The following is a 56,044-nucleotide window of genomic DNA, read 5'->3' as shown; positions in this document are numbered from 1 at the left end:
CCTGGGTGCGCGGAGACTTCGCCACCGACGAGTCGGGGCACCTGACGGTGCAGGGCGTGACGGCCGACAAGAAGATGTGCGCGACGGCCGGGTGCCACGACTGGGAGGACGTGAAGGCGGCCACCGAGAACTGGGGCGGCGAGGCGGGCGTGAACCCGCACGCGTCCCACCAGGGCGAGGCCATCGACTGCAGCAACTGCCACGGCGCGCACGGCGCATCGTATATGTACTGCAACACCTGCCACGACTACGACGTGCCCGCCGGCTGGGAAAGCCCCCGGTAGGCTCTGCGAGAAGGAGGATGCGATGATAAGGAAGACGGCAACGGCCGTATGCGGCGCCGCCGTGCTCGCGGTGGGCATGACGGGCTGCGCCTCGACCTTCGAGGGGTCGGGGTCGAAGGACGCGGCGAGCGCCGAGCAGCTGGCGCTGCGCCTCGACGACCCATGGGCGCAGGAAGCGCCGGCGGACGCGCAGGCGAAGGCCGCCGGCACGCTCGCCGACGGCGTGTACACGGGCGAGGGCAAGGGAATGGAAGGCCCCATCACCGTCACCTTGCTCGTGCAGGACAACCGCATCTCGTGCTTGGAGACGACCCAGGAGGGCGAGAGCCAGAGCCGCGGCGGCTACGAGGCCATCCGCGACGGGAAGTTCGCGGCCATGATCGAGGCCGCGCAGGGCTCGGACATCGACGCGGTGAGCGGCGCCACCATCACCACGGCGGGCGTCAAGCAGGCGGTGGAGGATGCGCTCTCGCAGGCCGAGGCCGCCGGCGCGCAGCAAGAGCAGGAGGGATCCCGATGACAGAGAAGGCATGCAATCACGGGCGCGGCCATGCGTCGTTGTCCCGACGCGATTTCCTGACGAAGGCCGCCGTGGTCATGGGCGGCACGGCGGCCGCGGCGGCGATGCCGGGCGCCGCCTACGCGGTGGAGGAGGGCGTCATCGGCGATTGGGCGGCCGACGGGAGCAAGGGGGTCTCCGTGCCGGCGAGCGCCGCCACGAACGCCTCCTGGTCGGACGGCACGTACCGCGAGCACAACGGTGCGGCCTTCCCGGCCGACGACGCGAGCCCCATCCCGCCGCGCGCGGTGCCCGCGGCCTGGGACTACGAATGCGACATCTGCGTGGTGGGCGCGGGCGGCGGCGGGCTCAACGCGGCGGCGCGCGCGGCCGAGCAGGGCGCGCGGACCATCTGCGTGGAGGCTCTGGGCCTGCACGGCGGCAACGCCCAGGAGGCCGGCATGTGCGCCATCCTCGGTGGCTCGAAGCTGCAGGAGTCCAAGCGCTTCGCGTTCCCCAGCTATCCCTTCGACGCGCGCAAGCTGGCCGACTGGGCCATCGACGAGTACCACTACGCCTGCGACCCGCTGCTCATCCACCGCATCGCGGAAGAGGGCGGCCACTGCATCGACTGGATGGCCGACTGCGGCGTGCGCTGGCGCTTGGGCGAGGTGCCGGTTTACGTGGCACCGAAGAACTCGACGCTCGACCACCACGTGCTCAAGATGAAGGACGCCACCGACGCCATGTTCGCGTTCGGTCAGCGCCACGGCGTGCAGTACCTCTTCCAGAGTCCGGCCGAGGCGCTCGTGCAGGACGGCGACGGCCGCGTCGTGGGCGTGGTGGTCCGCGAGGGCTACGGCGAGGAGAAGTACATCCACGCCGAGCGCGCCGTCATCCTCACGGCCGGCGGCTTCTGCAACAACAAGGCGCTCTTGCAGCGCTACATACCCACGGCGGCCATGGGCTGCGCAAGCAGCTACCTCACGGCGGGCGAGACGGGCGAGTGCTTCCGCATGGGGCTCGGCGTGAACGCCGACGTGTCGGGCTTCAACAGCTCGGCGAGCTTCGACGGCGGCGTGGACTGGGAGGCCGAGGGCGGCCAGTGGGCGCGCTTCCTCTACGACGGCATGACGCAGCTGTCGCGCCAGCCGTGGTTCACCGTCGACCGCTGCGGCAACCGCCTGCGCTACATGGACAGCCGCGTGGGAGAGGACGGCGCGAACGCCATCTACGCGCTGGGCGATCTGGCCACCATCCAGATGACCCCGCCGGGGCACCGCTCCTACATCATCTTCGACGCCCACTACGAGGACCATCTGGCGGGCTTCGCGCAGGAGCACTGCCGCAAGCTCATCACGCCGGACCTCGAGCAGATCGACAAGGTGCCCGAGCACTACCGCGACTGGCACCACGGCGTCGAGGACGCCATCGAGGCCGACGTGCTGAAGAGGCGCGACACCCTCGAGGAGCTGGAGCGCGACCTGGGGTTCGAGCCCGGCGTGCTCGTGGAGGCCGTGGAGAAATGGAACGAGTGCTGCGAGCGCGGCGAGGACGACTTCATGTACCCCATGCCGCCCGAGTGGCTGCATGCCATCAAGGACCCGCCGTTCTACGGCTGCCGCATCGGCGGCAACCTCTACGGCACGAAGGCGGGCCTCATGATCAACGACGAGATGCAGGTGATCTCGACGAAGGGGCGGCCCATCCCGGGCCTGTACGCCGGATGGCACACCGCCGGCGGCGCGTGCGGCGAGAACAGCTACATCGGCGACCCCATCCTGGGATCGCTCCTGGGCGACGTGAGCCTGGCGTTCTGCGGCGGGTACCTGTGCGGCACCTTCGCGGTGGCCAACGAGATGAAGGGAGGGGAGTAGCATGAGGGGGCAGATGAAGGCAATGGCCCGTCCGTTCGGGACGCTGTTTCTGATTGCGCTCGCCGTGGCGCTCGTGGGGCGCGTGGGCCTGGCCGTGATGGACGCGACAGGCACGCTCTCCTACGACTACATCTCGGCAGCCGACGTGCCCATCCTGGACGTCGTGTGCTCCATCCTCACCGGCTCGGCCCTCGTGGCGTTCATGTACGCGGCGTCGCTCGCGATGGCAGTATCCACGGCGGGCGTGGCGCTGTACGGCTTTTTGGTCTGGCGCGGAGAGGGCGTTTCGGCGCGGCCCGCGACGGCGTTTCTGTGGGGCTGGGCGACGGCGCTCGTGGCCATCGCGTGCCTGCTGGTCACGGTGAGCGGGATACTCTCGGCCGTGCAGGTGGCGTCGATGAGCTCGAAGCTGCCGGGCACGGCGGTGCTCGTGGTGGCGCTCGTGGGCTTCGCGGCGTTCCTCGGCACGCTTCTGGGCGCGGCCTCCATGACGGTGAGCGCGTGCCTCGCCCGCAAGCGCCCCGGACGCGCGCTCGTCGTGGCGACCCTCGGATGCGGCCTCGTGGTCATGGTCCTCACCGTGGGCACCTTCGCCGCCATCAACACCGCCAGCATCAACCTGGCCGCCGTCGGCGGTTGGTTCGCAGCGGACCTAGCGGTGAACCTGATCATCCTCTTCGCCGCGAACGCCCTGGCGAAGAAGGCGACCGCGTCGAAGCCGGTCGGGTAGGAACTAAGCGGACCGCGTTCCTCCTGTCTTCAGGGGAGCGCGGCCCGCGCCTCATTCGATGGGCTGCAGGAGCTCGAGCGCGGCTTTGCGGTCGAGCTCCTTGCGCGCCTGGACGTCGGCGATGACGACGCGCCAGGTGCGGGCGAGGGCGCGGCGCCGGTCGTCGTCGAGGCGCGCCCACAGCTGCGTGCGCGCGAGGGCGTCGACGGTGCGGGCGATGACCTTCTGCTTGCGCGCGCCCTCGTCGGTGGCTGCCACGAACACGGCCTTGCGGTCGCTCGGGCTGGCGAGGCGCCGCGCCCACCCGCGCCCGACCAGGCCGTCCACGGCGCGGGCCACGGCCACGGGGCTCATCTGCAGCTGCGTGGCGACATCTCCCACGCGCAGGGGCTCGTCCACCTCGCCGAGGCGCTGCAGCACCCGGCACTCGGCGAGCGGCGCCCCCGCCGCGCGGCGCAGGGCGCCCTCCATCGCGCGCTTCACCAGCTCGAGCGACGCGAGGGCGCGCGAGGCGGCGAAGCGGGAGGCGACGTCGCCGGAAAGCGGCGGGTCGATGCTCGCGCCGGCGGCGATGGACGCCTCCAGGATGGCGCGGTGGTCGGCGTCCTCGGTGGGGAAGAGCGCGTAGAGGCGCTCGACGATGGAGGCGTTCGCGCGGGCGACGTGCTCCTCGCCGGCCCCGGTGGCGCGCGCGGTGCGCGTGCGGCCGTCGGCCCCCTCGCCGCGCAGGCGCTCGGCGAAACCGGCCTCCTCGAGCGCGTTCAGCGCCTGCGTGACCACGTTGGGCTTGAGGTCGAGGAGGCGCCCCAAGTCGGACTGCGCGACGCCGTCCGGGCCCGCGGCCAGCAGCTTCACGAGCATGCGGTACTGCGTGACGTTGAGCGGGCTCGCCGCCGCGAGGCCGCCCTTGAGCGCGCGGTGGGTGAGGTCGAACGCCACGAAGAACGTCGAGTCGAGCGCAAGGTCGCTCTCGTTGTATGCGCCTGCTGCTGCGGTCATGCCGTCCTTCGTCCGTCCTGGTGAAAGTGCTTCAGTGATGAAACAATAATAACCCTCTGCGCTCGCTGCGCTCCCACGCCGCCCGCGGTCGCGCAAACTCTCCACGCGTCGCCACTCGCCGCCCAACCATCGGCTTTCGTGCCGTCGGTCCCCGCTTCCTGCCGCCGCGCTTGCGTGCCGCACGCAGGCACGCCATACTTATGCCGTCGCGGCGGCTCTTGGGGTGCCGGAATGCTGATCGGGCGGCGTCTCGGCGGCCAACCGGCATTCGCAAGCGATTCGTCCGAACTCGAAGAAGGAGCGAGGGAATGGCTGGAAGATCGATCATGCCGAGCGCGCGCCGCATCGCGGTGGGAATCCTGGCGGCGACGCTCGTGCTCGCGTTCTGCCCGTTGCAGGCGTTCGCGGCGGCGGGGGACACCGTCGTGCACAAGAAGTCGGGCATGGACATGTCGTACACGATCGTGCGCGACGCGGGCGCCGCGCAAGGAGCGGTCGTGCTGGCCGGGCTGCCGGAGGGAGCTGCGGGCATCGTCGCGGTTCCCGCCTCCATCATGGTGATGGAGGCGTGGGAGGATCCCGCCACATACGCGGTGGAGGGCATCGCGGCGGGCGCCTTCAGCGGCGCGGCGGCCGCATCGGGCGCGGTGGAGCGCATCGACATCGAGGGCGTCCTGGACGTGGACCCCGCCGCGTTCGCGGGACTCGCGGACACGACGACGTTCACCGTGCGCGATGCGGCGATGGTCGAACGGCTTATGGCCGCGGGCATCGCGAAGGAGCGCATAGCCTGCGAGCCGCTGCTCACGAAGTACGTGGCGTTCGGCGACAGCATCGCCGCCGGCTACGCGCTGCCCGAATACGATAACAGCGACCAGTGCTACGACCAGGAGCCCACGCCCTCCGACGCGTTCGTGTCGCTGGTGGGCGCGCACTTCGCCGACGCGTTCGGCCCGTCGGTGACGGACAACCTGGCTGCTTCGGGCTGGACGAGCACGCAGCTGCTCGACGCGCTGCAGGCGGGCGCCTACGACGCGGCGCTTGCCGATGCGACCGCGGTGAGCGTGACCATCGGCTCGAACGACCTGCTGGGGCGGTTCATCGAGATCATCGCCGAGGCGCTCGAACCCATCAGCGATCTAAGCGATGCGGATATAGCGCAGATAGAGGCGGCGCTCGCCGTCGAAGCCGCAGCAGGCCCGGACGCGGCCGCGCTGGCGGCGGACGCGGGCGAAGCGGTCGTTTCGGACGCGGGCGACGCGGTGGTCGCCAAGCGCCCCGACCCTGTCAAAGAGCTGCTCGAGAAGGTGTCGGCTGCCATCGAGCGCATCAACGCGGCCCTCGTCGCCGACCCTGAGCTGCTCGCCGCCTGCGAGACGTTCGCGACGACGAACCAGCCGGCCATCCTGGACGCCGTCCATGCCCGCGCGCCGCGCGCCCAGGTGTATTGGACCACGTTGTACAACCCGTTCTACGGCCAGGTGCTCGACGTGCGCACGCTGTTCCCCAAGTTAGCCGCGCATGCGGATCCCGATCTGCCCCTGTCCATCGACCTCGGCAGCGCCGGCGCGCACTACATCGAGATCATGAACGAGGCGTTCGCCCGGAACACGGAGGGCTACGCCGCCGTGAACCTGTACGAGCCGTTCAACAACCCCGGCTTGACGAACGTCTCCATCGGGCGCGCCGCCGACGGCTCGATCTCGTTCAACGTCGACCCGCATCCGAACCATGACGGCCATGCGCTCATCGCCAAGCTGGTGAACGGGGTTGTTGATGCGACCTACGCGCCGGGCGCGCCCGATCCTGCGCCGGTCGTGCCCGTTCCCGCGCCGCTCGCGCCGACCGAGCCCGTGCCCGCTCCCCAGCGCCTCGCGTCCACGGGCGACGGGGTTACGGGCGCCCTCGCCGCCGTCGCATGTCTTGTGGCGGCCGGCGCCCTGGGGGTGTGCGCGCTGCGCCGCATGCGCGAGGGAGAACGCGCGCGCAGCTAAGGCCTCGCATTGAGCGTTGCGCCATCGAACGGTACCGAAGCCTTAGGCCTGCCGTATCCGCAAGGTCGAAACAGGTCAGACCTGCGCGATGACGCCCTCGCGGCAGGCGTCGACGGTCTCGTTCAGGCGCCGGCGGTACACGGACTTGGAGGCGTAGAGGCCGGCGCAGGCGTTGTGGCCGGTTACGTGGTCCTTCGTCACGAGCGTGGTCGTGGGGGCGTGCGAGTGGCGGTAGAACAGCGTGTCGTGGCCCACGCACAGGCCCATGACGATGTTCAGGTCGGTGCCCTCCTCCTCCAGAAGGCGGGCCTGCATGACGGGGTTGCACAGCACCGGGCCCTCCCCGCCGTCGGCGGCGGGCGCCAGGCCGAGGTCGGCGCGGCGGTTGCCCTCCACCTTGCAGGCCACGCCGAACACCTCGAAGCCCGCGCGTTCCAGCAGCTTGCGCAGCGTGCGGCTCTCGTCGAGCAGCATCGTGCAGGTGGCGATGCCGATCTTGCGCGCGCCCATGCGCGCGGCGAACTCCAAGGTCTCCTGCACGCGCGTGAGGTTCGCGCAGCGCTCGCTCGTGAGCGCCGCCGCCTGCATGACGCGGTGGTTCTCCGGCTCGCGGTAGCGTTCGCGCACCTCCTCGTGGATAGCCTCGCTCACGAGCCCCTCCACGCACTGCGGCGGGTTGCCGCCCGTCTGGAACTCGCACGCCTCGCCGGCGCAGCTCAAGCACGAGAACCCGTTACCGTCCATAAGCCTCCCCTTCCAACGCCTCTTCCCAGGAAGCGCGGCCGCCATGCGGCGCCCGCGCCAGCTAGGCCCCAGTATAGACGATCGGGCGCCCCGCGTCCGGATGCGGGGCGCCCGATGGGGAGGCACGGCGAGGCGCCCGCCTCGCGCTCGGTCCGCGGGCTAGCCCCGCAGGCCGGCCGTCGCCTGACCGCGGCGCGCCCTCCAGCGCCCGATGGCCTTCGCGGCCTCGGTCTGCACGAGCGAGAGGAAGGCCAGGCCCAACACCGTCGCCCACTGCCACGCGTCCATGGCCGCGCCGCCGAACGCCTCGCGCACGGGCGGCACGAGCAGCACGACGAGCATGAGCGCCGTGCTGGCGGCCACGGCCCAGGCGAGCTGCGGGTTGCGGCCGCCCTCGCGGTCCCAGACGGGATCGGTGTCGGAGCGCTGGTTCACGGCGCGCAGCACCTGCGAGAAGGCCAGCACGCCGAACGCCATGGTGCGCCCGACCGCATCGCCGCCCGCCTCGCGCCCGATCACGAACGCGAGCAGGGCGAAGGCGGCCACGAACAGCCCTTGGAACACCACCCGGCGCGCTTGGCGCCCTTCCAGCAGCGTGCCCGCGCGCAGCGGCGGGTGCTCCATGATGTGGCGGCTCGACGGCTCCACGCCGAGCGCGAGGGCCGGCAGCGTCGCCGTGGCCAGGTTCACCCAGAGGATCATGACGGCCGTGAGCGGCGCGTTCCAGTTCAGGGCCACGGCGGCCAGCAGCACCACGATCTCGGCCAGGTTGTCGGCCACGAGGAACTGCACGACCTTCTGGATGTTGCGGTGCACGCGCCGCCCTTCGCGCACCGCGTACACGATGGTGGTGAAGCGGTCGTCCAGAAGCACCATGTCGGCGGCGTCCTTCGCCACGTCGGTGCCCGTGATGCCCATGGCCACGCCGATGTCGGCGGCCTTGAGCGCGGGCGCGTCGTTCACGCCGTCGCCCGTCATGGCCGTGACCTCGCCGTCGTGCTTGAGCGCGCGCACGATGCGCAGCTTGTGGTAGGGCGACACGCGGGCGAACACGCTGGCGCGGCGCACGGCGTCGTCGAGCGCCGCGTCGTCCATCTCCTCCAGCTCCTCTCCCGTGACCACGAGGTCGCCGGGCCGGTAGATGTCCAGCTCCTCGCCGATGGCGCGCGCCGTGGCGGCGTGGTCGCCCGTTATCATGACGGTGCGCACGCCGGCCGTGCGGCACGTGTCCACGGCCGCGCGCACGTCGGGGCGCGGCGGGTCCATCATGCCCACCAGCCCCACCAGCACGAGCTCGCGCTCGATGTCCTCCTCGTCGCCGGGCACGGCGGGAAGCGCCCGCGTGGCGAAGGCCAGCACGCGCAGGGCCTCGTCGGAAAGCCGCGCCGCCGCCTCGAGGGCGTGCGCGCGGTCGTCGTCGGTGATCGGGCGCGGCCCGTCGTCGTCCATGACGAAGGCGCAGCGGGGCAGCAGGCCGTCGAGGGCGCCCTTCACGGCCGCCACCACCTGGCCGTCGCGCTCGTGCACGGTGGCCATGCGCTTGCGGTCGGAGTCGAAGGGGCGCTCGGCCAGGCGCGGGTAGGATGCGCGCAGGGCTGCCGGCTCCACGCCGATGTCGCGCGCCATGACGAGCAGCGCGCCCTCGGTGGGGTCGCCGATCACGGCGTCCGCGGCGGCGCCGTCCGCGGCAGGCGGCCTTCCGCCGTCGGCCGGGCCTCGTTCGCCCTCCGCCTCCCCGCTCCCCGCGGCCCCGGGCGCCGCCTCGCCCTCCGCGAAGCTCGCGTCGTTGCAGAGGGCCGCCACGAACGCCAGGTCGCCGAAGAGCGCGGGGTGCGCCGCGAGCGCTGCGGCGGGCTCCTGGGCCGTGCCGCGGTCGAGGTCCGGGCCCAGCGCCACGCGCACGACGCTCATGCGGTTCTCGGTGAGGGTGCCGGTCTTGTCCGTGCAGATGACGGTGGCGCCGCCAAGCGTCTCCACGGCGGGCAGGCGCCGCACGAGCGCCTGGTGCCGCGCCATGCGCTGCACGCCCAGCGCCATGACGATGGTGGCGGTGGCGGGAAGGCTCTCGGGGATGACGGAGATGGCCAGCGACACAGCCAGCAGCAGAAGCGGCACGAACGGCCGGCCGTAGGCCAGGCCGATGGCCACCACGGCCAGCGCCGCCGCCACGCCCACGATGGTGAGCAGCTTGCCGAACGAGGCCAGCTTGCGCTTGAGCGGCGTGTCCAGCTCCTCGTCGCCCTCCAAAAGCCCCGCGATCTGGCCGACCTCGGTGCCCATTCCCGTGGCTGTCACCACGCCCCGCCCGCGTCCGCCCGTGACGATGGACGTGGCGAAGGCCATGGTGGAGCGGTCGCCGAGCGGCGCGCCGGGGGCGACCTTCGCGTCGGCGTCCTTCTCGGAAGGCACCGACTCGCCGGTGAGCGAGGCCTCCTGCACGCGCAGGCTCGCCGTGTCCAAGAGGCGCAGGTCGGCGGGCACCATGCTGCCGTCGTCCAGCATGACCAGGTCGCCGACCACGAGCTCGCGGGCGGGCAGGATCTCCTCGGCGCCGCCGCGCACGACACGGGCCGTGGGCGCGGAGAGCGACCGCAGCGCCTCGAGCGACGACTGCGCCTTGCGCTCCTGCACGATGCCGATCACGGCGTTCACCACCACGATGGCGAAAATGATGCCCGCCTCGGCCCACTCCCGCAGAAGCGCCGAGAGCACGGCCGCCACCACGAGGATGAGCACCATGGGGTCGCCCAGCTGCTCGCGCACCATGGCGCCGAGCGTCTTGGGCGGCTTCGAGGCCAGCTCGTTGGGCCCGTTCTGGGCCAGGCGGCGTCGCGCCTCGGCGTCCGTCAGGCCGTCCGGCGAGGTCTCGAGCGCCGCGAGCACGACGGCGGCGGGCTTTGCGCGCCAGGCCGCGGCCGCGGCCTCGGCGCGCGGGGAAGGGGCCGCGTCCGCTGACGCGACGGGGGAGGGGGCGGTGCGGGGTTCCATACGGGTTCCTTTCGGCGGTGCTTCCGCGCGGCCGGCTCGGCGCGCGCAGGGCCCACGATACCCGAGGGCCGCGCCCGTCCGCCGAACCGTCATGCCGCGGTCACGGAGCCTTTACGTGCGTGCCGGCGCCCTTTCGCAGGCTCGATGCGCTAGAATGGCAGCGACGAAGAAAGGACGCCCCATGAGCCAGCCCCTCTGCCTGGAGAACCTGCCGCGCACCGTCGAGCTCGAGCGCGACGGCGACGGCCGCCCGCGCCTCGCCTACATCGACCAGCGGCGCCTGCCCGGCGAGCTCGCCTTCGAGCGCACGGGCGACTGGCGCGCCGTGGTGGGCGCCGTCAAGTCGCTCGCCGTGCGCGGCGCCCCCGCCCTCGGCATCGTCGGCGCGGCCGCCGTGGCGCTGTGGGCGGGCAACGTCGGCGCCGGCTCGCCGACGGCAGGCGGGTGCTGGGAGATACCCCCGAGCTTCTTCGCGGAGCTCGGCCGCGTGGCCGACGAGGTGGCCGACGCGCGTCCCACCGCCGTGAACCTGGCGTGGGGTGTGCGCCGCCTCGAGCGTCTCGCCCACGCGCTCGCGGGCGGGGCCGCTGCGCCGCGCGCCCTCGCCGACGAGCTCTACGACGAGGTCAAGCGCATGGAGGCCGAGGACGAGGCCGTGAACCGCGCCATCGGCGCCCACGGCGCGAAGCTGCTCGCGCCCGGCTCCCGCATCCTCACGCACTGCAACGCCGGCAGCCTGGGCACCGCGTTTTTCGGCACGGCGCTCGGCATCGTGTACGCGGCCGCCGCGCAGGGCAAGGTGGAGCGCGTGTACGCCGACGAGACGCGCCCGGTGGGCCAGGGCGCCCGCCTCACGGCATGGGAGCTCTCTCGGGCGAACGTCCCCTGCACGCTTATATGCGACAACATGGCCGCCAGCCTCATGGCCTCCGGCCGGGTGGACGCCGTGCTCGTGGGGGCCGACCGCATCGCCGCCAACGGCGACGCGGCCAACAAGATAGGCACGTACGGCGTGGCCGTGCTCGCGCGCCACCACGGCATCCCGTTCTACGTGGCCGCCCCCACGTCCACCATCGACCCGACGCTTCCGGACGGCTCGGGCATCCCCATAGAGGAGCGCGACCCCGCCGAGGTGCTCCCCGCGCCCATCCCCGGCGTGGAGGTGTGGAACCCGGCGTTCGACGTCACGCCCGCCTCCCTGATCACCCGCATCGTCACGGAGCGCGGCGTGTTCGAGCCGGGCAAGCTGGTATACTGAGGGCGTCTACGACGAGCAAGGAGGTCCGCCATGCGCATCATCCATCGCGAAGACCAGGAGGAGCGCGCGCACGAGGCGCTCTCGCCCGACGCCTCGTTCGCCGACGAGAGCGAGGGTCGCGCCCGCTCGGCCGAGCCCGACATCCTGCGCAACGACTACCAGCGCGACCGCGACAAGATCCTCCACACGAAGTCGTTCCGACGCCTGTCGCATAAGACGCAGGTGTTCCTGGCCGCCGAGGGCGACCACTTCCGCACCCGGCTCACCCACACGCTCGAGGTGGCGCAGATCGCGCGCACCATCGCGCGGGCGCTCGGGCTGAACGAGGACCTGACCGAGGCCATCTCGCTCGGGCACGACCTGGGGCACACGCCGTTCGGCCACACCGGCGAGGAGGCGCTCGCGCGCAGCATCGCCCGCCACCGGGGCATCGACCCCGCCTCGCCCGAGGCCGAGGCGCTCTACCGGCACAACGAGCAGAGCCTGCGCGTGGTGGAGCGCATCGAGAACGGCGGCAAGGGGCTCAACCTCACGCCCGAGGTGCGCGACGGCATCCTCAATCACACCGGCGACCTGCGAGCCGAGACGCTCGAGGGCCGCATCGTGGGCACGGCCGACCGCATCGCCTACGTGAACCACGACATAGACGACGCCATACGCGCGGGCATCCTGTCCGAGGGCGACCTGCCGGACACGACGCACGCGGTGCTCGGCCCCGACCACTCCTCGCGCATCCAGACGCTCGTCATGGACATGGTGGAGACGTCGGCCGCCGCAGACGACATCCGCATGAGCGACTCGGTGTGGGACGCCATGATGGAGCTTAGAGCGTTCCTGTTCGCGCGCGTGTACACGGCGCCCGTCGTGATGGCGGAGGTGGACAAGGCCACGCGCCTCGTGGGCGCCCTGTTCGACTACTACGTGGCGCACACGGAAGAGGTGCCCGAGGAGTACCGCGCCATCGCCGAGGGCGACGATCTGAGCGCCGTGACCGACTACGTGGCCGGCATGACCGACCGCTTCGCCAAGAACCTGTTCCAGCAGCTGTTCATCCCGCACTCCGTGCATTACTAGGGAAGCCCGGGCCCCTGCGGGCCCGGCGCCGCGCGCAGGCCCGGCCCGGCGCGCCCGCGATCAAGATACCCATTGATCGCAGGCGCGGAACTTGTATAATCGGGAGGCTGTGCTTTCCGGGGACCACATACGACAATCGTTTTCAGCCGCGCTGCCCATCATGCTGGGCTACGTGGCCATCGGCATACCCTGCGGCATCCTGTGCGCCTCCATCGGCCTGGACGCCCTGCAGGTGTTCCTGCTCTCGGCGCTGTTCTACTCGGGCGCCGGGCAGTTCATGATCCCGAACATGTGGCTGGCGGGCTCGCCGCTGGCCTCCATCATCGCCAGCGTGTCGCTGGTGAACACGCGCCAGATGCTGTACTCGGCCGCCTTCGCGCCGGCGTGCAAGGGCGTGAGGAAGCGCCTGGCCTTCCTGTTCTCCGCCACCGTGACCGACGAGAGCTACGGCGTGAACACGGCGAGGTTCGAGGCGGGCGACTGGTCGGTGGGGCGCGCCACGCTCGTTAACCTGTTCTCGCAGAGCTCCTGGGCGCTCTCGAACGTGGCAGGCGTGCTCGTGGGCAACGCCATCGGCGTGCCGCTGGCCATAGCGGCGTTCGCCATGACCTCCATCTTCATCTGCCTGCTGGTCACGCAGAGGCCGACGCCTGCGAACCTCGTGGCCGCCGCCGTGGCCGTCTTGGGCGTGTTCGCCTGCAAGGCCGTGGGTCTCGGGGGGCCGGCCATCCTCGTGGGCGCGCTCGCGGGCGTCGCAGCGGCGCTGGCGTTCACCTGGGCGAAGGAGCGAGGCTGATGGAGCCGATGGGATGGGGCGACTTTCTCGTCGTGTTCGCGTGCTGCGCCGTCACCATGCTCGTGTGCCGCACGGTGCCGCTGTTCGCGCTCAAGGGCAAGCAGCTGCCGGAGGGGGTGGAGCAGGCGCTCGGGTTCATCCCGTCGGCCGCCTTCGCCGCGCTCGTGGCGAACGACCTGCTGACGCCCGGCATGTTCGACGCGGGCCTCTGGCCGGCAGCCGCACCGCTTCTGGCTGCCGGCGTCGTGGCGATCGTGGCATGGAGGACGAAGTCGCTTCTGTGGTGCGCCGTGTCGGGCGTGGCCGCCTACGCGCTGCTCTCGCTCGTCTGAGGCGGCGCTGGCCCGCCCGGCAGCTTTGCCGGGAACGTCCCGCGCCCCGCATCCGGGTTGCGGCTTCGCGGTGCCGCACGGCGAAATGATGAGCGCAGGGCGCGCCGAATCTGGGATTTGCGTGGAGTGCGGGGCGGTTTCGGGAAAAAATGCAGGAAGACGGCGCTTTTTTCCTTGCGCGAGCGGGCATGGGGCAGTATACTGTCCAATTGTGTCTTTCCACAGAACACGATACGAGATTCAATCTGAACGCATAGAAGGATAACGAACATGGACATCATTCGCGCTATCGAACAGCAGCAGATCAAGCAGGACCTCCCCGATTTCAACGTGGGCGACAACGTGAAGGTCCATTACCGCATCGTCGAGGGCAGCCGCGAGCGCATCCAGGTGTTCCAGGGCGATGTCATCCGCCGCCACGGCGCCTCGAGCCGCGAGACGTTCACGGTGCGCAAGGTCAGCTTCTCCATCGGCGTGGAGCGCACGTTCCCCGTGCATTCCCCGAAGATCGAGAAGATCGAGGTCATGCGCAAGGGTGACGTCCGTCGTGCCAAGCTGTACTACCTGCGCGACAAGGTGGGCAAGGCCGCCAAGATCAAGGAGAAGTCCTTCCGCTAGGTTCCGTCGGCCTGACGGCCGCCGAACGAGCTGACGCTGCGAAGCCCCTTCGCACTGATCCTCGCCCCTTTTTCGCTTGCCTTCGCGTACAGAAGTACGCTCTGCCGCGAAACGGGCCGATTATCGGCGCGAGGGGGCTTCTCGCTGTCTTACTACGCCAACCTGGCCGGTTAATATTCGCGCTGCGCGCGAATTGGTAGGCGGTGACTACGCTTGCCGTGTTTCTTCTGCCGCCCGGTTGGGCGGCTTTTGCTATCATGGGAGAGAGACGGGAACGGGCGCGGCCGCGGGGGCGGGCGCGCGGACGAGAAGGGACGTGCGGGCGCATGGGGCCGACGGTCGCCGAGATAAGGCAGCGGTTGCAGGAGGCGGGCGCGCGGGAGTTCGCCGTGCTCGAGCGCTCGCTCGTGGCCGACACGCGCAAGGGCGTGCGCGACGCCGTGGAGGTGGCGCGGCGCCGGATCGAGGCCGAGCAGGCCGAGCGCGAACGGTTGGCCTCGCTGTACGCGTTCGAGCGGGCGCTCGCCGAGGGGCGCGGCGCCGGCGTGGTCGTGGGGCTCGACGAGGTGGGCCGCGGCCCGCTCGCCGGCCCGCTCGCGGTGGGCGCCGTCGTGCTTCCCCCCGAGCCCGCGGTGGAGGGCCTCAACGACTCCAAGCAGCTCAAAGCCGAAGTGCGCGAGCGCATTGCCCTCGAGGTCAAGCAGGTGGCCGTGGCGTGGACGGTGGAGTACGTGGAAGCGGCCGACATCGATGCCGCGGGCATGACGGCCTCGCTCGTCACCGCGTTCAGGCATGCGCTGGCTCACATCGAGACCGCCGGCGTGCGCCCGGACGTCGTCCTGCTGGACGGCAACCCTCTGCGCCTCGACGACCGCGAGGTGAACGTGGTGAAAGGCGACTGCCGCTGCGCGTCGATCGCCGCAGCCTCCATCGTGGCCAAGGTGGAGCGCGACGCCCTTATGTGCCGCTACGCCGAGGACTACCCCGAGTACGGCTTCGATTCCTGCAAGGGCTATGCGAGCCCCGCCCATATCGAGGCCATCAAGCGTTTCGGCCTCACCCCCCTCCATCGCGCCACGTTCTGCACCGCCTTCACGCAGCCGACCTTGTTCTAGGGCGCTTCGCATCTGCCCGGCGCCTCGCCGGGGCGACGCTCTCCCGTGCATGCCGTCCGGCGGCTTTGTCGCGCGCCACGGTTTTCCACCTTCGCACGTGCCCCTCCTCCCGCCGGCGCCCAAGGTGCCGACCATCGGCCCCTGCATGTTCCACCTGCGGAGTTGCCCCCGCATCGGCTGGCTGCCGAATTTCCGCCGGCTTTCTGCCAGATCCGTGCAAGAAGCGCGCCAGGTTCATGCGGCCGCCGTGCAAGGACCGCGCATAATCGGGGCGGTTCCATGCGGGCCTCCGCGACGGTTCCCCGGAAAGGTTGCGGACCTATGATGCCCCTAGAGAAGAAAGGGGCGACGAATGGACGAGAACGGTACCGCGGCCGTGCAGGAGCGGCTGCAGGAGGAACCGACCTCCACGAAAGGAAAGGGGGCGCGCCCGCCGGATGCCCCCGCCAAGCGGCGCAAGCCGCGTTCCAAGGCGAAGCCGAGGCAGGGGCAGCCGGCAGATGGCGAGGGCGCCGAGGCGATCGGCTGCCGCAACCGGGAGCTCGGCCGGCGCGGCGAGGATGCGGCGGCGCGCTTTTTGGACCGGCGCGGCTACGACATCGTCGAGCGCAACTGGACGTGCGCGGCGGGGGAGGCCGACATCATCGCGCGCGACGGGGAGGCGCTCGTGTTCGTGGAGGTGAAGACGAGGTCGAACACCGAGAAGGGGCTTCCCTCCGAGGCGGTGGACGCGGGGAAGCGCAGCCGCTACGAGCGCATCGCGGCGCTGTTCCTGGTGGACTACGACGTGGTGGACGTGCCGGTGCGCTTCGACGTGGTGTCGATCGTGGTGGTGCCGCCCGACCGCGCGTTCATACGGCACCATATCGGCGCCTTCTCGGCGGGGTGAGCGGCGTGTTCGGACGCTTCGCCGTGCAGGGCGCGACGCTGCGCGGGGTGGAGGCCGTGCCGGTTGACGTGGAGGTGGTGGTGGGCAGCGGCATGCCCGCGTTCTGCATCGTCGGGATGCCCGACGCCGCCGTGCAGGAGGCGCGCGAGCGCGTGCGCGCCGCCCTGCGGGCCGCAGGCTTCTCCATGCCGAACGAGCGGGTGGTGGTGAACCTGGCGCCCGGCGCCCTGCGCAAGACGGGGTCGGGGTTCGACCTGCCCATCGCGGTGGGCCTGCTCGCGGCCACGGGGCAGGTGGACCCGCGCCTGGCCGAGGGCGCGCTCATCGTGGGGGAGCTCTCGCTGGAGGGGGCCGTGCGGCCCGTGGACGGCCTGCTGGCCTATGCGCTGTGCGCGCGCGACCTGGGGTGCATGCTCGTCTGCGCGGACGCGCCGGAGCGCCTCGTGGCCATCGACGGCCTCGAGCAGCGCGCCGTGCGCACGATCGCCGACTTCCGCTCGGGGGAGTTCCCCGCCCTCGCCCCCCGGCGGCCCTCCCATGCGCCGGCCGCCCCGGACTTCCGCGACGTGGCCGGCCAGGACATGGCGAAGCGCGCGCTGCAGGTGGCCGCCGCCGGCCGCCACGGCGTGCTCATGATGGGGCCGCCCGGATCGGGCAAGACGATGCTGGCCTCGCGGCTGCCCTCCATCCTGCCGCCGCTCGAGGAGGACGAGGCGCTCGAGGCCGCGCTCATCCACTCGGTGGCGGGCGAGGAGGTGGGCGCCCTGCTCGGCGGCGTGCGGCCCTTCCGCAGCCCCCACCACTCGGCCACGACCGCGGGGCTCGTGGGCGGCGGCACGCCGCCGCGGCCGGGCGAGGTGTCGCTCGCGCACCAGGGGGTGCTGTTCCTGGACGAGCTGCCCGAGTTCCGGCCCTCGGTGCTGCAGGGCATCCGCCAGCCCATGGAGTCGGGGCGCGTCACGGTCACGCGGGCCGACGGCAACGTGTCGTTCCCGGCGCGCTTCATGCTGGTGGCGGCCGCGAACCCGTGCCCCTGCGGCTACTTCGGCGACGCAGAGCATGCCTGCACGTGCACGCTGGCCCAGGTGAGCGCCTACCAGAACCGTATCGGCGGGCCGCTCATGGACCGTATCGACCTGCACGTCGACGTGCGCCGCTCGGCGCCGCGCGACGTGCTGGGCACGGGCGGGGGAACGTCGTCGGACGACATGCGCGCCGCCGTGCTGGGTGCGCGCGAGTACGCCTCCTGGCGACGGGCGCGGGTCGGCGACGGCGAGGGGACGGAGGCCCTTGTTCGCTCGTGCGCCCTCGCGCCGGCCGACGAGGCCTTCTTCGAGGACGCGGCGCGAGCCGCCCGCATGAGCGGGCGCGCCATCATGCGCACGCTCGCGGTGGCGCGCACCATCGCGGACATGGAGGAGGCGGCGTCGGTGGGGCGGGGGCACCTGTGCGAGGCGCTCGCGTTCCGCTTGCGGGAGGGGGTGGGGACATGCGGCTGAGAGGCCCCCGCGCCGAGCTCGCGCCCGGCGACGGCGCCTTCCCCGCGGCGCTCGCGCGCGTGCCGGACCCGCCGCGGCGCCTCTACGTCGTGGGCGACCCGGGTGCGCTCCAGGAGGGCCTGGCCGTGGTGGGCGCCCGCAGGGCGACGCCCTATGGCACGGGCTGCGCCCGGCGCTTCGCCGGCGCGGCAGCGCGGCGGGGCGTTGTGGTCATATCGGGCGGCGCGCGCGGATGCGACGCGGCGGCCCACGAGGCCGCGCTCGCCGAGGGCGCGCCGACGGTGGCGTTCCTCGGGGGCGGCTGCGACGAGCCGTACCCGGCGACGCACGCAGGCCTGTTCCAGCGCATCGTGGACGGCGGCGGGGCGGTGGCGTCCGAGCAGCCGTGGGACCGCAAGCCGCGGCCCTATATGTTCCGGCAGCGCAACCGCCTCATCGCGGGACTCGCCCGGGCCGTGCTCATCGTGGAGGCCGGGCTGCCGTCGGGCACGTTCTCCACCGCCGACGAGGCGCTCGCGGCGAACCGCGACGTGCTCGTGGTGCCCGGCGCCATCACGGCGGCCTCGTCGCGCGGCGCGAACCGCCTGCTGTACCAGGGGGCGCAGCCCGTCGTGGACGACGAGACGTTCGAGGACGCCCTGTTCTCCCTGTTCGGATGCTTGAGGCAGGAGCAGTGGCCGCCTGCGGGGGAGCATGCGGCAGCCGCTGGCGCGGTTCGTCCAGGGATGCGCCCGTCCGCCCTCGCCGCCAATCCCGTGGCCGCGGCCCTCGCCGCCGAGCCGCTGGGCATGGAGGATCTCTACGCCGTGGCCCGCGCGTCCTGCGGCTCCGCCGAGCCGCGCGCCTGGCTCATGGAACGCCTTGTGGAGGCCGAGCGCACGGGCCTCGCCGCCCGCTACCCCGACGGCCGCTGGGGGCCGGCGGGGTGAGGGGCATCGCATCGGTGGATGAGCGGAAAGGCGGAAGGAGGGGGCGAGATGGCGACGATCTCCATGTTCTTCGGCATAGTGGTCATCATGTATAATGAGTCGGCGGGAAAGCATCACGCACCGCATGTCCACGCCCGTTATGCGGAGTTCAGCTGCTCGCTCGATTTCGAGGGCGAGGTGCTCGACGGGTATCTCCCGCCGAGGAAGCTGACGCTGCTTAGGGCATGGGTCGTCCTTCATAGGGAAGAGCTCGAGGCCGACTGGAAGCTCCTCTCGGAGGGGCTCGATGCTTTCAAGATCGATCCGTTGCGATAGGAAGGCGGTGGCGTGCTCATGGGGGAGCCGGTCTTGGTCGACGAGGTTGCCTGCGGGATGGGCAAAAGCCAGCCCGACTTGACGAAGGTCGAGCCGAGGGGCGGAAGCGAGCTTCTGCTCGAGTTCGAAACGGGGGAGAGGCGTCTTTTCGACGCCGCCCCGTTTATCGACTGCGGCGGATCGTACGGACGCTTGGCGGAAGAGCGGTACTTCGCGCAGGTGCGCATCATCGACGGGGGCTTGGCCCTTGGATGGCCTGAAGGCCAGGAAGTGTACCCCGAGGCCCTGTACGAGTTCAGCACGCCTGTCGGGTAGCGGCGCGGGCCGCGCCCGCTTCTCGCCGGCTGCGCCCGGCGCCCGCCGGACGCGCTCGGTACGTAGCGCCCCCTCCGGCGATCCGCCGGTTTTTCTCGCCCGCCGTTTCCCATGGCTCCGAGGTTTGGTATCCTTGCAGGCATGTCTGACAACGTGACCATACTCGGCGCCGGCCTCGCGGGAAGCGAGGCGGCGCTCCAGCTTGCCGACCGCGGCTTCCGCGTGCGCCTCGTGGAGATGCGCCCCGGTACGCCCACGCCCGTGCACGCCACCGGTGCGTGCGCCGAGCTCGTGTGCTCGAACTCGTTGAAGTCGACCAAGCCCGAGAGCGCGGCCGGCATGCTCAAGGCCGAGCTCGAGGCGCTGGGATCGCATCTGCTGGCCGCCGCGCACCGGCACGCCGTGCCCGCCGGGGGCGCGCTGGCCGTGGACCGCGAGGCGTTCGCCCGCGATGTCACGGCACGCATCGAAGGGCACCCGCTGGTCGACCTCGTGCGCGGCGAGGCCGAGAGCCTGGCCGAGGCGGCCCGCGGCGCCGATGCGCTCGTGGTGGCCACGGGGCCGCTCACGTCCGGAGCGCTCGCCGCCGACCTCGCCCGCGTCGCCGGCGCCGGCCACCTGGCGTTCTACGACGCCGCCGCGCCCATCGTCATGGCCGACTCGCTGGACGGGGGGCGCCTGTTCCGGCAGAGCCGCTACGAGGACGGGTCCGACGGGGCGGGCGACTACCTGAACGCGCCCTTCACGCACGAGGAGTACGAGGCCTTCGCCGCCGAGCTTGTGGCCGCCGAGCGCGTCGTGCTGCGCGACTTCGAGACGCGCGAGCTGTTCCAGGCCTGCCAGCCCATCGAGGAGATCGCGCGCAAGGGCCTCGATGCCCCGCGCTTCGGCCCCCTCAAGCCCGTGGGCCTCACCGACCCGCGCACGGGAAGGCGCCCCTGGGCCGCGCTCCAGCTGCGCGCCGAGGACGCGCACGGCTCGTGCTACAACCTGGTGGGCTTCCAGACGAACCTGACGTTCCCCGAGCAGCGTCGCGTGTTCCGCCTGATCCCCGGCTTGGAGCAGGCGGAGTTCGCCCGCTTCGGCGTGATGCACCGCAACACGTTCCTCGACGCTCCGCGCCTGCTCGACGCCAACCTGCGCCTCACGGCCCCCGGGGCCGCCGCGCTGGGCGCGCCCGTGTTCGTGGCGGGCCAGCTGGCGGGCACCGAGGGGTACTGCGAGGCGCTGCGCTCGGGCCTGCATGCCGCGCTCGCCGTGGCAGCCGAGCTCTCGGGGTCCGACCTGCCGCCGCTGCCGTGCGAGACGGCCTTCGGCGCGCTTCTGGCCTACGCCACGAGCCCCGAGACGAAGGACTACCAGCCGATGCACGTGAACTTCGGCATCATGGAGCCGCTGGCGGAGCGCGTGCGCAACAAGCGCGACCGCTATGCCGCCTACGCCGCGCGCGGCGCCGAGGCGCTCGCGGCCTACCGCGCCCTCCTGGTCGCGCGCGGCCTCATGCCGGGAGGGCCTGCCACCTGCGCCGATGCGCCCGCCGCCGGCCCGAGCCAAGGCGCCTCCCGTGCCTGACGCCGTACCCGCGCCCGACGACGGCGCGCCCTCGTGCGACCCGCGCGCCGCGTCCCTGGTCGAGGGCTTCTGCGATGCCCTGCGCGTGGAGCGCAATGCCTCGGCCCACACGGTGCGCGCCTACCGCATCGACCTCATGGACTACGCGCGCTGGGCCGCCCGCGAGGGGGTCGACCCCTTGGCGGCGACCCACCGGCAGCTGCGCCGCTATCTGGGCGAGCTCGACCGCGCGCAGTACTCGCGCACCACCGTCAACCGGCGCCTCTCGGCGCTGCGCAGCTTCTTCCGCTGGCTCAACGTGACGGGGGTGTGCGATTGCGACCCGGCGAGCGTGCTCTCGGGCCCCCGCCAGCAGAAGGACCTGCCGCATGTCATCCGCGCGGCCGACATGGCGAGGCTGCTCTCGGTGCACGGCAAGCGCGACGCCGCCGGCAACCCGCGCGAGCAGTCGCCCGCCGATCTGCGCAACCTGGCGCTACTGGAGTTCCTGTACGCGTGCGGCGCGCGCGTGTCCGAGGCGTCGGGCCTGCTCGCGGCCAACGTCGACTTCGAGCGCGGTCAGGTGAAGGTGTTCGGCAAGGGGGCGAGGGAGCGCATCGTGCCGCTGCACGACCTGGCGCTCGCCTCCATGCGCACCTACCAGCTGCTCGGCCGCCCCAAGCTGCTCAAGGAGAGGGAGTGCCCGTTCTTCTTCGTGTCCACCCGCGGCAACGGCATGACCACCGACGCCATCCGCAAGATGTTCAAGGAGTCCCTGCGCGCGGCCGGGCTCGACGAGACGCTCTCGCCGCACGACATGCGCCACACCTTCGCCACTGACCTCTTGGAGGGCGGGGCCGACCTGCGCAGCGTACAGGAGATGCTGGGGCATGCGAGCCTGTCCACCACCCAGGTCTACACCCACCTCTCGCCGGGGCGCCTCAAGCAGGTGCACCGCCGCGCCCACCCGCGCGGCTGACCGCACGGGTCTGTCGCGCAGCGGTCCTCCGCCCGGCGGGGCGCTCCTTGCGCGAAGGTTTCAGCGCCGTGACCGGCGGCTGACGGTTGCCCGGAACCCCTCGCGCCCGGCGCCGATGTCCCTCACAATCGGAACCCGATACCACGCGCGCCTCGCCGCGCGGACACCTGCGTCGAAGGGACACGATTATGAACAAGCGGAAGATGAGAATGATGGGCATGGTTCTGGCCGGCGTGCTGGCGATGACGCCGTTTCTGCACGGGTGCGCCACCGACGACGGCGGCTCCTCGAACGACAACGGCTCGCAGAACGCGACCGAGCAGCAGGAGCAGAACGGCTCCGAGCAGCAGAACACGGGCAGCCAGGGCGACGTCGTCTACTACGGCCAGGTCATGGGCGTGAACGGTGACGAGATCACCGTTGTCCTGGGCGACCTGAGCGCCGCGGACGGCGAGGGCCTGCAGAAGTTCGAGGCCCAGGAGGACGAGGTCACCTTCAACAAGGGCGACGTCGTCATCGTGGACGAGTCCGGCGCCGTCGTCGACGACCCCACCGTCTCGGCCGACCAGATCGTGGTCATGAGCGGCTCGGGCGACGGCCCCGACTTCCGGCCCTCTAAGCTGGAGATACTCCAGTCCAACGCCGACGGCGCCGTGAGCTCCGCGGCTGCGGAGCAGGGCCTGGACCAGTAGCGTCCCCGCCTGCCGCGAAGGACGGCCCTGCCGGGCGCGGCGGCCCTGGAGCCGCGGTGCGCTCCGGCCGACCGGCCTGCATGCACCGGTGCCGCCCTGTCGCCAACGGGCCACCCCCTCCGCACCATGCGGCCCTCCCGCCCAAGCGCAGCGGGGCCGCCCCACCTTTCGCAAGCGGTTTATGAACATTGTTCATAAACCGCTTGCCTTGTTCTCGCGCCTCGCTATAATAGACGGAAGTGAACGAGGTTCAAAGAACGATGGGAGGTGCGGCCATGGCGCGGCAGGGCGTCGACAGGGCGGCGATAGCCGAGGCGGCCTATGCGCTGGCGGAGGAGCGCGGGCTGGCGGGCCTGGGCATCCGCAGCGTGGCCGAGGCCTGCGGCGTGTCCGTGGGCACGATCTACAACTACTTCCCGACGAAGGACGACCTCCTGGTGGAGGTCATCGGCACGTTCTGGCAGCGCGCCTTCCACGAGGACCTGTGCCTCATCGTGGAGGGGGAGCGCTTCGACGCCTTCGTCAGCCGGGTCTACGCAGCCATGTCATCGGCGCTCGCGGCGTTCCGCTCTGACTGGCTGCCCCAGATCAGCGCGCTGTCCATCCAGGGGCGCGACGAGGGCAAGATGCGCGAGTCCGCGACGTTCGACCATATCCGCGCCGGCATGCGGGGCGTGCTGGAGGTCGATGCGCAGGCCGACCCTGCGCGCGCGGGCGTCGAGGCGGACGAGCTCGTGGCCTTCGCGCTCGAGAGCATGATCGCCGGCCTGTGCGCGGGCGAGCCCGACTGCCGCGTGCTCTCGGCGCTGCTGCGCGCCGCGCTCTACGGACCGGCCGCGCCGGATGCTGAAGGTGCGGCAGACGGCGTGGGAGGGCCGGAGGCCCCTGCGTGCGGCACGGAAGGGGCGGCCGCCGCGGCCGCCGGGGAAAGGTGGTAGCAATGCTCAAGATCTCAACGAACAAGCTCATGCTCGTGGCCGGCATCGTGTGGGCCATCGCCGGCGCGAACATCGCCAACATCGGGCTCACGGCCTACCGGCACGACTGGGGCTGGGTGCTCTGGGCACTCCTGGTGGGCTCCGCGGTCATCTTCGTGCTGTTCCACTCGCGCATCTTCCAGAAGATGGTGGGCAAGCACGCCAAGCGCATCGGCGGCTACGAGGAGGCCAAGACGAACATCCTGAAGTTCTTCGACAAGAAGGGCTACATCATGATGGCTATCATGATGGGCGGAGGCATCGGCCTGCGCATGTCGGGGCTCGTGCCCGACTGGTTCATCGCCTTCTTCTACACGGGCCTGGGCGTCGCGCTCGCGGTGGCGGGCCTCACCTTCCTGCTGCGGTACTTCACGAACGTGGAGCCGGGGTGCCCCCTGCTGCCGCGCACCTACGCGAAGCGCGGCTGACCGCCGCCGGGCCGCATGCCGTGCGGCGGCTGCCCCATGAAGGCGCGGGTGGCATTGCCGGGTTCGCGAACCCGGCGGTTTCGCTGACGGCCCGTTGACGAAACGGTTACGGCTCGGGGTCGCTCGCGCCCCCTTGCCCTAGTATGAGGGGCGAACCCCGGCATCGCCCCTTGGGCGCGGTGCGCGAAACCGAATGCGAAGGAGGCCCGGTGGCCCGGATATTCGTCGTGGAGGACGACGCGGCGCTGCGCGGCGAGCTCATGCGCCTGCTGGAGCTGCAGGGGCATGAGGCGCTCGCCAGCACGGCGTTCGACCGCATAGCCGACGAGGTGCTCGCCGCCGACCCCGACTGCGTCCTGCTCGACCTCAAGCTGCCCGGCGACGGCGGCCATGCCGTGTGCCGCGACCTGCGCAGCGCAAGCGACGTGCCCATCGTCATGCTCACCTCGTCGGACAACGAGTTCGACGAGGTCATGAGCATGAACCTGGGGGCGGACGACTACGTGACCAAGCCCTACAACCCCGCCGTGCTCCTGGCGCGCATCCAGTCGGTGCTCCGCCGTGCGGCGCGCACCGAGCCGCCGTCGCGCATCGAGCACAAGGGCGTCGTGCTGGACGTGGCGAGAAGCCGCGTGGAGTACGAGGGCCGCAGGGTGGAGCTCACCCGCAACGAGTTCCGCGTGCTGCACCTGCTCATGGAGAACAAGGGCGCCATCATCTCGCGCCAGGAGCTCATGATGGAGCTGTGGCAGTCCGACGCCTTCATCGACGACAACACGCTCACGGTGAACGTGAACCGGCTGCGCAAGAGCCTGGCCTCCATCGGCGTGCCCGACGGCTTCCTGGCCACGCGCCGGGGGCAGGGCTACCTCGTCTGATGAGCGGTGCGCGGCCATGAGCCTGTCCGCCTACCTGCGCGACAACCTCGCGGCCATCGGCGTGGGCGTGCTGTGCTGCCTGGGCGTGGCCGGCATGCTGGCCGTGCTCGGCGTGGGCGTGGACGCCACGGTGCTCGTGCCGTGCTTCGTGGCGCTGTGCGGCGCGGTGGTGCTCGGCTTGGGCTACGTGCGCAGGCGCCGCTTCTACACTGAGCTCGCGCGCATCGTGGAGGACCTCGACCGCACCTACTTCGCCTCGGAGCTCGTGGAGGAGCCCGGCTTCCTGGAGGGGCGCCTGGCCCACGAGGCGCTCGAGGCAGTGGGGAAGGCCGCGGCCGACGACGTGGCGTTCCACCGGCGGCAGGCCGAATCGTACCGCGACTACATCGAGCTGTGGATACACGAGATCAAGACGCCCATCGCCGCCGCCCACCTCATGACGGCCGACCTGCACGGGGGCGTCGCCTCGAAGCTGAAGGCGGAGCTGGACCGCATCGAGTCCTACGTGGAGCAGGCGCTCTACTACGCGCGCTCCACCTCGCTCGCGCGCGACTACGCCATACGCGAGCTGTCGCTGGCCGACGCCGTGCGCACGGCCTGCAAGAAGAACGCCCGCTACCTCATCGAGCGCGGCACCACCCCGTCCATCGAGGTGGGGGACGGCGTGACCGTGTTCGCCGACGCCTCCTGGCTCTCCTTCGCGCTGGGGCAGGTTTTGGTGAACGCGGCGAAGTACGGTGCAACGTCCGTGCGCTTCACCGTGCGCGAGGAGGGTGCGGGCACGAGCGCGGCGCGCACCGTGCTGGAGATCGCCGATGACGGCCCGGGCATCCCCGCCGCCGACGTGCCGCGCGTGTTCGACCGCGGCTTCACCGGCAAGAACGGCCGCGCCCAGGGCTCGGCCACCGGCATGGGCCTGTACCTGGTGGCCACGCTCTGCGAGAAGATGGGCCTCGGCGTGGGCCTGGCCTCCGAGGAGGGCACCGGCACCCGCGTCATGCTCGCGTTCCCCCACGACCGCAGGCGCATGGACGACCAGGTGTGACAAAGGGACGGGGATAATGTCACATTCCCTGATGTCTACCAAGCTCGTTAGGCGCACGGGGAATGTGACATTATCCCCGTCCCTTTGTCACACCGACGGGCGCCTCTCCCTTGCAAATTCGTAAGGTTGCGGTAAGCCTCTTCGATGGCGGGCGCGGCACGGCGGACGTAGTATCTTGGCAGACCCCGAGAGAAGGAGATTTGCCATGACCGAAGTTTACGCGACCCCGGAAGCGGCTTGCGCGCAGCAGGCGCCGGCCGCCTATGCGTCCGGCTCCCGGCCCATCCTGTCGGTTCGCCAGATAGAGAAGGTGTACGGGAACAAGGACTCCGTCACCAAGGCGGTGCGCGACATCAGCTTCGACGTGATGCCGGGCGAGTTCGTGGGCATCATGGGGCCGTCCGGCTCCGGCAAGACCACGCTCCTGAACTGCGTGGCCACCATCGACACGGTGACGAGCGGGCACATCCTCGTCGACGGGCGCGACGTGACGGGCCTGCGCTCCCGCGCGCTTGCGAAGTTCCGCCGCGACGACCTGGGCTTCATCTTCCAGGACTCCAACCTGCTGGACACGCTCACCGGCTTCGAGAACATCGCGCTGGCGCTCACGGTGAAGGGCGAGCCCGCCGGCCGGGTGAAGCCGAAGGTGGACGCCATCGCGGCCACGCTCGGCGTGTCCGAGGTGCTGGGGAAGTACCCCTACCAGATGTCGGGCGGCCAGAAGCAGCGCATCGCCGCGGCCCGCGCCATGGTGGCCGATCCGAAGCTCGTGCTGGCCGACGAGCCCACGGGCGCGCTCGACTCGCGCAGCGCCACCGTCATGCTGGAGACGCTCGAGATGATGAACTCCTCGCTCGGCGCCACCATCATGATGGTCACGCACGATTCCTACGCCGCCTCGTTCGCGAGCCGCATCCTGTTCGTCAAGGACGGCGCCGTGTTCAACGAGATACGCAAGGGCGACACCTCGCGCAAGGACTTCTTCAACCGGATCATGGAAGTGGTCACGTTCCTGGGCGGTGACGTGCGCGATGCTCGCTAAACTCGCCTTCCGCAACATCCGCCGCTCGGTCAAGGACTACGGCGTGTACTTCGTCACGCTCGTGTTCGGCGTGGCGGTGTTCTACGCGTTCAACTCGGTGTCGAGCCAGTCGATCCTGTTCGACCTCGAGGACACGGCCTCGGCCAGCGTCTTCGACATGACGGGGCAGTTCCTGGGCATGTTCAGCGTGCTCATCGCCTGCGTGCTCGGGTTCCTCGTGCTCTATGCCAACGGCTTCCTTATCAGGCGGCGCAAGCAGGAGTTCGGAACGTACCTCATGCTGGGCATGAACCCCCGCAGCGTGTCGGCCATCGTGCTCATGGAGACGGCGGCGGTGGGCCTCGTGTCGCTCGTGGTGGGCCTCGCCTTGGGCTTCGCGCTGTCGCAGGGGCTGTCGTTCGTCACGGCCGGCCTGTTCAACATCCAGATGACCCAGTACCGCTTCGTCTTCTCCCTCGACGCCTTCATGCTCACGCTGATGTGCTTCGTGCTCATCTTCGTCGTGACAGGGCTGTTCAACACGCTGTCCATCCGGCGCTACAAGCTCATCGACCTCCTGTCCGCCCGCTCGAGGAACGCGCGCTTCCGCGTGCGCAACCCGTGGATCAGCCTCGTGGCGTTCGTTGCGGCCGTCGGCATCCTCGCCTGGGCGTACCTCACGCTCATGGACAACGGCCTGGTGTACTTCGACGACGGGTTCTGGCGGGCCACGGCGCTCATGGTGCTGGGCACGTTCCTTCTGTTCTGGTCGCTCGCGGGCTTCGCCATCGCGGTGATCGAGCGCACGCGCGGCGTGTACTTCCGCGGCCTCACGATGTTCACGACGCGCCAGATTGCCAGCAAGGTGAACACGGCGTTCGTGTCGCTTTCGGTGGTGTGCATCATGCTGTTCTTCTCGCTCACGGTGTTCTCCACGGGCATGGGCCTGGCGCGCGCGTTCACCGGCAACATAGAGGATGGCACCGTGTACGACGCCACGCTCACGGCGAACGTGTACCTGAACGCGGGCGGCACGCACGATCCCGAGAAGCTCGCGGCCATGAGCGAGGAGGACCGCGAGTACCAGCGGGTCGCCGACGAGAAGGCCGCGGCCGTCGAGGCCGACGCGGAGGCCTACGGCTGGGACATCGCCGCGAAGCTGGCGGACGCCTCGCCGGTCTGGGGCGAGCTGGTGGGGAAATCCGCGCAGCTGGACGCGTTCAAGAGCACCGACGTGACGTACGGCGAGCTCATGGACCGCTACGGGCACGACACGGGCAACGAGAAGCAGAACGAGGCGCTGCACAACCAGGGCGTCACGCTCATCGGCGTCTCGCAGTTCAACGCGCTGGCCGAGCTCGTCGGCCGGCCCACGGTGGAGGTGGGCGAGGGCGGCTACGCCGTGAACAACACGCTCGACGCCATGAAGGCGCTTTCGGAGGCGCTCGCCCGCAAGGGCGAGACGGTCACCGTAGGCGGGCGCGTGCTCGAATCGGTGGGAGAGCTGCGCAGCCAGCCGCTCGAGGACACCACGTTCGCCGCGAGCGGGGCGGAGCTCATCGTGCCCGATTCGGTGATCGACGCCCTGCGCGCCCAGGGGGCGGTTCCCGAGCAGAGCATCCTCAACCTCATGTACAAGACGGGCCGCGTCGAGGGCGACAAGCTGCTCGGGCAGATGCTCGCCGAGGCATCGCCCGCGAACCCTGAGGTGGCGGCGTCCGGCTGGACGTTCAGCCCGAAGCCCTGGCCCGTGACGCTGTCCTTCACGGCCGAGGAGGTGCTCGTCCAGTCGAGCGGCATGAACCTCATGATCTCGTACCTGGCGCTCTACATCGGCTTCGTGTTCCTCATCGCCACGGCGGCGGTGCTTGCCATCCAGCAGCTGTCCGAGGCCAGCGATTCGCTCGCGCGCTACCAGGTGCTCGCCGAGATCGGCTGCGACCGCCGCATGATCTTCCGGTCGCTGCGCGCCCAGGTGCTCGTGTACTTCCTCGTGCCGTTGGCGGTGGCCGTGTGCCATACCGTGTGCGCCGTGGGCGTCATCAGCGACTCGGTCATCTCGCAGCTGGGCGTGTCGGTGCTCGAGCCGGCCCTCATGACCGGCGCCCTCGTGGCCGTGGTGTACGGCGCCTACCTGCTGGTCACGTACTTCGCCAGCAAGGGCATCATCCGCGCCGCGCTCGGCAAGAAGCTCGTGGGGTAGGGAAGGGGGGCCATCCGCCGCGGCGAGGGATAATCCCCCTCGCCGGGCGGCGGCGGTTCTGCTAGGATGCTCTCCATGGAAGACTCGCCGAAAACCGCCAAGCGCCGCGAGCGCGAGAAGCGCACCATCTCGCAGATGGTGGCGCTGTACTGCGCCGGCAACCATGCGCCCGCCGACCGCACCGGGCGCGCGCACTGCGGCGAGCCCGTATGCCCGGCGTGCGCGGCCATCGATGCCTACGCGGTGCTGCGCACCGAGTGCTGCCGCAAGATGGACGTGAAGACGTCGTGCGAGGAGTGCGGCAACCACTGCTACGCTCCCGAGAAGCGCGAGGAGATCCGCGCCGTCATGCGCTACGCAGGCCCGCGCATGCTGGGAAGGCACCCGGTGGCGGCCGTGAGGCACCTGCTGGGCCGCTGAGCGCCCGCGCGCGGCGGATCAGAACGTGAACAGCTGCCGCACCTCGATATCGAGGGCGTCGGCGATCCGCCCAAGGTCGTCCAACCCCACGCTGACGCGGCCTGACTCTATCCTCCAGATATGCGATTTGCTGCTGCCCACCATGAGGGCCAGTTTGTGCTGTGACAGGCCCTGGGCTTCTCGGCGGTCTCTGATGGCAGCGCCGAGGCGCAATCTTTTTTGTTCCGGATTCATTTTCTCAGGGTATTCGGTATAATCGTCTTGACGGCTTCATATATGAAGCCGTCAAGACGATGTGCACGAACGGTTGCCGCACGTTCGCCCGCACTGCCTGCCCGGTCGCCGATGCGTCGCGCGGGCGGCGCGGGGGCGTCTGCGGGATGAAGGGGGACAGGTGGTCGGAAAGCTCGGACGGGGGCGGCAGTGCGGCAAGGACGCGGCATTCGCAAACGCGGTGAGCACGCTCTACGCGAACATCGGATTCATGGGAGTGGACGACCCGCTGTGCACGGTCGTCGTCACCAGCACCGTGCCCGAAGAGGGGAAGTCCACGATAGCGCTCGCCCTCGCGCGCGCCATGGCGGCGTCGGGCAAGCGAACGCTCTTGCTGGAATGCGATCTGCGCCGCCGCTCGCTCGCACGCATGGCAGGCGTGCGCCCTGATATCGGCTGGGGGGCTGTGGCCGTGGGTGACGCCGCGTTGCGCCGGGCGGTGTCGCCCGCCGGCGGAGAGAACCTGTTTCTGCTCGATGCCGAGCCCGACCTGCCCAGTCCTGCGGACCTGTTGGATTCGGCGCGTTTCCGTGCGCTGTTCGACACGCTGGCGCGCACGTTCGACTATGTGGTGGTCGACACGCCGCCGGTCGGCGCGTTCGTCGATGCGGCCGTGGTCGCATCGCAGGCGGATGCAACGGTGCTGGTCGTTCGCGAGGGCTACGTACGCGGTGAGGGCGTGGCTCGGGCATGCGCCCAACTCGAGCAGGCCGGCGCGAACGTCGTGGGCGTTGCCATGAACTTCTGCAGCTCCTCGCCCAGTCCCGAAGGGCGCTGACGGCCGGCTCCCGCATCCGTTTCCCAAACGTTCTCTCCCGCATACCATGCCCGTTCCGTTCGGGGTACAATGCTCGAAGCGGCTTAGCGCCGACGAACGAGACGGAAGGGCGGGCATGCTCGACAAGGTTGACGCGCTGTTCGCGCGCTTGGAGGAGGTCATGGCGTTCCAAGCCATCCGCCAAGGGCTCATCCTCACCATCCCCGTCCTGCTGGTGGGGTCGTTCTGCCTCATCTTCCTCAACCTGCCGCTCGAACCCTACCAGGACGCCCTTGCCGGCGCGCCGCACATCGAGGGCCTGCTCAACTTCGTGTACAACGCCACCATGGGCATCTTCTCGCTCTACGTGGCGGTGGCCGTGGCGCTGCGCTACGCGAACGCCTGCGCCGAGCGGCACGGTGCGTTCTTCATCCAAGGCGCGCCTTTCGCCGCCCTTGCGGCCTACCTCATGTCGGTGGGCTTCGGCGCGGAGGGCTTCGACCTCGTGGTGCTCAGCACGCGCTCGCTGTTCATCGCCATCGTGTGCGGGTTGGCGTCATCCGTGCTGTACTGCAGGCTCGTGCGGCTGCGCCGTGCTCCCGCGTTGTACGGCGACACCCTTGACAACGTGTTCAACCAGGCCGTGTCGGGGCTTCTGCCCATCGCGGCGGTCATCGCGCTGTTCGCGGCGCTCAATGCCGCCGTGGCGGCCCTCACGGCCTCGAGCTGCATCGAGCAGCTGTTCTTCGACGGCGTGAGCGCGCTCTTCCCGCTGGCCACGGCCACGCTGGGCAGCGGGCTTCTGTACCTGCTCCTGAACAACGTCATGTGGTTCTTCGGCATCCATGGCGGCAACATGCTCGACAGCGTGGCGCAGAGCGTGTTCGTGCCCGGCACGGCCGCCAACGCGGCGGCGCTCGCAGCAGGCGGCGAGCCCGTGCAGATCGTGACGAAGACGTTCATGGACGTGTTCGCCTCCATCGGCGGTGCCGGTGCGCTGCTGTCGCTGCTCGCGGCTATCCTGCTGTTCGGCCGCCGCAGGAGCGCGCGGCGCCTCTCGGCGTTCGCAGCCGTGCCCATGTGCTTCAACATCTCCGAGATCATGCTGTTCGGGCTGCCGGTGGTGTGGAACCCGGCGCTGTTCGTGCCGTTCATCGTGGTTCCCCTGGTGAATATGGTGGTGGCGTACGGCGCCATGGCGGTCGGCCTCGTGCCGCCCGTGGTGGTGGACGTGTCGTGGACCACGCCTCCCCTGGTGGGCGGCTACGTGGTTACGGGCTCGCCCGCCGGAGCCGTGCTGCAGCTCGTGTGCATCGCGCTCGGCACGGTGCTGTACCTGCCGTTCTTGCGCCGCTACGAGCGGTTGGCCGACGATCACGCGCGGGTGCAGTACGAAGCGTTGCTCGCATCGTTCCAGGACGACGAGCGCGCCGGGCGCTCGGTGGAGCTCGTGGCGGCCGCGGGCTCGCTGGGCGCGGTGGCCCGCTCGCTCGCCGAGGACGTGCGGGCCGCCGTGGGCGCGGGGGCCTTCGAGCTGCGCTACCAGCCGCAGTTCGACGTCGCCGGCCGCGCCGTGGGCGCGGAGGCGCTCCTGCGCATGGAGCATCCCGTGTACGGCTGGCTCTACCCGCCGCTCGTGATAGAGCTGGCAAAGGAGGCCGGCGCGGGCGGCGAGCTCGAGCGCGCCGTGTTCGAGCGGGCGCTCGCCGATGCGCAGGCCGCAGAGGCGCTCGCGCATGCGGGGGAGCTCGACCCGGGCTTCAGCGTGAGCGTGAACGCCACGGCCACGATGCTCCAGGACGAGGAGGCCGTCGGCTTCGTCATCGACGCCTTCCTCGCCCGCGGGCTCGACGCCGGCCGCGTGGTGGTGGAGGCCACCGAGCGCGAGGCGCTGCTGTGGGACGCGGGCGCGCATGACCTGCTGCGCCGCGTGGCGGACGCGGGCATGCGGCTCGCCATCGACGACTTCTCCATGGGGCGCACCTCGTTCCAGTACCTGGAAACCAGCGTGTTCTCCGTGGTCAAGCTCGACGGGACCATCGCCAAGGGCGTGATGGAGAACGAGCGCTACGCCGAGATCGTCTCGTCCATCGCCGACCTCTCCGAGCACTTGGGCTTCACCGTGCTCGCCGAGTACGTGGAGACGGCCGAGCAGCGCGACGTGCTGAAGATGCTCGGCTGCTCCCTGTTCCAAGGCTACCTCTATGCGCCGGCGCTGCCCTTCGACGAGATGGTGGAGCGCGCACGGCTGGACTAGGGGCAGGTGCCGCCGCCACCCCTCCCGGCGCGCCGCAACGGCGGAAAGCGAACGAATTGTGCGCATCGTTTGAACGCTCGGACACGAACGTATGTTTTCGCTGGCTCTTTCCGCGCGCTGCGCTAGAATGAACGATTGCACGGAAATGATAGTTTTCCGGTAGCCTAATTTGCAACCCCCGACGCGCGCCGCCGGGCCCGGCTGCCGGCTGCGGATGCGCAAGAGAAAGAGCGATAAGCCACATGGGACAGAACGCCATCGTCATCAAGGGTGCCCGCGAGCACAACCTCAAGGACATCGACCTCATCATCCCGCGCGACGAGCTCGTGGTCATCACGGGCCTCTCGGGCTCGGGCAAGTCGTCGCTCGCGTTCGACACGATGTACGCCGAGGGTCAGCGCCGCTACGTGGAGAGCCTCTCCAGCTACGCGCGCATGTTCCTCGGGCAGATGAGCAAGCCGGACCTGGACAGCATCGACGGCCTGTCGCCGGCGGTGTCCATCGACCAGAAGACCACGTCCAAGAACCCGCGCTCCACGGTGGGCACCACCACCGAGATCTACGACTACCTGCGCCTGCTGTTCGCGCGCGTGGGCGTGCCGCACTGCCCCGAGTGCGGGCGCGTCATCAGGAAGCAGACCACCGACCAGGTGACCGACGAGATACTGTCCCTGGCGCCGGGCGCGAAGGCCATCGTCATGGCGCCGGTGGTGGCGGGCCGCAAGGGCGAGTTCACGAAGCTGTTCGCCGACCTGCAGAAGGAGGGCTTCAGCCGCGTGCGCATCGACGGCGAGATCCTGAAGCTGGAGGCCGAGCCGCTCACGCTGAACAAGAAGATCAAGCACTTCGTCGACGTGGTGGTGGACCGCGTGCAGCTGAAGGAGAGCGCCACGAGCCGCATCGCCGAGGCGGTGGAGCTGGCCACGAAGCTGGCCGACGGGCGCGTGCTCGTGCAGGTGCTGGGCGACGACGGGCAGCCGCTCGGCGAGGCGGGCGGGCAGTCCTCCGGTGCGAAGGGCGGCCTGGGCGAGGGCGAGCACATCTTCTCGCTCGCGCTCGCGTGCCCCGAGCACGGCCACTCCATGGACGAGCTGCAGCCGCGCGACTTCTCCTTCAACGCGCCCTACGGCGCCTGCCCCGACTGCCTGGGCATCGGCAGCCGCGAGGAGGTGGACCCCTCGCTCGTGGTGCCCGATCCCTCGCTCACGCTGGCCGAGGGCGCCATCGCGCCGTTCAAGACGGGCAACTACTACCCGCAGGTGCTGCGCGCCGTGGCCCATCATATGGGCACCGACGAGAACACGCCGTGGGAGGACCTGCCGAAGAAGGCGACCGACGCGCTGCTCTACGGCTTGGGCGACCAGAAGGTGCGCGTGGACTACGTGACCGTGGACGGCCGCGAGACGTACTGGTACATCGAGTGGGAGGGCGCGCTCGCCGCGGTGCAGCGCCGCTACCAGGAGGCCCAGTCAGACAACCAGCGCGAGAAGCTGTCGGAGTACTTCGCCATCGTGCCGTGCCAGACGTGCGGCGGCAAGCGCCTGAAGCCCGAGATCCTGGCCGTGACGGTGGGGGACAAGTCCATCCACGACGTGACCGAGATGAGCGCGGCCGACTCGCTCGACTACTTCGAGGGCCTGGCCTTCCATGGTGCGGAGGAGCACATCGCCGGCCCCATCGTGAAGGAGATCAAGGCGCGCCTGCGCTTCCTGGTGGACGTGGGCCTGGACTACCTCACGCTCGAACGGGCCACGGCCACGCTCTCGGGCGGCGAGGCGCAGCGCATCCGCCTGGCCACGCAGATCGGCGCGGGCCTCATGGGCGTGCTCTACATTCTGGACGAGCCGTCCATCGGCCTGCACCAGCGCGACAACGAGCGGCTCATCTCCACGCTCGAGCGCCTGCGCGATTTGGGCAACACCGTCATCGTGGTCGAGCACGACGAGGACACCATCCGCAGCGCCGACTACGTCATCGACATGGGGCCGGGCGCGGGCGAGCACGGCGGCCAGGTGGTGGCGGCCGGCAAGCCCGACGAGATCGTGAGGTTCGAGGGCTCGCTCACGGCGGACTACCTTTCGGGCCGCCGCACCATCCCGGTGCCGGAGAAGCGCCGCAAGCCGCGGCGCGGGTCGCTCAAGCTCACGGGCGCCGCGGAGAACAACCTGAAGAACGTGACGCTGGAGGTTCCCTTCGGCACGCTCACCGTGGTCACGGGCGTGTCGGGAAGCGGCAAGAGCTCGCTCGTCACCGACACGCTGGCGCCGGCCCTCGCGAACCGCGTGAACCATGCGCACCGCCGCTCCGGCACGTACAAGAAGATCACCGGCCTGGACAAGATCGACAAGGTGATCAACATCGACCAGAGCCCCATCGGGCGCACGCCGCGCTCGAACCCCGCCACCTACATCGGCCTCTGGGACGACATCCGGGCGCTGTTCGCCAGCACGCAGGAGTCGAAGGCGCGCGGCTACGGGCCGGGGCGCTTCTCCTTCAACGTGAACGGCGGCCGTTGCGAGGCCTGCAAGGGCGACGGCCAGATCAAGATAGAGATGCACTTCCTGCCCGACATCTACGTGCCCTGCGAGGTGTGCGGCGGCGCACGCTACAACCGCGAGACGCTGCAGGTGACGTACCGCGGCAAGAACATCGCCGAGGTGCTGGACATGACGGTGGACGACGCGCTGGCGTTCTTCGAGAACATCCCCGGCATCAAGCGCAAGCTGCAGACGCTGCACGACGTGGGGCTCGGCTACATCCGCCTGGGGCAGCCCGCCACCACGCTCTCGGGCGGCGAGGCGCAGCGCGTGAAGCTGTCGAGCGAGCTGCAGCGCCGCCAGACCGGCAAGACGTTCTACATCCTGGACGAGCCCACCACCGGCCTTCACTTCGAGGACGTGCGGCAGCTTTTGGAAGTGCTCGAGCGCCTCGTGGATGCTGGTAACACGGTGCTCGTCATCGAGCACAACCTGGACGTCATCAAGTGCGCCGACCGCATCATCGACCTCGGCCCCGAGGGCGGCGACCGCGGCGGCACCATCGTGGCCCAGGGCACCCCCGAGGAAGTGGCCCAGGTCGAGGGCAGCTACACCGGCCAGTTCGTGAAGCGCATGCTGGAGGACGGCCGCCTGTAGGTCGACGAGGCGGGCGTGACAGGGGGACGGGGATAATGTCACGCTCTCGGAAGCACTGCGAGCCCCTATCGCATCGAGGAGCGTGACATTATCCCCGTCCCCCCGTCACGCCCCGGTTCCCGCTTTGCGAGAATCTTACCGAATGCCTCCTTTACCTGCCCGCGTGCTCGTGCGACAATGCGCTGCGGCCTTTTCCGGCCGGGAATCCAACGGACAGCGAGGGGAGCGGGTGCAGGTGGCAGAGGCGGGTACGGCTCCGGCGGGGAGCCGGCATATGGCGCGCGGCATCGTGTGCGCGCTGGCGGGCGGGGTGTGCTGGGGCTTCTCGGGCACCTGCGCGCAGCTGCTCATGAACGACTACGGCGCGCCGGCGGAGTGGATCACCTGCGTGCGCATGGTCATCGCCGCCGCGTTCTTCCTGTTCCTCACCGCGGTGCGCGACTGGCGCGACCTCGTGGCCGTGTTCCGCGACCGCCGCTCGCTCGTGCAGATCGCGCTGTTCGCCGTCTTCGGCGTGCTGCTCACCCAGATGAGCTACCTGAACGCCATCAGGTACACGAGCGCCGGCGTGGGCACCGCCATCGAGCAGATCGGCCTCGTGCTCATCATGCTCTACGTGTGCGTGCGCGCCCGGCGCCTGCCGCGCGTGCGCGAGGCGCTGGGGCTGGCGTGCGCGCTGGGCGGCATGCTGCTCATCGCCACGCAGGGCGAGGTCGACCAGCTGGCCATCCCGCCCGAGGGGCTGGGCTGGGGCCTCGTCTCGGCCGTGGCGCTGGCCTTCTACACGCTCATGCCCGTGCACGTGCTGAAGAAATGGGGAGCCATGCTGGTCACGGGGCTGGCCATGCTGTTCGGTGGCACGGCGGCGTCGGCCGTGGTGCAGCCGTGGGCCGTCCCGGTGCAGCTCACCGGCGGCGCGCTGGCGGCGCTCGTGGCCATCGTGCTCGTGGGCACGCTCGGCGCCTACATGCTGTACCTGCAGGGCGTGGCCGACGCCGGCCCCGTGAAGGCGAGCCTGCTGTGCTGCGTCGAGCCGGTATCGGCCATGGTGCTGGCCCTGTTCTGGCTGCACACGCCCGTGTCGGTGTGGGACCTGGCAGGCTGCGGCCTCATTGTGGCCATGATCTTCCTCGTGACCGAGCGGGAGAAGAAGCCGCAGGTCGCAGGCGGATCTGCGGAGCCGGCCGCCGCCGGAGCGGCCGCCTACGACGATCCGCCGCTGTTCGCTGGACGCGCCTCGGTGCTGGGCTACTACACGAGCCGCCCTGCCGTGCGCGAGGACTTCGACCGCGTGTCGGCCCTGCTCGACGCCGGGCACGAGACGTTCGCCGCGCTCGGCATCGACGAGGGGCGCAAGAAGTACCCCTCGGCGCGCCGCCTCATGCACAGCATAAAGAACGGCACGACCCACGTGGTGGAGGACGCGCACGGGCGCATGATAGCCGTGTTCGCCGTGTCGTTCTCGCCTGACAAGAACTACGCGGCCGGCATCGAGGGCGCCTGGCTCACCGACACGGACGCGCAGCCCCAACCCTACGCCGAGCTGCATTGGGTTTCGGTGGCGCCTGCAGCGCGGCGGCGCGGCGTGGGGCAGTTCATCTTGGAGACGGCGGGCCGCATCGCGCGCGCCGGCGGGCGCCGGAGCATCCGCGCCGACGTGTACGAGCAGAACGTGCCCATCCAGAAGCTCTTGGAGAAGCACGGCTACGCGCGCTGCGGCATCCTCTCCATGAAGGATGTGTTCGGCCGTCGGAAAACCCGGGTGGCCTACGAGCGCCTCCTGTAGGCAGCGGCCGCCTGCGCCCGGTTTTGGGCGCATGATCAAAAACGACGTAAAAGGCTCGCCAAACCTCTTTACCGTGGTGGGCTTCCGTGGGACAATGCGCTGATGGATTCTAGGGGGCTCGGCCCCGCGAGACAAGGAGAGGGGGAGGGCCATGGCCGGTCAGGCGGCGATCGCGCAGGCGGCGCCCAGGAAAAGCCATGTGGCACGCGGCATCGCGTTCGCGGCGCTCGGCGGCATCTGCTGGGGGTTCTCGGGAACCTGCGCCCAGCTCATGACGAGCGAGCTCGGGGTGCCGGTGGCGTGGATCACCTGCGTGCGCCTGCTGCTGGGGGCCCTCATCTTCCTCGTGGCGTGCCTGTTCAAGAACTGGCGCAGCCTGCGCGCCGTGCTGCGCGACAAGCGCTCGCTGCTGCGCATCGCGGCCTTCTCGATGTTCGGCGTGCTGCTCACCCAGATGAGCTACCTGTCGGCCATCTCCTACACGAACGCGGGCACGGGCACCGTTCTGGAGCGCCTGGGCCTCGTGGTCATCATGCTCATCGTGTGCGTGCGCGTGCGGCGCTGGCCGAAGCCGCGCGAGCTGTTCGGCCTCGTGTTCGCCTTGGGCGGCACGTTCCTCATCGCCACGAAGGGCAACATCGGCGCGCTCGCCATACCGGCCGAGGGCCTCATGTGGGGCGTCGTGTCGGCGTTCGCGCTGGCGGCCTACACGCTGCTTCCCGGCAAGGTGCTGGCGAAGTGGGGAAGCTTCATCGTCACGGGCCTGGCCATGCTCCTGGGGGGCACGGTGGCCACCGTGTTCGTGCAGCCATGGAGCATCCCCGTGGGCATCACGCCGGAGCTCGTGGGCGTCATGGGCGCCATGGTGATCATCGGCACGTTCGCCGCGTACCTGTTCTACCTGCAGGGCATCACCGATGCCGGCCCGGTGCGCGCCGGTCTCGTGGGCTGCGTCGAGCCCGTGTCGGCAACGGTCATCTCGGCCGTGTGGCTGGGCACGCCCGTCACGCCGGTCGACGTGGCGGGCATCGCCATGATCGTGGTCATGGTGCTCTTGGTGACGCAGCGCGAGGAGGCGCCCGCGAAGGGCGAGGGCGGCCTGGACGGATCGCCCGATGACCTGCCTCCCTTCGAGGGGCGTGCGTCGCTTCTGGGCTATTATCGCTCCCGCCCGGCGGTGCATGACGACTTCGTGCGCTTTCAGGAGGTGCTGGAAGACGGCCACGAGGCGCTGGCCGCCTTGGGCATCGAGGAGAAGGGGTCGAAGAAATACCCCTCCGAGCGCCGTGTCATGCGGGCCATCGACTGGGGCACCGCCCACGTGGTCACGGTGCCCGAGCGCAGCGGCGAGGAGGAGGCCGCCGGCGAGCGCATCATCGGCGTGTTCGCCGTCGATCCGCGCGGAGACGAGGCCTACGGCCGCTCCTCGGGCGCGGACTGGCTCACCGAGTCACCCGACCCGCCAGATGGCGAGGCCTCGTATGCGGCCCTGCACTGGGTGTGCGTGGCATCGGAGGCGCGCCGCCGCGGCGTGGGCATGTTCATCCTGGGCGAGGCGGAGCGCCTTGCGAAGGCCGCCGGCAAGCGCAGCCTCCGCTGCGATGTGTACGAGGGCAACGGGCCCATGCGCGCGCTGCTCATGGAGTACGGCTTCTCGTCCTGCGGCACCATCGCCTTGCGCGACCGCTTGGGCCGCGAGAGACGCCGCGACGCGTTCGAGCGCCTGTGGTGAAGGCGGGCATCCCCGCCGGCCGTGCAATCCCCTGACCGTGCGCCGCCGTACCCCTACGGCGCCTATCCGATCGCCGCTCTGTTTCGAACGGCTCCTTTGAGAAGAAAGAGAACACCCCCGTGCAATTCCGCTCAACCCGCGCGTCGGACGTCGACCGCATCATGGACATCCTCGCCGAAGGCCGGCGCGCGCTCGCCGAGCTCGGCATCGACCAGTGGCAGGGCGGGTACCCGCATCGCGAGGCTATCGAAATCGACCGTGCACGCGGCGAGTCCTACGTCGTGGTCGACGACGAGGGCACCGTCGTGGCCACGGCCATGGTGGGCTTCTCGGGCGAGGGCGACTACGACCTGATCGATCGAGGCTCCTGGCTCACGGCCACGCGTTCGGACGATGCGTGCTACGGCGTGGTGCACCGCGTGGCGGTATCGGCATCGTGCAAGGGACGCGGCGCCGCCTCGCTCTTGCTGGCCTGCGCCGAGGAGCTGACGCGCGACCGTGGATGCGAGAGCGTGCGCATCGACACGCATCCTGGCAACCTGCCCATGCGCCGTTTGCTGGAGAAGAGCGGCTACGCCGAATGCGGCGTCATCTACATCGCGCATGCCGAAGCGGGCACGCCCGAGCGCATCGCCTACGAGAAGCTGGTGTAGGCGGGCGGGCTGCCGCACCGCGGTTTTTCCTGCGTCGCGCGCATCGGCGGGAGCGCGTAGCTGTCGAAATTCTGTCGGTTGCCCATCTGGGAGGCGGCTTCGGTTCGGCACGGTATAATGCTGAGCATTATGTCGGTGAAATCTCGCGAGAAAATAGCGCTCTTCGTGTTCCTGGCCCTTATCGTCCTCAGCCTGTGCGGCTTGGGATGGTACCTGGTGGCGGGCCACTCCTGGAACGTGGCGGCGTCGAACCTGGACGACACGTTCGGCAGCATGGACGGCTACACCGCCATCGTGTACCCGGGGACCGCCGTAGAACCGGCGGCTGGGAAGGATGCGGACGCCGCCGTACCGAAGGACGGCGCGGCCGGGGACGCGGCCGACGGCAAGGACGCGGTCGACGGCAAGGACGCGGTCGACCTCGTGGCCGGCGACAAAGGGGTCGATACCGGTGCGGCCGCTGACAGGGAGGCCGATACTGGCTCGCCGGACGCCTTCGGCGCGGCCGACGGCAAGGACAGCTCCGACGCGGCCGGGAACGCGCCCGTCCCCGAGGCGGAGGGCGAGGGAAGCCTGCTCGGCCCGAAGAAGAAGACGCTCAGCGCCCAGGAGGCCAAGGAAGGCTACGAGGAGAAGGGCGCCACGGTGTTCTCGCTCGACACGGTCGACCTCGACGCGTACCGCGAGGGCGTCATCCTGAAGAAGGGCGGGCACCGCTTCGGCGTGTTCGGCATCGCCGAGCCCACGTCCACCATCGTACTGGAGAAGCAGATCGCCTACTTCAAGCGCCACAAGGTCGACTTCATCGTGCTCGTCACGCCCGACAAGGAGTACGCCGAGGACGTCTCGGGCATCGACATCGTGGTGTCCACCCAGGACGAGGACCTGTTCGTCATGGGCGAGACCATCGACGGCACGTTCTACGTGGACGCCCCGGCCGTCGGCTCGGTGGGCGCCATCCTCATATCTCCCAGCAACGTCGTGTCCGCCAAGGTGCTGCAGGCCTCGTAAGGACCGCTGAAGGGCGGCCGCGGTATGGGGCCATGTTACAATGCCTCCGTGGATCTAAAGGCGAAGGAGCTGTACGTAATGGCAGGCGAAGCGCGCAACGGGCAGGGGGCCTCCAGGTTCTCGTACAAGCAGATGGCGCTCTACGGCGTCATGCTGGCCGTCGCCTCCGTCCTGGTGGTGTTCGTGTTCGGCGCGTTCATGGCAGTCTCCGACATGCGGCACGAGGCGGACGTGTCGATCGCGTCGGCACTTCCCCGCGTGGAAGGGCGCATCGACGAGACGTTCAAGCTGCTCGAGACGCTTGCGGAGCGCGAGACGCTCTACGATCCTGACGTGGATGTCATGACGAAGGTCGACCTGGTTGACAAGGTGAACGAGCATTTCGGGTTCTTCCTGCTCTGCTACGTGGATGCCGGCATCAACGTGTGGGACGCGACGGGGCCCGCCAGCCTGGCCAGCCGCTCGCACATGCAGCGCGTGTACTCCACCGGCGAGCGCTACGTCACCGACAGGTTCGTGGCGGGCGCCGACGGCACCACGCTCAACTACACGGTGATCGTGCCGCTGCGTGACGGGCGGGGCGCCATGACAGGCTCGCTGTTCGCGTCCATCTACTTCGACGAGATGGTGGAGATGCTTGACGAGAGCCGTGCGAGCTCGTACGTGGAGTCGCTCATCGTGGGCGGCAAGGGCCAGGTCATGTCCGCCACGTCGGGACACGAGTACGATGACCCCTTCCTCGACCCCATCCGCGACACCATCGCCTTCGGCATGACGGCCGACATCGTGCAAAGCGAGCTTTTGGCCCTGAACCCGGTGACGTTCTGGACCGTCGACGGCCTCGACGTGCGCTACTACTCCGCCTATCCCGTGGTGGGCACCGAGTGGGACATCGTGGGCGTGGCGAGCTTCTGGGACGCCTACGCCAAGGTCATGCGCGCCGTCTTCCCGCTGGCCATCGTGGCGGTGGCGGTCATCGCCACGGCCTTCCTGCTCATGCGCCGCCCCTTCGCGCGCCAGATGGAGGAGGCACGCCTTTTGGAGAGGTCGGTTGCCGAGCTGCAGAAGAAGGTGTACACCGACGGGCCCGCCGAAAGCGGCTTCGCCGACCTCATCGAGCTCACCTCCTCGGGGCTCTCCGACGGACTGACCGGTACGGTGACGCGCTCGGTGTTCGCAAGCCGGCTCGCCAACGCGCTGGACAACGCCGGCGACGGCATCTACGCGCTCTGCTTCATCGACCTCGACGACTTCAAGAACATCAACGACACGTTCGGACATGCCACCGGCGACGTGGCGCTCAAGACCGTGGGCTTTCTGCTGCGCGAGTACGAGCGCCGCTACGACGGGCTGGTCGGGCGCTACGGGGGAGACGAGTTCACCTTGCTCATGACCGACTTCGACGACGAGGCCGAGCTGCGTCGCGTCCTCGACGAGCTCACCGGGCGCCTGCACGTGAGCATCCAGGCAGGTGGATCATCGTTCGAGGTGCACTGCAGCGTGGGCGCGACGGTGTGGGACCGCCAGGCGGACGCCGACGAGCTCTTGGAGCAGGCAGACCGGGCGCTGTACCTCGTCAAGCAGCGCGGCAAGGAAGGCTACTGCCTCTACCAGGACGAGGGGCTGTCGTGAGACGCGCGGGGTGGCGAGGGGGCTTCGGGTTCGCGATGCTCTCCCTCGCGGCGGTGGCGCTGTGCGCCGTGCTGGGCGTTTCCGCCTACAACGAGGTGAAGGACATCCGTCGGGTCGATGCCGACAGCCTGCTTGCCTCGTTCCAGCAGACCATCGAGCTGAAGCTGAAGGGAAGCCTGGGCGAGACAGGCGATTTGACGGCGGCCCTCGAGGTCGACCCCGACGACGAGTCGTGGCTCCCCGCCGCCGCAGGCGCGCTCCTCGAGCGCGACGAGGTGGTCGGCGTGCTCTACGTGGTGGGCGACACGATGCGCTACGCGTTCCCGGAAAGCGACTTCGGCGACATGGCAGGGCGCGACCTCACCCAGTTCACCTACGTGTTCACCTTGGCGAAGTGGATCGACGGATTCGTGGTGGAGGGCCCGGTTACGCTGGCGAACGGCGAGGAGTCGTTCGTGTTCCTGGAGCCCGTCGACGTCGACGGGGCGTACCACGGCGAGGTGGCGGTGGCCCTCAAGGCGGATTACGTCATTGAGCAGCTTGGGCTTTCGCAGCTCGAGCAGGACGGCTACCTCTACGAGCTTTGGGCGGTCAGCCCCCAGGACGGGCGCAAGGACGTCATCGCCGTCTCGGACGGGGGCCGCGACTTCTCCCATGCGGCGAAGGCGTCCTTTGACATGCCCACCGAATGGACGCTATCCATCATGCCCGCCGACGGCTGGGTCCCGGGCCCTTGGACGGCGGCCATCGTGGCCGTGGCAACGGCGATCGCGCTCCTCTTGGTCGGCTGCCTGTTCATGGGCATGCGGGCGAGGCGGGCAAGCCGCCGCGTCGACCAGGCGAGGCGCACCGATCAGGAGACGGGCATGTACAACTTCGGCGGCTTCGTCGAGGCGCTGGGAAAGGAGAGGCTCGGCCCCGACTCGCCGCTCACGCTCATATGCGTGACGGTGGACGACTTCGAGGAGACGTCCTTCGCCATGGGCTGGGACGCGCGGTAGGGCTATCTCGGCAAAGTGCTCGAGGAAATTGGTGCCGCGGTGCACGGCGACCAGGTGAGCGCGCGGGTGGGCTGCGGGACCTTCGTCGTCGCCATCCGCGGGCGGGTGGGCAAGCATGTGCTCGCGGACCTGATGCGCTCGCTCGAGCTCGCCCTCATGTGGAAGGCGCGCGCAGGCGACCGCAAGGCGTTCTGCCGTGCCCGTTCGGCGGCCGTGTGCTATCCGGAGGACGGCGACGACCTCGTGGCGCTCTTGGAGCGGACGATCGCGCTGCTCGATCGCGACAAGCCGGAGGGGTTCGGCTCCAATCGCAGGCGCCGGGGCTAGAACGTGAAGCGGCCCCCGCCGAACGTCGGGGGCCGCTCGATGCGCTCGCTTCGTCGCGCTTCGCGCTACACGATGCCCTGGGCCATCATGGCGTCGGCGAGCTTCTTGAAGCCGGCGATGTTCGCGCCCATGACGTAGTTGCCCTCGTGGCCGTATTCCTTGGCCGCGTCGTCCGCCGCATGGTAGATGTTCTTCATGATGCCCTGCAGCTTGGCATCCACTTCCTCGAACGACCAGGAGAGGCGCTCGGAGTTCTGCGACATCTCCAGGCCGGAGGTGGCCACGCCGCCGGCGTTCGCCGCCTTGCCGGGGCAGAACACCACGCCGTTTTCCATGAGGTAGTCGGTGGCATCCATCGTGGTGGGCATGTTCGCGCCCTCGGCCACGATCTTGCAGCCGTTCGCCACGAGCTGCTTCGCGTCGTCGATGAGGAGCTCGTTCTGCGTGGCGCAGGGCAGGGCGATGTCCACGGGCACGCTCCATACGCCGCGGCCGTCGTGGTACTCCACGCCCGCCTTGCGCTTGGCGTACTCGCTGATACGGCCGCGCTCGACCTCCTTGATCTGCTTGACCAGGTCCACGTCGATGCCGGCCGGGTCGTGGATCCAGCCGGTGGAGTCGGAGAGCGTGACCACCGTAGCACCCAGCTGCTGGGCCTTCTGCGTGGCGTAGATGGCCACGTTGCCGGAGCCGGACACGGCGACGGTCTTGCCCTCGAAGGAGTCGTCATGGCAGTTCAGGTACTCCTGCACGAAGTAGATGAGGCCGTAGCCCGTGGCCTCGGTGCGCGCGAGCGAGCCGCCGTAGGCGAGGCCCTTGCCGGTGAGCACGCCCTCCCACACGTTCTTGATGCGCTTGTACTGGCCGAACATGAAGCCCACCTCGCGGGCGCCCGTGCCGATGTCGCCGGCCGGCACGTCGGTGTCGGCGCCGATATGGCGGTAGAGTTCCGTCATGAAGCTCTGGCAGAAGCGCATGACCTCCAGGTCGGACTTGCCCTTCGGGTCGAAGTCGCAGCCGCCCTTGCCGCCGCCCATGGGCAGCGTGGTCAGGCTGTTCTTGAAGATCTGCTCGAAGCCCAGGAACTTGATGATGCCCAGGTTCACCGACGGGTGCAGGCGCAGGCCGCCCTTGTAGGGCCCGAGGCAGCTGTTGAACTGCACGCGGTAGCCGCGGTTCACGTGCACGTTGCCCTCGTCGTCGACCCACGGCACGCGGAACATGATGACGCGCTCCGGCTCGACGATGCGCTCGAGCAGCCCCGCCTTCTCGTAGGCTGGGTTGGACTCGATGACCGGCTCCAGGGACTTCAGCACCTCGGTGACGGCCTGGATGAACTCCGGCTGCTCGGAATCCTTGGCCTTCACCTGCTCGATGACGCGATCGACGTAACTCATCTTCGTGGGACCTCCTTCGGGGAATTTGCATCTTTCGCCATTATACGGGGCGAATCTTGAGGCTTGCGATGATTTAAACGTTTTGAAACAAAGAGCACGATAGGCGGCGGTTTGGGAGCGGGATGGGAGCGTGACGAAAGCCCGGGGGTAAGGTCACATTCCGGGGGTAAGGTCACCTTCTTGGACGGGCAACGACCCTGGCGCCCCTGCGAGAACGCGGCCTTACTCCCGGCTTTCGCCATGTCCGAGTGAAAACATCGCCAATCGTACCGAACGTGGGACTGTCGGGCGCTGATCGATGCGGTAGAATCGGGGGATACACGAGAAGGAGCGAGCATGAACGAGATCAAGTGCCCCCATTGCGGCGGGATGTTCACCATCGACGAGGCCGGCTTCGCGGCCATCCTCAAGCAGGTGCGCGACGCCGAGTTCGACAAGGAGGTGCGCCGCCACGAAGAGCTGCTGGCCACCGAGAAGCAGCAGGCCGTGCAGCTAGCCGTGGCCGAGGCGCTGGGCAAGGCGCAGGGCGACGCCGCGGTCAAGGAGGCGCGCATTGCGGAGCTGGAGGCTCGCCTGGATGCGGCGGCGCGCGAGCGCGAGAACGAGGCGCGCCTCGCCCAGGCGGAGCGCGAGCGCGCGCTGGCCGACGCCGTGGCGGCGAAGGACGCCCGCATCGCCGAGCTCGAGCAGCTGGCCTCCTCGCAAAAGCGCGCCTTCGAGACCGAGAAGCAGCTGGCGGTCCAGCAGGCGCGCTCGGCCCTCGAGCGCGAGCGCGACGCGCTGGCGGCGCAGGTCAAGTTCAAAGACGCCGAGAAGTGCCAGGCCACCAGCGCCCTCAAGGAGCAGCTGGCCATCGAGCTCAAGGCGAAGGACGACATCATCGCCTACAAGGAGGGCGAGATCGAGCGTTACAAGGACATGAAGGCGCGCCTGTCCACCAAGCTCGTGGGCGAGTCGCTCGAGCAGCATTGCGAGGTGGAGTTCAACAAGCTGCGCGCCACGGCGTTCCCGCGCGCGTACTTCGAGAAGGACAACGATGCGTCCGAGGGCTCGAAGGGCGACTTCATCTTCCGCGAGTGCGACGAGGAGGGCAACGAGATCGTCTCCATCATGTTCGAGATGAAGAACGAGTCCGACGAGTCGGCCTACCGCCACAAGAACGAGGAGTTCTTCAAGAAGCTCGACGCCGACCGCGCGAAGAAAGGCTGCGAGTACGCGGTGCTGGTCACCTTGCTCGAACCCGAGAGCGAGCTGTACAACCAGGGCATCGTGGACGTGTCGTACCGGTTCGAGAAGATGTACGTCATCCGGCCGCAGTTCTTCATCCCGATGATCTCCATCCTGCGCAATGCGGCGCTGAACTCGATGGCGTACAAGGCGGAGCTCGCCGTCGTGCGCAACCAGAACATCGACATCACGAACTTCGAGGAGTCGATGGAGGCCTTCAAGGCGGGCTTCGCGCGCAACTACGACCTGGCCAGCCGCAAGTTCCAGACGGCCATCGACGAGATCGACAAGACCATCCTGCACCTGCAGAAGACGAAGGAGGCGCTCATGTCGTCCGAGAACAACCTGCGCCTGGCGAACAACAAGGCCCAAGACCTCACCATCAAGCGCCTGACGAGGAAGAACCCCACCATGAAGGCCGCCTTCGAAGCATTGAAGGCCGAGCAGGAAGAGGACGCGTCGTAAATTGCCTTAAGTCGTGAAGATATGATAGTATATTTTCACGACTTAAGGAGGTCGCATGGCAACACCCGCAGAGCTTTTGGACAACATGGTGCCGGTGTCGGCGTTCAGCCGGGGCAAGGCGGCGCAGGCCTTCTCGTCCGCGTCGAACTCCAATCCGGTCATCGTGCTGAAGAACAACGCGCCTTATCGCGTCATTACCACGCCCGACGAATACGCGTACCTGTCCGAAGTCGAAGCCGACATGGTGCTCATGGCCGAGGCGATGGCGCGTTTGACGGCGAACCAGGACGCGGGCTTCCTGTCCGCCGACGAGGTGTACGCCGACCTGGGCATCGCTCCTGAGGATATCGCCGCAGCCGACGACGTGGACCTGTCATGACATGGGAGCTTTCGTTTCTCCCCGAAGCGCAGGATGATTTGAGGAGCCTCGACGGATCGCAGCGCATCCGCGTCGTGAAGGCGATCGCCAAGGTTCAGGAGAATCCCTTGCCCGCATCCGAGGGCGGTTACGGAAAGCCTCTCGGCAACAAGCGCGTATCCCAGCTCAGCGGATTGATGAAGGTGAAATTGAAGTCAGACGGCATCCGCATCGTGTACAAGTTGGAGCGAGCAGAGCATGCTATGCGCATCGTCGTCATCGGGGTGCGATCCGACGATGTGGTCTACCGCGAAGCGCAGAAGAGGCGGGAGTCTCGCGGATTGTAATCTGAGTCGGACGGAGCGCAGCATGCGGCACGATGGCGAATCGGCGGGAAACGAAGCGAGCGGCTCGATGCTCGCTCGGGCGGGGTACGCGCTGGCGGGCACGCTCGTTGCGGTGCTCGCGGCATGGCTCCTCTCGCTTATCGTGCCGTCGGCGCACTCCGGCTTCCTCGAGCTCTTCGCGTTCGTGGCCGCGATGAGCGCGGTGCTCATGCTATGGGCGGCGTTCAAGCCCTCGCGCGGCTCGTCGGGCTCGGTGGCGCTCGAGGCGCTCGTCGTGTTCGCGACCATGATGCTCGTCCAGGTTGCAAGCGACTTCCTGCGCTCGCCGAGCATGTTCGGCTATTCCAGCCCGCTCGTCTGGTTCTGGGGCTACGCGATGTTCATGGTGTACAGCGGGCTGGGTCTCGCGCTGCCGGCGGCATGGGCGCTCGGCAGCAGCGTGCGTTGGGCTCGGCGTTCATGGGGCTGGGTCGCGGGCGAGGCCGCCTTCGTCCTGGTGGCGGGAGCGCTGGCCTCGGCCGGCGTGCTCGACCTGTCCTCGAGCCTCCTCGGCTTCGCGTTCCAGGGCCTCGTCTTCGTGGCGGCCGCGCTGGCAGCGGCGGGCGCGGTCCAGCGGATCGTCTGCGAGCTCGTCTGGCGCTCGCGTGGGGAGCGGGCGGGCGACCAGCCGCCGCGCCCGCACGCCCGACCGACCGCGCGCCCTGCAGCGCGCCCGGACGTCGCGCCGCGAGGCAAGCTGCGCACGGCCTGTATAGCCGTGCTGGTCGTATCGGTGGCCGTCAGCGTGGCCGCGCTCGCGTTCTTCCTCGCATGCCGCCAGTACGCTTTCTCGCAGGGGCTCGCCCTGCGCAACGTCGTGTACGACGTGCCGACCTTCTGCGTGCTGGCCACGTGCTTCGTCGCCATCCCGTTCGCCGCCATAGGCGCGGCGGCGGGGCCGAGCAAGGATTACCGTATCGCTGGGTATGCCGTGCTCTGCGCGCTCGTGCTGCTCCCCGTCATGCTGTTCAGCTCGGCCCGCCTGGACGTTCCCGAGGAAACCGAGCTGCCCGACGGAACGATCGAGGTGGTGACGCCCGTGTGGTTGGACAAGCCGCGCGTGCGCTATGCCGTACCCGAAGGGCCCCTGTTCATGCGCCTGCTGCCCGAAGCAAGCGAAGCTGCGGTCCCCGAAGCGGAGGATCCGCTTCCGCGCGAGCAGTCGGGGCACTCCTACCATACGACCGGCACCATCGCATCCATCGACGAGGAGGCGCAGACGCTCGAGCTGGCGGTGACGGATTCGACCGAGTACCTTGCCGTTGGCGAGCGCGTGACCGTCGAATGCGCGATGGCCGAGCATTTCGACGTCCCGTTCGACGAGCTCGCGGTGGGGGAGACGGTGCAGATCCGCTCGACCGAGGCCTGCGCGGACAGGGTCATCGTCGCGCAGAAGGTGTTCGTCGAGATCAGCGAGTACTACCGATCGGAAGGGGGTCCCGAGCGCAGCCTCGACGACATCCTCGCGTCGTACGATTGCCCCTACGCGATCACCGGCACGGTCACCTCGGCCGTCGGGGAGGGTGGGTTCTCGTTCCGTGTGGACGACGGGGGCGGATTCGTCGAGAACGGCACCGAGCTGCACGTGTCCGAAGCGTTCGTCGAGCGACGGCTGTACGGTATGAAGGGCTTGCAGTGGGGAATGGACGGGGTGATCATCGGGTTCTCCGACCTGCCGGCCGAGGGCGTGCTGCGCGCGAAGGTGATCGTCGGCAACGATGACACGTCGTCCGACTACTGGGAGAACATGCCCGCCGCATGATGCGCTGCAATGATGGCCTCGACCCCGCTTCGAACAACATGAGAAGGAGGCTCCGTTGACCGCCGATCGCCCCGATGATTTCCCGTACGAACCCAAGCGCGAGCCGAACGACCCTGCCATGCGAGAGGGGTACTGGCGCGTGGCGATGGGCTTGCAGGAGGTCGACGGGCTCAAGCCGTCGCCGTATCTGCGCGAGCTCGCTGGCGAGCACGTGCGCGGGGTTCGCGGTCTGGACGAAACGGGCGACATGATCCGCGCCTACTACGGGCGGAAGAAGGATGCGATCAACCAGCAGCAAGTGGGGGAGCGTGAGGCGCCCCTCGCCCTTCAGTCCCCCTCGCGCAGCGCCTTGTCGACGAGGCGTCGGAGGTTCGCGGCGAAGCGCTCGCGGTCGTCGTCCTCGAAGGCGGCGGGGCCTTTCGTCCGACCGCCCTGGCGGCGCACCTTCTTCTCCTCGTGGCGGATATGCAGGTCGAGGTCGATGGCAGCCAGCGTGAACACGCGCCCGCGCACGCCGATGGCCTGCGCGCCGCGCCCGAGCGCCATGGCTGCCAGCCCGATGTCCTGCGTCACCACGATGTCGCCGGGCTGGAGTTCCTGCACGATGGCGAAGTCGGCCGCGTCGGCTCCCACGCCCACGGGCAGCGTGTCTGCCCAGAACCCGTCGGTGGGCGAGCGCGGATCGCCCCGGCGCAGATGCCGTGCCAGATTCTGCGTTGAGTTGCCTGCGATGACGACCGGCACCCCGCAGGAGCGCGCCACGGCGAGCGCCTCGGCTGTGACAGGGCATGCGTCTGCATCCAGGAAGATCGTGGGTTTCATGCTGCCTCCGTCGTTTTCGTGATCCCTCTCCAGTATAGGGTTGAGAACCGTGGGGTTTGCGCGCATTCCGTAACGGGCCGGTGACCGTTCTGTCAGGAGTCTGTGGCCGTGACAGCGCTTCCATAATCGGGTCCTATCTTTGATCCGCCCGCTTGAGGAACGCAGCCGGGCTGCAACCACGACGAGAGAGACGGGGCGGTGGTAGATGGCAGAGGAGAACGGATTCCTGCAATCGGTTGAGGAGGCGGTGCGGTCGCGTCCGCAGGCGCCTGCCTACCGCGCGGCCGACGGGACGACGATGGCGTACGGGGAGTTGTGGAAGCTGTCGGACGCCATCGCCGCGGAGCTGGCCGCGCGAACGGACGACCGCGAGCCGGTCGTGGTCTGGGGCACAAGGCACCGCTCATGGTGGCCGGTTTCCTGGGCTGCTTGAAGAGCGGGCATGCGTTCGTGCCGGTGGACACGGAGATGCCCGCCGCGCGCCTCATGGACATCGTGTCCCAGCTGGGCGCGCCGCTTTTGGCGGCGACGGTGCCGCTGCCGGAGGCGCTGCGCGGCCGCGTGCCCGCCGGTCGCATCGTGGATGTGCGCGCGATCGCGTCGGCTCCCGGCACGATGCGCGCTCCCGAACGGAGCCGCTGGGTGACGGGCGAGGAGACGCAGTACCTCATCTTCACGTCCGGCTCCACCGGCCGGCCGAAGGGCATCGAGGTGAGCGCCCGCAACGTGGCCTGCTTCATGGCGTGGGTGCGCACGTTTCCCGTGATAGCGGAGGGTGGCCGGGTGTTCCTCGACCAGCCGCCGTACTCCTTCGACCTGTCCGAATACGAGGTGGTGGGCGCGCTGTCCACGGGCGGCTGCCTGCACGCCGTCTCGCGCGAGAAGACGGAGGACCTGCGCGCCCTGTTCGCCGACCTGCGCTCCTCGGGCGTGGAGGTGTGGACGTCCACGCCCTCGTTCGCCGATCTGTGCCTTGCCGACAAGAGCTTCGCCCAGGAGCTGCTGCCCGACGTGCGCCTGTTCCTGTTCTGCGGCGAGGCCCTGCGCCATTCCACGGCCGCGGCCCTGCGCGAACGTTTCCCGCGCGCCCGCATCGTGAACACCTACGGCCCCACCGAATCCACCGTGGCCGTCACCTGCGTCGAGATCGGCGCGGCGGAGCTGGCCGACGCGCGCCCGCTGCCGGTGGGCACGGCGCGTCCCGGCACCGAGCTCTTCATCGTCGATCCCGAGACGGGCGCGCCCTGCGCCGCCGGGCAGACGGGCGAGATCGTCATCGTGGGCGACACGGTGGCCAAGGGCTATTTCCGCAACCCCGAGAAGACGGCGGCGGCGTTCTTCGAGACGCGGCTTTCCGACGGCACGCCGACGCGCGGCTACCGCACGGGCGATGCGGGCCATCTCGACGAGAGCGGCATGCTGTACTGCGACGGGCGCTTCGATTCGCTCGTGAAGGTGAACGGATTCCGCATCGAGCTCGAGGATGTGGAGGAGAACCTCGGCGCGCTTCCGCTCGTGAAGCAGGCGGCCGTCGTGCCCGTGCGTCGCAAAGAGCGCATCGTGTACCTGAAGGCGTGCGTCGTGCTGCAGGAGCGTCCTGCGGGCACCGACTTCGAGATCGGCCGCCTCATCAAGGCGCGGCTCGCCGAGCGCGTGCCCGGCTACATGGTGCCGCGGGCCGTGTCGCTCGTGGGGGAGCTGCCGCTCACCTGCAACGGCAAGGTGGACCGCAAAGCGCTGGCCGAGGCATGAGGCATGGCGGGCATCGATGACGTTCTACGCCGATCCGAGCTTCTTCGCGCTGCTGGCGCTGGCCGTGGCGGGCGCCGCCTTCCTCGGCCTGCGCGAGAAACCGCTCGCGCGCTACGGCATGGCCGCCTCGGTCGTGTTCCTGGCATGCCTGTTCTGCAAGGACCTTCCGGGTTTGATCGCCGCTGCGGGCTTCGTGGTCGTGGCCGTGCTGTCGATGCGCTGGGTGCTGGCCGCGCCGCGTTCCAACCTGCGCTTCGCCGTCGCGTTCGCGCTCACGCTGCTGCCGCTCGTGTCGGCGAAGGCGGGCGCGGTGTTCGATCAGAACCTGCTGGGCTTCATGGGCGTGTCCTACCTCACGTTCAAGGCGCTGCAGGTGATGTTCGAGGTGCGCGACGGCGTGATCAAGGAATGCGGGCTGTTCGATTACCTGTACTTCCTGCTGTTCTTCCCCGTGTTCACGTCGGGCCCCATCGACCGGTCGCGCCGCTTCGCCGAGGACGCGCGGGCGGTGCGCTCGCGCGACGAGTACGCGGGCCTCTTGGCGCGCGGCATCCTGCTCGTGCTCGTCGGGCTCGTGTACACCTTCGTCGTGGCCGCGTGGCTGCACCGCTTCTACGTCCCCGCAACGTGGGGCTCGGGGCCGTTTTTGACCGAGCTGGCCGCGCAGGTGCAGACGGCGTACGTGTACGGGCTGTACCTGTTCTTCGACTTCGCGGGGTACAGCCTCATGGCGATGGGGGCGAGCTACTGCTTCGGCATCCGCACGCCGCGCAACTTCCGCGCCCCGTTCGCCTCGCTCGACATCAAGGACTTCTGGAACCGGTGGAACATCACGCTGTCGTTCTGGCTGCGCGACTTCGTGTTCATGCGCTTCTCGCGGCTCGCGCTCAAGAAGCGCTGGTTCGCGAGCCGCCTGACCACGGCGTGCTGGGGCTTCGTGTTCGACATGGCCCTCATGGGCGCCTGGCACGGCCTGACGGCCGACTACCTGCTGTACGGCCTGTTCCACGGCCTGCTGCTGGCCGGCACGGAAGTGTTCCAGAAGAAATCGAAGTTCTACAAGAAGCATAAGAACAACCCCGCGTTCAAGGCGCTGTCCTGGTTCGTCACCTTGCAGTTGGTGATGTTCGGGTTCGCGCTGTTCTCGGGGCAGATAACGATGCTCGTGAAGGGAGCGTTCCATGGCTGAGACGGATCATGTGGAACTCGAGGAGAAGATGCTCGACATCCTGGAGGAGGTGTGCGGCGACGACGAGGTGCGCGCCCGTCGCGACGAGGACCTGTTCGCCCTCGGGCTGCTCGACTCGATGGGGGCCATCGAGCTGCTGGTGGACATCGAGGACGTCTTCGGCGTGTGCATCGCGCCCACCGAGGTGGAGCGCGACGAGATGAACACGGTGAACCTCATCATCCATCAGGTGGAGATCAGGCTCTAGGATGGCGAAGCCGTCGAACAACCGGGGCGCGGCGCCAACGGGCATGGCGCTCCTGCGCGGCGTTCTCGTCGGGCTGCTCGTGGCCGCGCTCGTGCTGACGGGCGCGTGCTTCGCGTTGCCGCCGCAGGACGCGCACGACCCCGCGCGCCTGTACGACTACGTGTACTCGGGCGTGAAGTCCGAGAGCACGGCGTTCACGCTGTCTGCCATGAGCGACGACGGGCATGTGGCGTTCGGGTCGTCGGAGTTCTTCATCTCGAAGGACAAGGTGGCGCAGTGCCCGCAGGCGGTGTTCGGCGAGCAGGTGTGCGGCGTGGACCTCGCGTACGTGGGCGAGGCCTACGATCAGAGCCTGTGGCAGGCCATCGCGGCCGGCGCGTACGGCAGCGCGGTGCAGAACAAGAAGGCGATGCTGGTCGTGTCTCCGCAGTGGTTCTTCAAGAACAACGGGGACCAGGGCAAGTTCGCCTCGAAGTTCTCGTCGACGCTGTACCGGCAGTTCGCGGGCAACCCGAACGTCTCGGACGAGACGAAGGCGTACGTGCGCTCGCGCGTCGAGCAGCTGGGCGTGGACGCGAAGACGACGGCCGCCGCGCACCACGACACCGTGCTCGACGCGGTCAACGACGTGGCGGGTGCGCTCGCCGACGACCTGAGCCTGCGCGCCCAGCTCCCGGGCGTCGTGGAGAAGGCGCCGCTCAAGAGCCCCGTGCGCGCCGCCGGGGCGCCCACGGGCGAGCCCGATTGGAACGCGCTGCTCGCGCAGGCCGACGCGTCGGGCGACGAGGCGTGCACGACGAACGGCTACGGCATCTACGACGCGTACTGGGAGAAGAACTCCGGGTACGACGTGGAGCGCGGGCAGAACTTCTCCGAGGCCGACGACGAGTACGCCGACTTCTCGTGCTTCCTCGACGTATGCCGCGAGGTGGGCCTCGAGCCGCTCGTGGTCATCCTGCCCGTGCACGGCGCCTGGTACGACCGCGAGGGCGTGCCCGCGAGCGAGCGGCAGGCGTACTACGAGCGCATCCGCGGGCTGTGCGACAAGGCGGGCGCGGCCTACGCCGACTTCTCCACCTGCGAGTACGAGAAGTACTTCCTCTGCGATACCGTGCACCCCGGATGGCGCGGATGGGTGCGCATCGAGCAGGCGTTCTACGACTTCGTGCACGATCGCGACGACGCGTTCCTCGGCGGGGGCTCCTTCGGCGCGGCGGAAGGGCTCTACGCGGCGGGCAACGCGGGCGCCTCGCTCGTCGGCGCGGGGGAGGAGGCCTCGTGATGGCGCGGGCGAAACGGGTTGCGGAAGCCGTGCGCTCGGCGGTGGAGGCGCGCCCTTGGGCGCTCGGCGCGCTCGCGGCGGCGGCCGTCGTGGCGATGGCGGCGCTGGCGGGGTGGTACCTCGTGTTCTCGGGCATGAACGAGCCGGTGCAGTTCGTGTACAGCAGCTTCTGATGGCGCGGGCGGGACGGATAGCGGCCGCGGCCGCCGTGCTCCTCGCGTGCGCGGTGCTGCTGCCCTCGTGCGCTGCGCGGGCGAACGGGGAGCCGCCGCTGATCGGAGGCGCGGACGCGCCGCTCGCGGAGGGCGGCGGCGAGGGCGTCGACGCGCCGTTCGCTCCCGACGATGCCGACGGCCCGGCCCCCGACGATGCGGCCATCGATCTCGACGGCCTCGACGATGCCGCGCCGCCCGAGGGGTTCGAGCCGGAGGGCGCGGCGCTCGAGGCGCGCTTGGACGCCTACCTGCGCGAGAACGTGCCGCGCACGGGCGTGCCCGGCGTGGCCGTCGCCGTCGTGGACGCCGACGGCGTGCGCTACCTCGACACGTTCGGCGACTGCCCCGGCGCGGACGCCCCCTTCGTCATCGGCTCGCTGAGCAAGTCGTTCACTGCGGCAGCCGTCATGCAGCTGGCAGAGCAGGGGCTCGTCGACCTCGACGCGCCCGCCTCGTCCTACGCGCCCGGCTACGACGTGCCTGACGAGGTGACGGTGCGCAGCCTGCTCAACCAGACGAGCGGCTTCGGGTACGATGAATCCCTCGCCGATGCCCAGGTGGGCGACACCTTCGGCACCTTCTCCTACGCGAACGCGAACTACGACCTGATCGGCCGCGTCGTCGAGGGCGCGACGGGCGAGACGTACGCAGCCTACCTCGACGAGCACGTGCTGGGTCCGCTCGGCATGGCCTCGTCGACGGCGGACGCGGACGAGGCGGCGGCGCTCGGCATGGCCCCGGGGCATCGCGACTGGTTCGGCCTGCACCTTGCCGACGGGTTCCGGCATGCGCAGGGCGACTCCGCGTGGGGCGGTCCCGCGTCGGGATACGTGGCCGCAAGCGCGGAGGACATGGCTTCCTACCTGCGGATGTACCTGAACGACGGCGCGACCGACGGCGGTGCGCGCGTGCTGTCGCCCGACAGCGTGC

The 56,044-nt window shown here is 69.5% G+C and carries 53 protein-coding genes (2 of these 53 cut by a window edge); 47 read left to right on the top strand and 6 right to left on the bottom strand.

What is annotated here, in order from left to right; all coding sequences use genetic code 11:
- The 4 genes in view from C1877_RS11935 to C1877_RS11920 are tightly spaced (at most 22 nt apart) and all read left to right on the top strand, a layout consistent with a single transcriptional unit that may run on beyond the window.
- On the top strand, window positions 1–284 hold the 3' end of the coding sequence (locus tag C1877_RS11935) for a cytochrome c3 family protein (RefSeq protein ID WP_015538858.1). 349 nt of this gene lie to the left of the window's left edge; only the last 284 of its 633 coding nucleotides appear in the window; the start codon falls outside the window, past its left edge; its stop codon occupies window positions 282–284.
- 22 nt (window positions 285–306) lie between these two features.
- Window positions 307–804 carry an FMN-binding protein gene (locus tag C1877_RS11930; protein WP_114569268.1) on the top strand — a complete coding sequence of 166 codons (498 nt, stop codon included), beginning with the start codon at window positions 307–309 and terminating at the stop codon, window positions 802–804.
- Window positions 801–2,660, top strand: coding sequence for an FAD-dependent oxidoreductase (locus tag C1877_RS11925; protein ID WP_114569267.1), 1,860 nt, complete (start codon window positions 801–803; stop codon window positions 2,658–2,660). Before C1877_RS11930 ends, C1877_RS11925 begins: the two co-directional genes overlap by 4 nt.
- 1 nt (window position 2,661) lies before the next feature.
- Entirely contained in the window at window positions 2,662–3,390 is a 729-nt protein-coding gene (locus tag C1877_RS11920; RefSeq protein WP_041238861.1) for a hypothetical protein, read from the top strand.
- 51 nt (window positions 3,391–3,441) lie between these two features.
- On the opposite strand, the gene C1877_RS11915 is transcribed toward C1877_RS11920, so the two are convergent.
- A complete protein-coding gene (locus tag C1877_RS11915) occupies window positions 3,442–4,389 on the bottom strand; it encodes a MarR family transcriptional regulator (RefSeq protein WP_114569266.1) in 948 nt (315 codons plus the stop codon).
- Between the two features lie 308 nt (window positions 4,390–4,697).
- Between C1877_RS11915 and C1877_RS11910 the strand changes: the two genes are divergently transcribed.
- Window positions 4,698–6,383, top strand: a complete 1,686-nt coding sequence (locus tag C1877_RS11910) for an SGNH/GDSL hydrolase family protein (protein ID WP_114569265.1) — start codon at window positions 4,698–4,700, stop codon at window positions 6,381–6,383.
- Window positions 6,384–6,458: 75 nt separating this feature from the next.
- Here C1877_RS11910 and C1877_RS11905 read toward each other — a convergent pair whose 3' ends face one another.
- Together C1877_RS11905 and C1877_RS11900 are read right to left on the bottom strand one after the other, a co-directional pair.
- Window positions 6,459–7,127, bottom strand: a complete 669-nt coding sequence (locus tag C1877_RS11905; RefSeq protein ID WP_015538856.1) for a DUF1847 domain-containing protein — start codon at window positions 7,125–7,127, stop codon at window positions 6,459–6,461.
- Window positions 7,128–7,286: 159 nt separating this feature from the next.
- Entirely contained in the window at window positions 7,287–10,115 is a 2,829-nt protein-coding gene (locus tag C1877_RS11900) for a cation-translocating P-type ATPase (protein ID WP_114569264.1), read from the bottom strand.
- A gap of 181 nt (window positions 10,116–10,296) precedes the next feature.
- Between C1877_RS11900 and mtnA the strand changes: the two genes are divergently transcribed.
- From mtnA to C1877_RS11795, 21 genes are all read left to right on the top strand, one after another.
- The gene (gene mtnA / locus C1877_RS11895; RefSeq protein ID WP_114569263.1) at window positions 10,297–11,373 is read left to right on the top strand and encodes an S-methyl-5-thioribose-1-phosphate isomerase; all 1,077 of its coding nucleotides are present in this window, start codon (window positions 10,297–10,299) and stop codon (window positions 11,371–11,373) included.
- A 30-nt stretch (window positions 11,374–11,403) separates the two neighbouring features.
- Complete coding sequence (locus tag C1877_RS11890; RefSeq protein WP_015538855.1) at window positions 11,404–12,447, top strand: deoxyguanosinetriphosphate triphosphohydrolase; 1,044 nt, start codon at window positions 11,404–11,406, stop codon at window positions 12,445–12,447.
- Window positions 12,448–12,607: 160 nt separating this feature from the next.
- A complete protein-coding gene (locus C1877_RS11885; RefSeq protein WP_015538854.1) occupies window positions 12,608–13,243 on the top strand; it encodes an AzlC family ABC transporter permease in 636 nt (211 codons plus the stop codon).
- Window positions 13,243–13,575, top strand: a complete 333-nt coding sequence (locus tag C1877_RS11880) for an AzlD domain-containing protein (protein ID WP_015538853.1) — start codon at window positions 13,243–13,245, stop codon at window positions 13,573–13,575. The genes C1877_RS11885 and C1877_RS11880 overlap by 1 nt, the downstream gene beginning before the upstream one ends.
- A 270-nt stretch (window positions 13,576–13,845) precedes the next feature.
- Entirely contained in the window at window positions 13,846–14,193 is a 348-nt protein-coding gene (rplS, locus tag C1877_RS11875) for a 50S ribosomal protein L19 (RefSeq protein WP_015538852.1), read from the top strand.
- Between the two features lie 326 nt (window positions 14,194–14,519).
- The gene (locus C1877_RS11870) at window positions 14,520–15,308 is read left to right on the top strand and encodes a ribonuclease HII (protein ID WP_114569262.1); all 789 of its coding nucleotides are present in this window, start codon (window positions 14,520–14,522) and stop codon (window positions 15,306–15,308) included.
- 352 nt (window positions 15,309–15,660) lie between these two features.
- Window positions 15,661–16,197, top strand: coding sequence for a YraN family protein (locus tag C1877_RS11865; RefSeq protein ID WP_114569261.1), 537 nt, complete (start codon window positions 15,661–15,663; stop codon window positions 16,195–16,197).
- Between the two features lie 5 nt (window positions 16,198–16,202).
- Complete coding sequence (locus tag C1877_RS11860) at window positions 16,203–17,696, top strand: YifB family Mg chelatase-like AAA ATPase (RefSeq protein ID WP_114569314.1); 1,494 nt, start codon at window positions 16,203–16,205, stop codon at window positions 17,694–17,696.
- Window positions 17,687–18,625: a DNA-processing protein DprA gene (dprA, locus tag C1877_RS11855; protein WP_114569260.1), complete on the top strand. Its 939-nt coding sequence runs from the start codon at window positions 17,687–17,689 to the stop codon at window positions 18,623–18,625. The genes C1877_RS11860 and dprA overlap by 10 nt, the downstream gene beginning before the upstream one ends.
- A 48-nt stretch (window positions 18,626–18,673) precedes the next feature.
- Window positions 18,674–18,940 (top strand): DUF4160 domain-containing protein, encoded by a 267-nt coding sequence (locus C1877_RS11850; RefSeq protein WP_041238851.1) that lies wholly within the window; start codon window positions 18,674–18,676, stop codon window positions 18,938–18,940.
- Between the two features lie 18 nt (window positions 18,941–18,958).
- Window positions 18,959–19,255, top strand: a complete 297-nt coding sequence (locus C1877_RS11845) for a DUF2442 domain-containing protein (protein ID WP_015538850.1) — start codon at window positions 18,959–18,961, stop codon at window positions 19,253–19,255.
- Between the two features lie 141 nt (window positions 19,256–19,396).
- Window positions 19,397–20,827: a methylenetetrahydrofolate--tRNA-(uracil(54)-C(5))-methyltransferase (FADH(2)-oxidizing) TrmFO gene (gene trmFO, locus C1877_RS11840; RefSeq protein WP_114569259.1), complete on the top strand. Its 1,431-nt coding sequence runs from the start codon at window positions 19,397–19,399 to the stop codon at window positions 20,825–20,827.
- On the top strand, window positions 20,820–21,785 hold the full coding sequence (locus C1877_RS11835; RefSeq protein ID WP_227155144.1) for a tyrosine recombinase: 966 nt from the start codon (window positions 20,820–20,822) through the stop codon (window positions 21,783–21,785). Before trmFO ends, C1877_RS11835 begins: the two co-directional genes overlap by 8 nt.
- Window positions 21,786–21,973: 188 nt before the next feature.
- The gene (locus C1877_RS11830; protein ID WP_114569257.1) at window positions 21,974–22,477 is read left to right on the top strand and encodes an SH3 domain-containing protein; all 504 of its coding nucleotides are present in this window, start codon (window positions 21,974–21,976) and stop codon (window positions 22,475–22,477) included.
- Between the two features lie 275 nt (window positions 22,478–22,752).
- Complete coding sequence (locus tag C1877_RS11825; protein ID WP_181813845.1) at window positions 22,753–23,415, top strand: TetR/AcrR family transcriptional regulator; 663 nt, start codon at window positions 22,753–22,755, stop codon at window positions 23,413–23,415.
- Window positions 23,416–23,417: 2 nt separating this feature from the next.
- Entirely contained in the window at window positions 23,418–23,882 is a 465-nt protein-coding gene (locus tag C1877_RS11820; protein ID WP_015538848.1) for a hypothetical protein, read from the top strand.
- Between the two features lie 209 nt (window positions 23,883–24,091).
- Entirely contained in the window at window positions 24,092–24,760 is a 669-nt protein-coding gene (locus C1877_RS11815; protein WP_114569255.1) for a response regulator transcription factor, read from the top strand.
- Window positions 24,761–24,776: 16 nt separating this feature from the next.
- Window positions 24,777–25,805 (top strand): sensor histidine kinase, encoded by a 1,029-nt coding sequence (locus C1877_RS11810; protein ID WP_114569254.1) that lies wholly within the window; start codon window positions 24,777–24,779, stop codon window positions 25,803–25,805.
- 205 nt (window positions 25,806–26,010) lie between these two features.
- Window positions 26,011–26,847 (top strand): ABC transporter ATP-binding protein, encoded by an 837-nt coding sequence (locus tag C1877_RS11805; protein ID WP_114569253.1) that lies wholly within the window; start codon window positions 26,011–26,013, stop codon window positions 26,845–26,847.
- Window positions 26,837–29,029 (top strand): FtsX-like permease family protein, encoded by a 2,193-nt coding sequence (locus C1877_RS11800; protein ID WP_015538845.1) that lies wholly within the window; start codon window positions 26,837–26,839, stop codon window positions 29,027–29,029. The genes C1877_RS11805 and C1877_RS11800 overlap by 11 nt, the downstream gene beginning before the upstream one ends.
- Before the next feature lie 75 nt (window positions 29,030–29,104).
- Complete coding sequence (locus tag C1877_RS11795; RefSeq protein ID WP_181813844.1) at window positions 29,105–29,449, top strand: nitrous oxide-stimulated promoter family protein; 345 nt, start codon at window positions 29,105–29,107, stop codon at window positions 29,447–29,449.
- 18 nt (window positions 29,450–29,467) lie between these two features.
- Here C1877_RS11795 and C1877_RS11790 read toward each other — a convergent pair whose 3' ends face one another.
- Window positions 29,468–29,683 carry a helix-turn-helix domain-containing protein gene (locus tag C1877_RS11790; RefSeq protein WP_015538844.1) on the bottom strand — a complete coding sequence of 72 codons (216 nt, stop codon included), beginning with the start codon at window positions 29,681–29,683 and terminating at the stop codon, window positions 29,468–29,470.
- 160 nt (window positions 29,684–29,843) lie between these two features.
- Here C1877_RS11790 and C1877_RS11780 point away from each other — a divergent pair, with 160 nt between their 5' ends.
- The 10 genes from C1877_RS11780 to C1877_RS15780 all read left to right on the top strand — a co-directional run bounded on the left by C1877_RS11780 (window position 29,844) and on the right by C1877_RS15780 (window position 44,012).
- Entirely contained in the window at window positions 29,844–30,500 is a 657-nt protein-coding gene (locus C1877_RS11780; protein WP_049783985.1) for a CpsD/CapB family tyrosine-protein kinase, read from the top strand.
- 115 nt (window positions 30,501–30,615) lie between these two features.
- Window positions 30,616–32,736 carry a PTS sugar transporter subunit IIC/EAL domain-containing protein gene (locus C1877_RS11775; RefSeq protein ID WP_181813843.1) on the top strand — a complete coding sequence of 707 codons (2,121 nt, stop codon included), beginning with the start codon at window positions 30,616–30,618 and terminating at the stop codon, window positions 32,734–32,736.
- Between the two features lie 242 nt (window positions 32,737–32,978).
- Entirely contained in the window at window positions 32,979–35,870 is a 2,892-nt protein-coding gene (gene uvrA, locus C1877_RS11770) for an excinuclease ABC subunit UvrA (protein WP_114569248.1), read from the top strand.
- 274 nt (window positions 35,871–36,144) lie between these two features.
- Entirely contained in the window at window positions 36,145–37,656 is a 1,512-nt protein-coding gene (locus tag C1877_RS11765) for a GNAT family N-acetyltransferase (RefSeq protein WP_114569247.1), read from the top strand.
- A gap of 151 nt (window positions 37,657–37,807) precedes the next feature.
- Window positions 37,808–39,388 carry a GNAT family N-acetyltransferase gene (locus tag C1877_RS11760; protein WP_015538842.1) on the top strand — a complete coding sequence of 527 codons (1,581 nt, stop codon included), beginning with the start codon at window positions 37,808–37,810 and terminating at the stop codon, window positions 39,386–39,388.
- Between the two features lie 119 nt (window positions 39,389–39,507).
- Window positions 39,508–40,041, top strand: a complete 534-nt coding sequence (locus tag C1877_RS11755) for a GNAT family N-acetyltransferase (RefSeq protein ID WP_041238839.1) — start codon at window positions 39,508–39,510, stop codon at window positions 40,039–40,041.
- A gap of 129 nt (window positions 40,042–40,170) precedes the next feature.
- Window positions 40,171–41,052: an alcohol dehydrogenase gene (locus C1877_RS11750; protein WP_114569313.1), complete on the top strand. Its 882-nt coding sequence runs from the start codon at window positions 40,171–40,173 to the stop codon at window positions 41,050–41,052.
- A 78-nt stretch (window positions 41,053–41,130) separates the two neighbouring features.
- Entirely contained in the window at window positions 41,131–42,684 is a 1,554-nt protein-coding gene (locus tag C1877_RS11745; protein ID WP_114569246.1) for a GGDEF domain-containing protein, read from the top strand.
- Window positions 42,681–43,685 (top strand): GGDEF domain-containing protein, encoded by a 1,005-nt coding sequence (locus C1877_RS11740; protein WP_231847548.1) that lies wholly within the window; start codon window positions 42,681–42,683, stop codon window positions 43,683–43,685. Before C1877_RS11745 ends, C1877_RS11740 begins: the two co-directional genes overlap by 4 nt.
- A 39-nt stretch (window positions 43,686–43,724) precedes the next feature.
- The gene (locus C1877_RS15780; protein ID WP_083808867.1) at window positions 43,725–44,012 is read left to right on the top strand and encodes a hypothetical protein; all 288 of its coding nucleotides are present in this window, start codon (window positions 43,725–43,727) and stop codon (window positions 44,010–44,012) included.
- Between the two features lie 65 nt (window positions 44,013–44,077).
- Here C1877_RS15780 and gdhA read toward each other — a convergent pair whose 3' ends face one another.
- Window positions 44,078–45,409: an NADP-specific glutamate dehydrogenase gene (gene gdhA / locus C1877_RS11735; RefSeq protein ID WP_015538838.1), complete on the bottom strand. Its 1,332-nt coding sequence runs from the start codon at window positions 45,407–45,409 to the stop codon at window positions 44,078–44,080.
- 336 nt (window positions 45,410–45,745) lie between these two features.
- Here gdhA and C1877_RS11730 point away from each other — a divergent pair, with 336 nt between their 5' ends.
- Genes C1877_RS11730 through C1877_RS11715 form a run of 4 tightly spaced genes read left to right on the top strand, consistent with a single transcriptional unit; the run spans window position 45,746 to window position 49,607 of the window.
- Entirely contained in the window at window positions 45,746–47,101 is a 1,356-nt protein-coding gene (locus tag C1877_RS11730) for a DUF2130 domain-containing protein (RefSeq protein WP_015538837.1), read from the top strand.
- 55 nt (window positions 47,102–47,156) lie between these two features.
- Complete coding sequence (locus C1877_RS11725; RefSeq protein ID WP_041238838.1) at window positions 47,157–47,480, top strand: hypothetical protein; 324 nt, start codon at window positions 47,157–47,159, stop codon at window positions 47,478–47,480.
- Entirely contained in the window at window positions 47,477–47,806 is a 330-nt protein-coding gene (locus tag C1877_RS11720) for a type II toxin-antitoxin system RelE family toxin (protein WP_015538835.1), read from the top strand. The genes C1877_RS11725 and C1877_RS11720 overlap by 4 nt, the downstream gene beginning before the upstream one ends.
- Window positions 47,807–47,828: 22 nt before the next feature.
- Window positions 47,829–49,607 carry a hypothetical protein gene (locus tag C1877_RS11715; protein WP_114569245.1) on the top strand — a complete coding sequence of 593 codons (1,779 nt, stop codon included), beginning with the start codon at window positions 47,829–47,831 and terminating at the stop codon, window positions 49,605–49,607.
- A gap of 327 nt (window positions 49,608–49,934) precedes the next feature.
- Here C1877_RS11715 and C1877_RS11705 read toward each other — a convergent pair whose 3' ends face one another.
- On the bottom strand, window positions 49,935–50,429 hold the full coding sequence (locus tag C1877_RS11705; protein ID WP_041238836.1) for a YaiI/YqxD family protein: 495 nt from the start codon (window positions 50,427–50,429) through the stop codon (window positions 49,935–49,937).
- 205 nt (window positions 50,430–50,634) lie between these two features.
- On the opposite strand from C1877_RS11705, the gene C1877_RS15775 reads away from it, so the two are divergent.
- The 7 genes in view from C1877_RS15775 to C1877_RS11680 are tightly spaced (at most 16 nt apart) and all read left to right on the top strand, a layout consistent with a single transcriptional unit that may run on beyond the window.
- Window positions 50,635–50,862 carry a hypothetical protein gene (locus C1877_RS15775; RefSeq protein ID WP_015538833.1) on the top strand — a complete coding sequence of 76 codons (228 nt, stop codon included), beginning with the start codon at window positions 50,635–50,637 and terminating at the stop codon, window positions 50,860–50,862.
- Window positions 50,835–52,181, top strand: coding sequence for an amino acid adenylation domain-containing protein (locus tag C1877_RS11700; RefSeq protein ID WP_227155137.1), 1,347 nt, complete (start codon window positions 50,835–50,837; stop codon window positions 52,179–52,181). The genes C1877_RS15775 and C1877_RS11700 overlap by 28 nt, the downstream gene beginning before the upstream one ends.
- A gap of 16 nt (window positions 52,182–52,197) precedes the next feature.
- Window positions 52,198–53,370 carry a D-alanyl-lipoteichoic acid biosynthesis protein DltB gene (gene dltB, locus C1877_RS11695; protein ID WP_015538832.1) on the top strand — a complete coding sequence of 391 codons (1,173 nt, stop codon included), beginning with the start codon at window positions 52,198–52,200 and terminating at the stop codon, window positions 53,368–53,370.
- Window positions 53,363–53,617, top strand: coding sequence for a D-alanine--poly(phosphoribitol) ligase subunit DltC (gene dltC / locus C1877_RS11690; protein WP_114569244.1), 255 nt, complete (start codon window positions 53,363–53,365; stop codon window positions 53,615–53,617). The genes dltB and dltC overlap by 8 nt, the downstream gene beginning before the upstream one ends.
- A gap of 1 nt (window position 53,618) precedes the next feature.
- Window positions 53,619–54,899 (top strand): D-alanyl-lipoteichoic acid biosynthesis protein DltD, encoded by a 1,281-nt coding sequence (gene dltD, locus C1877_RS11685; protein WP_015538830.1) that lies wholly within the window; start codon window positions 53,619–53,621, stop codon window positions 54,897–54,899.
- The gene (locus C1877_RS15355; protein WP_181813842.1) at window positions 54,899–55,072 is read left to right on the top strand and encodes a hypothetical protein; all 174 of its coding nucleotides are present in this window, start codon (window positions 54,899–54,901) and stop codon (window positions 55,070–55,072) included. Before dltD ends, C1877_RS15355 begins: the two co-directional genes overlap by 1 nt.
- Window positions 55,072–56,044, top strand: the 5' portion of a protein-coding gene (locus C1877_RS11680) for a serine hydrolase domain-containing protein (RefSeq protein ID WP_114569243.1). 629 nt of this gene lie beyond the right edge of the window; only the first 973 of its 1,602 coding nucleotides appear in the window; its start codon is at window positions 55,072–55,074; its stop codon lies off the right edge, out of view. The genes C1877_RS15355 and C1877_RS11680 overlap by 1 nt, the downstream gene beginning before the upstream one ends.

The sequence above is a fragment of the Gordonibacter pamelaeae genome (genome assembly GCF_003340385.1).
GTDB classification, from domain to species: Bacteria; Actinomycetota; Coriobacteriia; order Coriobacteriales; family Eggerthellaceae; genus Gordonibacter; species Gordonibacter pamelaeae.
The sequence above is the reverse complement of the archived record's forward strand: the minus strand, read 5'-3'. Positions and strand labels throughout refer to the sequence as shown.

What these genes read in the sequence shown, in the direction of transcription:
- C1877_RS11930 (WP_114569268.1), top strand. Translation starts at nt 307, where the DNA reads ATGATAAGGAAGACGGCAACGGCCGTATGCGGCGCCGCCGTGCTCGCG.
- C1877_RS11925 (WP_114569267.1), top strand. Translation starts at nt 801, where the DNA reads ATGACAGAGAAGGCATGCAATCACGGGCGCGGCCATGCGTCGTTGTCC.
- C1877_RS11920 (WP_041238861.1), top strand. Translation starts at nt 2,662, where the DNA reads ATGAGGGGGCAGATGAAGGCAATGGCCCGTCCGTTCGGGACGCTGTTT.
- C1877_RS11915 (WP_114569266.1), bottom strand. Translation starts at nt 4,389, where the DNA reads ATGACCGCAGCAGCAGGCGCATACAACGAGAGCGACCTTGCGCTCGAC.
- C1877_RS11910 (WP_114569265.1), top strand. Translation starts at nt 4,698, where the DNA reads ATGGCTGGAAGATCGATCATGCCGAGCGCGCGCCGCATCGCGGTGGGA.
- C1877_RS11905 (WP_015538856.1), bottom strand. Translation starts at nt 7,127, where the DNA reads ATGGACGGTAACGGGTTCTCGTGCTTGAGCTGCGCCGGCGAGGCGTGC.
- C1877_RS11900 (WP_114569264.1), bottom strand. Translation starts at nt 10,115, where the DNA reads ATGGAACCCCGCACCGCCCCCTCCCCCGTCGCGTCAGCGGACGCGGCC.
- mtnA (WP_114569263.1), top strand. Translation starts at nt 10,297, where the DNA reads ATGAGCCAGCCCCTCTGCCTGGAGAACCTGCCGCGCACCGTCGAGCTC.
- C1877_RS11890 (WP_015538855.1), top strand. Translation starts at nt 11,404, where the DNA reads ATGCGCATCATCCATCGCGAAGACCAGGAGGAGCGCGCGCACGAGGCG.
- C1877_RS11885 (WP_015538854.1), top strand. Translation starts at nt 12,608, where the DNA reads ATGCTGGGCTACGTGGCCATCGGCATACCCTGCGGCATCCTGTGCGCC.
- C1877_RS11880 (WP_015538853.1), top strand. Translation starts at nt 13,243, where the DNA reads ATGGAGCCGATGGGATGGGGCGACTTTCTCGTCGTGTTCGCGTGCTGC.
- rplS (WP_015538852.1), top strand. Translation starts at nt 13,846, where the DNA reads ATGGACATCATTCGCGCTATCGAACAGCAGCAGATCAAGCAGGACCTC.
- C1877_RS11870 (WP_114569262.1), top strand. Translation starts at nt 14,520, where the DNA reads ATGGGGCCGACGGTCGCCGAGATAAGGCAGCGGTTGCAGGAGGCGGGC.
- C1877_RS11865 (WP_114569261.1), top strand. Translation starts at nt 15,661, where the DNA reads ATGGACGAGAACGGTACCGCGGCCGTGCAGGAGCGGCTGCAGGAGGAA.
- dprA (WP_114569260.1), top strand. Translation starts at nt 17,687, where the DNA reads ATGCGGCTGAGAGGCCCCCGCGCCGAGCTCGCGCCCGGCGACGGCGCC.
- C1877_RS11850 (WP_041238851.1), top strand. Translation starts at nt 18,674, where the DNA reads ATGGCGACGATCTCCATGTTCTTCGGCATAGTGGTCATCATGTATAAT.
- C1877_RS11845 (WP_015538850.1), top strand. Translation starts at nt 18,959, where the DNA reads ATGGGGGAGCCGGTCTTGGTCGACGAGGTTGCCTGCGGGATGGGCAAA.
- trmFO (WP_114569259.1), top strand. Translation starts at nt 19,397, where the DNA reads ATGTCTGACAACGTGACCATACTCGGCGCCGGCCTCGCGGGAAGCGAG.
- C1877_RS11830 (WP_114569257.1), top strand. Translation starts at nt 21,974, where the DNA reads ATGAACAAGCGGAAGATGAGAATGATGGGCATGGTTCTGGCCGGCGTG.
- C1877_RS11825 (WP_181813845.1), top strand. Translation starts at nt 22,753, where the DNA reads ATGGCGCGGCAGGGCGTCGACAGGGCGGCGATAGCCGAGGCGGCCTAT.
- C1877_RS11820 (WP_015538848.1), top strand. Translation starts at nt 23,418, where the DNA reads ATGCTCAAGATCTCAACGAACAAGCTCATGCTCGTGGCCGGCATCGTG.
- C1877_RS11810 (WP_114569254.1), top strand. Translation starts at nt 24,777, where the DNA reads ATGAGCCTGTCCGCCTACCTGCGCGACAACCTCGCGGCCATCGGCGTG.
- C1877_RS11805 (WP_114569253.1), top strand. Translation starts at nt 26,011, where the DNA reads ATGACCGAAGTTTACGCGACCCCGGAAGCGGCTTGCGCGCAGCAGGCG.
- C1877_RS11800 (WP_015538845.1), top strand. Translation starts at nt 26,837, where the DNA reads ATGCTCGCTAAACTCGCCTTCCGCAACATCCGCCGCTCGGTCAAGGAC.
- C1877_RS11795 (WP_181813844.1), top strand. Translation starts at nt 29,105, where the DNA reads ATGGAAGACTCGCCGAAAACCGCCAAGCGCCGCGAGCGCGAGAAGCGC.
- C1877_RS11790 (WP_015538844.1), bottom strand. Translation starts at nt 29,683, where the DNA reads ATGAATCCGGAACAAAAAAGATTGCGCCTCGGCGCTGCCATCAGAGAC.
- C1877_RS11775 (WP_181813843.1), top strand. Translation starts at nt 30,616, where the DNA reads ATGCTCGACAAGGTTGACGCGCTGTTCGCGCGCTTGGAGGAGGTCATG.
- uvrA (WP_114569248.1), top strand. Translation starts at nt 32,979, where the DNA reads ATGGGACAGAACGCCATCGTCATCAAGGGTGCCCGCGAGCACAACCTC.
- C1877_RS11765 (WP_114569247.1), top strand. Translation starts at nt 36,145, where the DNA reads ATGGCGCGCGGCATCGTGTGCGCGCTGGCGGGCGGGGTGTGCTGGGGC.
- C1877_RS11760 (WP_015538842.1), top strand. Translation starts at nt 37,808, where the DNA reads ATGGCCGGTCAGGCGGCGATCGCGCAGGCGGCGCCCAGGAAAAGCCAT.
- C1877_RS11750 (WP_114569313.1), top strand. Translation starts at nt 40,171, where the DNA reads ATGTCGGTGAAATCTCGCGAGAAAATAGCGCTCTTCGTGTTCCTGGCC.
- C1877_RS11745 (WP_114569246.1), top strand. Translation starts at nt 41,131, where the DNA reads ATGGCAGGCGAAGCGCGCAACGGGCAGGGGGCCTCCAGGTTCTCGTAC.
- gdhA (WP_015538838.1), bottom strand. Translation starts at nt 45,409, where the DNA reads ATGAGTTACGTCGATCGCGTCATCGAGCAGGTGAAGGCCAAGGATTCC.
- C1877_RS11730 (WP_015538837.1), top strand. Translation starts at nt 45,746, where the DNA reads ATGAACGAGATCAAGTGCCCCCATTGCGGCGGGATGTTCACCATCGAC.
- C1877_RS11725 (WP_041238838.1), top strand. Translation starts at nt 47,157, where the DNA reads ATGGCAACACCCGCAGAGCTTTTGGACAACATGGTGCCGGTGTCGGCG.
- C1877_RS11720 (WP_015538835.1), top strand. Translation starts at nt 47,477, where the DNA reads ATGACATGGGAGCTTTCGTTTCTCCCCGAAGCGCAGGATGATTTGAGG.
- C1877_RS11715 (WP_114569245.1), top strand. Translation starts at nt 47,829, where the DNA reads ATGCGGCACGATGGCGAATCGGCGGGAAACGAAGCGAGCGGCTCGATG.
- C1877_RS11705 (WP_041238836.1), bottom strand. Translation starts at nt 50,429, where the DNA reads ATGAAACCCACGATCTTCCTGGATGCAGACGCATGCCCTGTCACAGCC.
- C1877_RS15775 (WP_015538833.1), top strand. Translation starts at nt 50,635, where the DNA reads ATGGCAGAGGAGAACGGATTCCTGCAATCGGTTGAGGAGGCGGTGCGG.
- C1877_RS11700 (WP_227155137.1), top strand. Translation starts at nt 50,835, where the DNA reads ATGGTGGCCGGTTTCCTGGGCTGCTTGAAGAGCGGGCATGCGTTCGTG.
- dltB (WP_015538832.1), top strand. Translation starts at nt 52,198, where the DNA reads ATGACGTTCTACGCCGATCCGAGCTTCTTCGCGCTGCTGGCGCTGGCC.
- dltC (WP_114569244.1), top strand. Translation starts at nt 53,363, where the DNA reads ATGGCTGAGACGGATCATGTGGAACTCGAGGAGAAGATGCTCGACATC.
- dltD (WP_015538830.1), top strand. Translation starts at nt 53,619, where the DNA reads ATGGCGAAGCCGTCGAACAACCGGGGCGCGGCGCCAACGGGCATGGCG.
- C1877_RS15355 (WP_181813842.1), top strand. Translation starts at nt 54,899, where the DNA reads ATGGCGCGGGCGAAACGGGTTGCGGAAGCCGTGCGCTCGGCGGTGGAG.